This window comes from Cronobacter sp. JZ38 (assembly GCF_008932145.1).
GTDB lineage: Bacteria > Pseudomonadota > Gammaproteobacteria > Enterobacterales > Enterobacteriaceae > Cronobacter > Cronobacter muytjensii.
In genome coordinates this window covers 2,008,069-2,063,855 of the sequence record NZ_CP017662.1, presented here as the reverse complement: position 1 = coordinate 2,063,855, position 55,787 = coordinate 2,008,069, and the positions used below count along the sequence as shown (strand labels likewise).

At 59.0% G+C, this 55,787-nt stretch carries 56 protein-coding genes and 2 pseudogenes (2 of these 58 only partly in view); 23 read left to right on the top strand and 35 right to left on the bottom strand.

Annotation, left to right across the window (positions count from 1 at the left end; translation table 11 throughout):
- Together BJP61_RS09785 and BJP61_RS09780 are read right to left on the bottom strand one after the other, a co-directional pair.
- Nucleotides 1–241: the 5' end (the start) of a DUF3750 domain-containing protein gene (locus tag BJP61_RS09785; protein ID WP_171998219.1), read on the bottom strand. The gene continues 545 nt to the left of window position 1, outside the view; 241 of the gene's 786 nt are visible here — the first part of the coding sequence; the start codon lies at nt 239–241; the stop codon falls past the left edge of the window.
- A gap of 158 nt (nt 242–399) precedes the next feature.
- A complete protein-coding gene (locus BJP61_RS09780; RefSeq protein ID WP_171998218.1) occupies nt 400–981 on the bottom strand; it encodes a TetR/AcrR family transcriptional regulator in 582 nt (193 codons plus the stop codon).
- 113 nt (nt 982–1,094) lie between these two features.
- Here BJP61_RS09780 and BJP61_RS09775 point away from each other — a divergent pair, with 113 nt between their 5' ends.
- On the top strand, nt 1,095–1,691 hold the full coding sequence (locus BJP61_RS09775; RefSeq protein ID WP_171998217.1) for an NAD(P)H-dependent oxidoreductase: 597 nt from the start codon (nt 1,095–1,097) through the stop codon (nt 1,689–1,691).
- Nucleotides 1,692–1,697: 6 nt separating this feature from the next.
- Here the strand turns inward: BJP61_RS09775 and BJP61_RS09770 are convergent, their stop codons facing one another.
- The 3 genes from BJP61_RS09770 to BJP61_RS09760 all read right to left on the bottom strand — a co-directional run bounded on the left by BJP61_RS09770 (nt 1,698) and on the right by BJP61_RS09760 (nt 4,993).
- Nucleotides 1,698–3,356 carry a DUF6138 family protein gene (locus tag BJP61_RS09770; protein WP_171998216.1) on the bottom strand — a complete coding sequence of 553 codons (1,659 nt, stop codon included), beginning with the start codon at nt 3,354–3,356 and terminating at the stop codon, nt 1,698–1,700.
- 192 nt (nt 3,357–3,548) lie between these two features.
- Nucleotides 3,549–4,256: a phage antirepressor KilAC domain-containing protein gene (locus BJP61_RS09765; RefSeq protein ID WP_038862491.1), complete on the bottom strand. Its 708-nt coding sequence runs from the start codon at nt 4,254–4,256 to the stop codon at nt 3,549–3,551.
- Nucleotides 4,257–4,513: 257 nt separating this feature from the next.
- Complete coding sequence (locus BJP61_RS09760; protein WP_038862490.1) at nt 4,514–4,993, bottom strand: carboxymuconolactone decarboxylase family protein; 480 nt, start codon at nt 4,991–4,993, stop codon at nt 4,514–4,516.
- A 121-nt stretch (nt 4,994–5,114) separates the two neighbouring features.
- Between BJP61_RS09760 and BJP61_RS09755 the strand changes: the two genes are divergently transcribed.
- Nucleotides 5,115–6,512: a PLP-dependent aminotransferase family protein gene (locus BJP61_RS09755; RefSeq protein WP_171998215.1), complete on the top strand. Its 1,398-nt coding sequence runs from the start codon at nt 5,115–5,117 to the stop codon at nt 6,510–6,512.
- Between the two features lie 6 nt (nt 6,513–6,518).
- Here the strand turns inward: BJP61_RS09755 and BJP61_RS09750 are convergent, their stop codons facing one another.
- Genes BJP61_RS09750 through BJP61_RS09735 form a run of 4 tightly spaced genes read right to left on the bottom strand, consistent with a single transcriptional unit; the run spans nt 6,519 to nt 10,424 of the window.
- Entirely contained in the window at nt 6,519–7,379 is an 861-nt protein-coding gene (locus BJP61_RS09750) for an ABC transporter permease subunit (protein WP_171998214.1), read from the bottom strand.
- On the bottom strand, nt 7,376–8,209 hold the full coding sequence (locus BJP61_RS09745; RefSeq protein WP_171998213.1) for a sugar ABC transporter permease: 834 nt from the start codon (nt 8,207–8,209) through the stop codon (nt 7,376–7,378). The genes BJP61_RS09750 and BJP61_RS09745 overlap by 4 nt, the downstream gene beginning before the upstream one ends.
- A gap of 59 nt (nt 8,210–8,268) precedes the next feature.
- A complete protein-coding gene (locus BJP61_RS09740; protein WP_171998212.1) occupies nt 8,269–9,414 on the bottom strand; it encodes an extracellular solute-binding protein in 1,146 nt (381 codons plus the stop codon).
- Between the two features lie 32 nt (nt 9,415–9,446).
- Nucleotides 9,447–10,424, bottom strand: a complete 978-nt coding sequence (locus BJP61_RS09735; protein ID WP_075193590.1) for an ABC transporter ATP-binding protein — start codon at nt 10,422–10,424, stop codon at nt 9,447–9,449.
- 155 nt (nt 10,425–10,579) lie between these two features.
- Between BJP61_RS09735 and BJP61_RS09730 the strand changes: the two genes are divergently transcribed.
- From BJP61_RS09730 to BJP61_RS09715, 4 genes and pseudogenes are all read left to right on the top strand, one after another.
- Nucleotides 10,580–11,329, top strand: a complete 750-nt coding sequence (locus BJP61_RS09730) for a ribonuclease Z (RefSeq protein ID WP_161580193.1) — start codon at nt 10,580–10,582, stop codon at nt 11,327–11,329.
- A complete protein-coding gene (locus tag BJP61_RS09725; protein ID WP_171998211.1) occupies nt 11,326–12,342 on the top strand; it encodes a LacI family DNA-binding transcriptional regulator in 1,017 nt (338 codons plus the stop codon). The genes BJP61_RS09730 and BJP61_RS09725 overlap by 4 nt, the downstream gene beginning before the upstream one ends.
- A gap of 133 nt (nt 12,343–12,475) precedes the next feature.
- A complete protein-coding gene (locus BJP61_RS09720) occupies nt 12,476–14,413 on the top strand; it encodes an alpha,alpha-trehalase (protein ID WP_171998210.1) in 1,938 nt (645 codons plus the stop codon).
- A 205-nt stretch (nt 14,414–14,618) separates the two neighbouring features.
- A pseudogene (locus BJP61_RS09715) lies at nt 14,619–16,732 on the top strand (TonB-dependent siderophore receptor).
- Between the two features lie 55 nt (nt 16,733–16,787).
- Here the strand turns inward: BJP61_RS09715 and BJP61_RS09710 are convergent.
- On the bottom strand, nt 16,788–17,042 hold the full coding sequence (locus BJP61_RS09710) for a GlsB/YeaQ/YmgE family stress response membrane protein (protein WP_038862478.1): 255 nt from the start codon (nt 17,040–17,042) through the stop codon (nt 16,788–16,790).
- Between the two features lie 216 nt (nt 17,043–17,258).
- Between BJP61_RS09710 and BJP61_RS09705 the strand changes: the two genes are divergently transcribed.
- Nucleotides 17,259–17,990, top strand: coding sequence for a flagellar brake protein (locus BJP61_RS09705; protein ID WP_038862476.1), 732 nt, complete (start codon nt 17,259–17,261; stop codon nt 17,988–17,990).
- On the opposite strand, the gene emtA is transcribed toward BJP61_RS09705, so the two are convergent.
- Nucleotides 17,991–18,602 carry a membrane-bound lytic murein transglycosylase EmtA gene (gene emtA / locus BJP61_RS09700; protein ID WP_075193586.1) on the bottom strand — a complete coding sequence of 204 codons (612 nt, stop codon included), beginning with the start codon at nt 18,600–18,602 and terminating at the stop codon, nt 17,991–17,993.
- Between the two features lie 129 nt (nt 18,603–18,731).
- Here emtA and ldcA point away from each other — a divergent pair, with 129 nt between their 5' ends.
- Together ldcA and BJP61_RS21685 are read left to right on the top strand one after the other, a co-directional pair.
- Complete coding sequence (gene ldcA / locus BJP61_RS09695; RefSeq protein WP_171998209.1) at nt 18,732–19,667, top strand: muramoyltetrapeptide carboxypeptidase; 936 nt, start codon at nt 18,732–18,734, stop codon at nt 19,665–19,667.
- Between the two features lie 119 nt (nt 19,668–19,786).
- Nucleotides 19,787–19,909, top strand: a complete 123-nt coding sequence (locus BJP61_RS21685; RefSeq protein WP_255485523.1) for a hypothetical protein — start codon at nt 19,787–19,789, stop codon at nt 19,907–19,909.
- Between the two features lie 172 nt (nt 19,910–20,081).
- On the opposite strand, the gene BJP61_RS09690 is transcribed toward BJP61_RS21685, so the two are convergent.
- From BJP61_RS09690 to BJP61_RS09680, 3 genes are all read right to left on the bottom strand, one after another.
- Nucleotides 20,082–20,714 carry a TetR/AcrR family transcriptional regulator gene (locus tag BJP61_RS09690; protein WP_161580188.1) on the bottom strand — a complete coding sequence of 211 codons (633 nt, stop codon included), beginning with the start codon at nt 20,712–20,714 and terminating at the stop codon, nt 20,082–20,084.
- Nucleotides 20,711–21,106, bottom strand: coding sequence for a DoxX family protein (locus BJP61_RS09685; protein ID WP_075193582.1), 396 nt, complete (start codon nt 21,104–21,106; stop codon nt 20,711–20,713). The genes BJP61_RS09690 and BJP61_RS09685 overlap by 4 nt, the downstream gene beginning before the upstream one ends.
- A 251-nt stretch (nt 21,107–21,357) precedes the next feature.
- Nucleotides 21,358–22,152: a helix-turn-helix transcriptional regulator gene (locus BJP61_RS09680; protein WP_161581580.1), complete on the bottom strand. Its 795-nt coding sequence runs from the start codon at nt 22,150–22,152 to the stop codon at nt 21,358–21,360.
- Nucleotides 22,153–22,238: 86 nt separating this feature from the next.
- On the opposite strand from BJP61_RS09680, the gene BJP61_RS09675 reads away from it, so the two are divergent.
- Nucleotides 22,239–23,429: a CynX/NimT family MFS transporter gene (locus BJP61_RS09675; RefSeq protein WP_171999295.1), complete on the top strand. Its 1,191-nt coding sequence runs from the start codon at nt 22,239–22,241 to the stop codon at nt 23,427–23,429.
- A 71-nt stretch (nt 23,430–23,500) separates the two neighbouring features.
- A complete protein-coding gene (locus tag BJP61_RS09670; RefSeq protein ID WP_161580185.1) occupies nt 23,501–24,082 on the top strand; it encodes an NAD(P)H-dependent oxidoreductase in 582 nt (193 codons plus the stop codon).
- A gap of 138 nt (nt 24,083–24,220) precedes the next feature.
- Here BJP61_RS09670 and BJP61_RS09665 read toward each other — a convergent pair whose 3' ends face one another.
- On the bottom strand, nt 24,221–24,514 hold the full coding sequence (locus tag BJP61_RS09665) for a DUF1330 domain-containing protein (protein ID WP_075193578.1): 294 nt from the start codon (nt 24,512–24,514) through the stop codon (nt 24,221–24,223).
- A 68-nt stretch (nt 24,515–24,582) separates the two neighbouring features.
- Entirely contained in the window at nt 24,583–25,641 is a 1,059-nt protein-coding gene (locus BJP61_RS09660) for an aldo/keto reductase (RefSeq protein ID WP_171998208.1), read from the bottom strand.
- A 179-nt stretch (nt 25,642–25,820) separates the two neighbouring features.
- On the opposite strand from BJP61_RS09660, the gene BJP61_RS09655 reads away from it, so the two are divergent.
- Together BJP61_RS09655 and BJP61_RS09650 are read left to right on the top strand one after the other, a co-directional pair.
- Nucleotides 25,821–26,726 (top strand): LysR family transcriptional regulator, encoded by a 906-nt coding sequence (locus BJP61_RS09655; protein WP_038862458.1) that lies wholly within the window; start codon nt 25,821–25,823, stop codon nt 26,724–26,726.
- A 259-nt stretch (nt 26,727–26,985) separates the two neighbouring features.
- On the top strand, nt 26,986–28,716 hold the full coding sequence (locus tag BJP61_RS09650; protein WP_171998207.1) for a potassium/proton antiporter: 1,731 nt from the start codon (nt 26,986–26,988) through the stop codon (nt 28,714–28,716).
- A 75-nt stretch (nt 28,717–28,791) separates the two neighbouring features.
- On the opposite strand, the gene dadX is transcribed toward BJP61_RS09650, so the two are convergent.
- Nucleotides 28,792–29,862 carry a catabolic alanine racemase DadX gene (gene dadX / locus BJP61_RS09645; RefSeq protein WP_075193575.1) on the bottom strand — a complete coding sequence of 357 codons (1,071 nt, stop codon included), beginning with the start codon at nt 29,860–29,862 and terminating at the stop codon, nt 28,792–28,794.
- Between the two features lie 12 nt (nt 29,863–29,874).
- Nucleotides 29,875–31,173: a D-amino acid dehydrogenase gene (locus BJP61_RS09640; RefSeq protein ID WP_171998206.1), complete on the bottom strand. Its 1,299-nt coding sequence runs from the start codon at nt 31,171–31,173 to the stop codon at nt 29,875–29,877.
- A gap of 323 nt (nt 31,174–31,496) precedes the next feature.
- Here BJP61_RS09640 and BJP61_RS09635 point away from each other — a divergent pair, with 323 nt between their 5' ends.
- A complete protein-coding gene (locus BJP61_RS09635) occupies nt 31,497–33,032 on the top strand; it encodes a SpoVR family protein (RefSeq protein ID WP_038862529.1) in 1,536 nt (511 codons plus the stop codon).
- A gap of 61 nt (nt 33,033–33,093) precedes the next feature.
- Here BJP61_RS09635 and fadR read toward each other — a convergent pair whose 3' ends face one another.
- Nucleotides 33,094–33,813 carry a fatty acid metabolism transcriptional regulator FadR gene (gene fadR / locus BJP61_RS09630; protein ID WP_171998205.1) on the bottom strand — a complete coding sequence of 240 codons (720 nt, stop codon included), beginning with the start codon at nt 33,811–33,813 and terminating at the stop codon, nt 33,094–33,096.
- Nucleotides 33,814–34,024: 211 nt separating this feature from the next.
- Between fadR and nhaB the strand changes: the two genes are divergently transcribed.
- The 5 genes from nhaB to yncL all read left to right on the top strand — a co-directional run bounded on the left by nhaB (nt 34,025) and on the right by yncL (nt 37,204).
- The gene (gene nhaB / locus BJP61_RS09625) at nt 34,025–35,587 is read left to right on the top strand and encodes a sodium/proton antiporter NhaB (RefSeq protein ID WP_171998204.1); all 1,563 of its coding nucleotides are present in this window, start codon (nt 34,025–34,027) and stop codon (nt 35,585–35,587) included.
- A gap of 135 nt (nt 35,588–35,722) precedes the next feature.
- Nucleotides 35,723–36,256, top strand: coding sequence for a disulfide bond formation protein DsbB (dsbB, locus tag BJP61_RS09620; protein ID WP_038862451.1), 534 nt, complete (start codon nt 35,723–35,725; stop codon nt 36,254–36,256).
- 151 nt (nt 36,257–36,407) lie between these two features.
- Entirely contained in the window at nt 36,408–36,497 is a 90-nt protein-coding gene (locus BJP61_RS21680; RefSeq protein WP_225318200.1) for a hypothetical protein, read from the top strand.
- A 222-nt stretch (nt 36,498–36,719) separates the two neighbouring features.
- Nucleotides 36,720–36,947, top strand: a complete 228-nt coding sequence (locus BJP61_RS09615) for a hypothetical protein (RefSeq protein WP_038862528.1) — start codon at nt 36,720–36,722, stop codon at nt 36,945–36,947.
- Nucleotides 36,948–37,111: 164 nt separating this feature from the next.
- Nucleotides 37,112–37,204, top strand: a complete 93-nt coding sequence (yncL, locus tag BJP61_RS09610) for a stress response membrane protein YncL (RefSeq protein ID WP_071601081.1) — start codon at nt 37,112–37,114, stop codon at nt 37,202–37,204.
- Nucleotides 37,205–37,391: 187 nt separating this feature from the next.
- Here the strand turns inward: yncL and BJP61_RS09605 are convergent, their stop codons facing one another.
- The 3 genes from BJP61_RS09605 to BJP61_RS09595 form a co-directional block, all read right to left on the bottom strand.
- Complete coding sequence (locus tag BJP61_RS09605; protein ID WP_171998203.1) at nt 37,392–37,838, bottom strand: YcgN family cysteine cluster protein; 447 nt, start codon at nt 37,836–37,838, stop codon at nt 37,392–37,394.
- A gap of 88 nt (nt 37,839–37,926) precedes the next feature.
- Nucleotides 37,927–38,586: a fumarylacetoacetate hydrolase family protein gene (locus BJP61_RS09600; protein WP_171998202.1), complete on the bottom strand. Its 660-nt coding sequence runs from the start codon at nt 38,584–38,586 to the stop codon at nt 37,927–37,929.
- 137 nt (nt 38,587–38,723) lie between these two features.
- Entirely contained in the window at nt 38,724–38,999 is a 276-nt protein-coding gene (locus tag BJP61_RS09595; protein ID WP_038862448.1) for a YcgL domain-containing protein, read from the bottom strand.
- 125 nt (nt 39,000–39,124) lie between these two features.
- On the opposite strand from BJP61_RS09595, the gene minC reads away from it, so the two are divergent.
- From minC to minE, 3 genes are read left to right on the top strand one after another with little or no spacing between them, the layout of a single operon-like run.
- Nucleotides 39,125–39,820: a septum site-determining protein MinC gene (minC, locus tag BJP61_RS09590; protein WP_038862447.1), complete on the top strand. Its 696-nt coding sequence runs from the start codon at nt 39,125–39,127 to the stop codon at nt 39,818–39,820.
- Between the two features lie 24 nt (nt 39,821–39,844).
- Nucleotides 39,845–40,657 carry a septum site-determining protein MinD gene (gene minD, locus BJP61_RS09585; protein WP_038862445.1) on the top strand — a complete coding sequence of 271 codons (813 nt, stop codon included), beginning with the start codon at nt 39,845–39,847 and terminating at the stop codon, nt 40,655–40,657.
- Between the two features lie 3 nt (nt 40,658–40,660).
- The gene (gene minE / locus BJP61_RS09580; RefSeq protein WP_004384978.1) at nt 40,661–40,927 is read left to right on the top strand and encodes a cell division topological specificity factor MinE; all 267 of its coding nucleotides are present in this window, start codon (nt 40,661–40,663) and stop codon (nt 40,925–40,927) included.
- A gap of 101 nt (nt 40,928–41,028) precedes the next feature.
- On the opposite strand, the gene rnd is transcribed toward minE, so the two are convergent.
- The 5 genes from rnd to BJP61_RS09555 all read right to left on the bottom strand — a co-directional run bounded on the left by rnd (nt 41,029) and on the right by BJP61_RS09555 (nt 47,415).
- Nucleotides 41,029–42,153 (bottom strand): ribonuclease D, encoded by a 1,125-nt coding sequence (rnd, locus tag BJP61_RS09575; RefSeq protein WP_171998201.1) that lies wholly within the window; start codon nt 42,151–42,153, stop codon nt 41,029–41,031.
- Between the two features lie 70 nt (nt 42,154–42,223).
- Entirely contained in the window at nt 42,224–43,909 is a 1,686-nt protein-coding gene (gene fadD, locus BJP61_RS09570) for a long-chain-fatty-acid--CoA ligase FadD (RefSeq protein ID WP_131824738.1), read from the bottom strand.
- Between the two features lie 205 nt (nt 43,910–44,114).
- The gene (locus BJP61_RS09565; protein WP_038862443.1) at nt 44,115–44,699 is read right to left on the bottom strand and encodes a Slp family lipoprotein; all 585 of its coding nucleotides are present in this window, start codon (nt 44,697–44,699) and stop codon (nt 44,115–44,117) included.
- 40 nt (nt 44,700–44,739) lie between these two features.
- Nucleotides 44,740–45,435: a tRNA (adenosine(37)-N6)-threonylcarbamoyltransferase complex dimerization subunit type 1 TsaB gene (tsaB, locus tag BJP61_RS09560; protein WP_038862441.1), complete on the bottom strand. Its 696-nt coding sequence runs from the start codon at nt 45,433–45,435 to the stop codon at nt 44,740–44,742.
- Nucleotides 45,436–45,504: 69 nt separating this feature from the next.
- Nucleotides 45,505–47,415 carry an ATP-dependent DNA helicase gene (locus BJP61_RS09555; protein ID WP_171998200.1) on the bottom strand — a complete coding sequence of 637 codons (1,911 nt, stop codon included), beginning with the start codon at nt 47,413–47,415 and terminating at the stop codon, nt 45,505–45,507.
- A 129-nt stretch (nt 47,416–47,544) separates the two neighbouring features.
- On the opposite strand from BJP61_RS09555, the gene BJP61_RS09550 reads away from it, so the two are divergent.
- Nucleotides 47,545–47,889: a RidA family protein gene (locus tag BJP61_RS09550; RefSeq protein WP_161580175.1), complete on the top strand. Its 345-nt coding sequence runs from the start codon at nt 47,545–47,547 to the stop codon at nt 47,887–47,889.
- Between the two features lie 17 nt (nt 47,890–47,906).
- Here the strand turns inward: BJP61_RS09550 and BJP61_RS09545 are convergent, their stop codons facing one another.
- From BJP61_RS09545 to BJP61_RS09510, 8 genes and pseudogenes are all read right to left on the bottom strand, one after another.
- On the bottom strand, nt 47,907–49,007 hold the full coding sequence (locus tag BJP61_RS09545; RefSeq protein WP_171998199.1) for an acyl-CoA desaturase: 1,101 nt from the start codon (nt 49,005–49,007) through the stop codon (nt 47,907–47,909).
- Complete coding sequence (locus BJP61_RS09540; RefSeq protein ID WP_171998198.1) at nt 48,997–50,088, bottom strand: acyl-CoA desaturase; 1,092 nt, start codon at nt 50,086–50,088, stop codon at nt 48,997–48,999. Before BJP61_RS09540 ends, BJP61_RS09545 begins: the two co-directional genes overlap by 11 nt.
- On the bottom strand, nt 50,081–51,199 hold the full coding sequence (locus BJP61_RS09535) for a sterol desaturase family protein (RefSeq protein WP_171998197.1): 1,119 nt from the start codon (nt 51,197–51,199) through the stop codon (nt 50,081–50,083). Before BJP61_RS09535 ends, BJP61_RS09540 begins: the two co-directional genes overlap by 8 nt.
- The gene (locus tag BJP61_RS09530; protein ID WP_171998196.1) at nt 51,192–51,809 is read right to left on the bottom strand and encodes a phosphatase PAP2 family protein; all 618 of its coding nucleotides are present in this window, start codon (nt 51,807–51,809) and stop codon (nt 51,192–51,194) included. Before BJP61_RS09530 ends, BJP61_RS09535 begins: the two co-directional genes overlap by 8 nt.
- Nucleotides 51,806–53,092, bottom strand: coding sequence for a F390 synthetase-related protein (locus tag BJP61_RS09525; protein WP_171998195.1), 1,287 nt, complete (start codon nt 53,090–53,092; stop codon nt 51,806–51,808). The genes BJP61_RS09530 and BJP61_RS09525 overlap by 4 nt, the downstream gene beginning before the upstream one ends.
- A complete protein-coding gene (locus BJP61_RS09520) occupies nt 53,089–53,895 on the bottom strand; it encodes an MBL fold metallo-hydrolase (protein WP_038862429.1) in 807 nt (268 codons plus the stop codon). The genes BJP61_RS09525 and BJP61_RS09520 overlap by 4 nt, the downstream gene beginning before the upstream one ends.
- Nucleotides 53,896–54,899 (bottom strand): annotated as a pseudogene (locus BJP61_RS09515) (NAD(P)-dependent oxidoreductase).
- Nucleotides 54,896–55,787, bottom strand: the 3' portion of a protein-coding gene (locus BJP61_RS09510; RefSeq protein ID WP_161580167.1) for a 3-oxoacyl-[acyl-carrier-protein] synthase III C-terminal domain-containing protein. It continues 116 nt past the right edge of the window; 892 of the gene's 1,008 nt are visible here — the last part of the coding sequence; the start codon falls outside the window, past its right edge; its stop codon occupies nt 54,896–54,898. Before BJP61_RS09510 ends, BJP61_RS09515 begins: the two are co-directional and overlap by 4 nt.

The window sequence follows — 55,787 nt, the reverse complement described above, 5'->3', positions numbered from 1 at the left end:
TCCACGGATGCACTGCGACCACGCCTTTCCAGCCCCAGGTCGGGGCGGCGTAAACCTGCACCACCGCCAGCCCGGCGTTTTTGCGGGGATCGGGCGCCAGCCCCGCAGAGTCGCTGCGGGCGGCCCACCACCCTCGCTGCGCCTCGGGGTCGTGGTGATACACCGCCAGACCGACGCTCACGGCAAGTGAAAGCAGGGTAATGCAAAGAAAACTCAGCGAAAGTGTTTTAATCAGGAACATGCGAAGCCAGATGGGGTGAATAATACGTCATGCGGTACGTTATCCTGGCGCTGCGGTTTTATCCAGCAATGTCCGTTTGCCCCACAGATGCAGCCCGGCGTTGAGAGCCGCGCATACAACATGCCAGAGCGCGTATTCTCACCCCTTGCGGCCATACCTCACCCCATCTCCACCATCCCTACTATCACGTCGCGCAGTTCCGCTTTTGCCTGCGTGGCGTCAATGGCACCGATCGTCACGGCCCATGAGAGCCCCTCGGCTGCGCCGAACATCGCCCACAGCGCGGCGTCGCGCAGCGTGTCAGCCCCGCGAAACGGCGCAAAAAGCGTGCGGCATTTGGCGATAAAGTCGCAGGCGTACTCCTGGCGCAGTTTTTCCAGCTCCGGCGTACCGGTAAGCGCCGCCATCACGTTCGGCATTTCGCGGCCCTGCAACAGCACACATTCGATATAGGCATCGGCGATGACTGACGCAAGCGGTGCCAGTTCGGGCGTCGTGCGCGCAATCGCCTCGTCCATTTTGCGGTTCTGGCGCTGTTCATACTCGCGATAGAGCGCCGCCAGCAAGCCGGAGCGGCTGGTAAAGTGATCGTACACCACTGGTTTAGTTACGCCCGCCCGTTCCGCCAGCCGGCCCAGCGTCAGCGCCTCGGTGCCCTCGTCGCGGATAATTTCCCAGGCAACGGTCATTAACTGGATGTGCCGCTCATCGCGACTAAGGCGCGTGCGGGTGTCAGACATAGGTTTTCTCCTTGACAACATTACCTACCAAAAGTAACTTACTAAAGGTAGGTTACCTTTGGTATATCAGATTACGTCCATTCCCGCCTGATGGCAACGCAGGAGGAGTAAACATGCACGCTTTGATCGTGGTTTCCCATCCGTCAGAACACTCTCTGTCCCACAGCGTCGCGCATGCGCTGGCCGACGGCGTGAAAAGCGCCAGCGCGCAGCACAGCGTGGAGATTGCCGACCTCACCCGCGAAGGCTTCAACCCGGTGTTTAACGAGGCCGACTACGCGGCGTTTATGAAAACCGCGCCGGTGCCGCCGGACGTCGCGAAAGAGCAGGCACGCATCGATAACGCCGACGCGCTGGTGCTGGTTTTTCCGGTCTACTGGTGGTCGATGCCCGGGTTGCTGAAAGGCTGGATCGATCGCGTCTTCACGAACGGCTGGGCGTATGAAGAACGTCCTGAGGGCGGGATCGTGAAAAAGCTGGGGCATCTGCCGGTACACCTGGTCGGCATCGGCGGAGCGGATCGCAAAACGTACGAGAAACATGATTACCGCCAGGCGTACCACACGCAGATAGCTCACGGGATTTTCGACTACTGCGGCGCGCCGGTTATCAACAATGCGCTGCTGTTTCTGCCGGATCTCAGTACGCCCGACGCCGCAACCGACCGGGCACGCGCGATCGGCGCGAAGATCTTCGCCGCCCGGGCGTAACGCACGTTACGCCTGCGAAAGACCGGCGGCCTCCAGCAGCGCCTGCCAGCGCGCGTCAGTCTCACCGCTGGTTTTCGCCGCCCGTTTCGCCAGCCGTTCCGGCTTGCCCCACAGCCGGAACAGCGCAGCGCAGGCCTCGTCAGGCGATAAATCGCGAAACGCCATCGCCAGCGCATGCAGCGTCCCGGCGTCATCCGTCAGCGGAAGTTTTAGCTTTAGCGCGTCGGTGGCGACGCGCAGGCACGCCACCAGCGCGGGCGCCGTCCGGGCGTTAAGCGCATAGCGCGCCACAAAGGCGTTAATGAAACCATCCTGCACCGACTGGTGCTCGTCATCCACCAGCGCCATATAATCCGCCAGCAGCGGGAAATACGCCTCGCTCGCCAGCGCCAGCCCGAAAACGGCGTAGCTGCCCGGCATACAGCATTTTTCCGCCTGCGCGTCACTGTACCACTCATACTGGCGCATCGCCGCGCGCGCGTAACGCTCAAGCGCCGGATGCAGCCTTTCAAACGTCAGCGCGTTGGCGAAAAACCGGTGCGTGTCATTGCGCGCGAGGCCCTTCACTGGCAACCCGTGCTTCGCGCCAGACTTCAGCTTAAGGGCATAGCTGCGCGGGAATTCATGGGCCAGCAGTCGACACAGAAACGCCAGCGCCTGCTCATAGGCCGCAGCCGTCTCCTCGCGGATCTGCACCGTCACCTGCGCGATAACATCGTTAGCGGCGCATTTCACCTGCTCGCTCTCAAACGTCGCTACGTCCTGCGCCAGCACGCCGGTGCCGGTTTTCAGATACGCGGCGGCTTTTTTAATGCCGAGCTGCTGCGCCAGCGTCAGAAGTTGCAGCCCTTTCGATTTGCTGTAAGAGGGTTCAAAACGCAGGATGATCACGGCGGTATACAGCAACAGTTCGCTTTCGTCTGCCGCAGGCGGCGGCGTGTCGGGCCTGCGCTCATACTGCCGCTCGCGCCAGGCGTTCTCCTGCACCGTAAACCAGCGCGGCAGACACTCGCGCTCCACATAGTCGCTCAGAAGATACGCTATCCAGTGGCGGTGTTCGGTAAGCGCGGCGCTGCCCTTATTCAGTTGCTGGATGCGCTCGCAGTCGCGCAACAGCGCCGGAAGATCCGGCTGCGGGAAGAGGTCATGATTTAGCGCGTTACCGCAATAAAAAAGCGTCGACGTCGGATCGGTTGGCGCGTCGCCCTTCTCCAGCACGTCGCGCTGATACGCCTGCATCGCCTGACGCAGCTCGTCGATGTATTGCGTATCACAATGCTCAAAGAGCGTGGTCTGCAACAGCCCCTCGCTCGTGGCGAAACGGGCTTCAATATGGAAACGGCAATAGCGGAACGGCGTCTCGCGCCGCAGCATGTCGAGCCGCGCCCCGATAAGCGCCGTCAGCGGCGCGAGCCAGTCGGCGTGCACCTCATCGGGCGACAGCGCGCCGTGCCACCCGGCAGGGTCGTCATCAGCCTCTCCCTCGTCCCTCTCCTCAAGCGTCACCCGACGCGACTCAACATTCAGCATCAGCGAATAGTCGCCCGCGCGCAGCGGATGATCGGGTGGCGCGTCGGGCGACGTAAAGCGTTCCGTGGTGTCGTCGAACCAGCGGTTAATCAGCGCCAGCGCCTGCGGGGCGCGTAATGGGGCAAACACAGACATCGCATTATCCTTTCAGACTGTTGCGAGGGTTATACGCGGCGCGCGCGCGGCGCTCAAGTGCGAAATGTGGTGGCGGGAAAGCGGCAGAATAAACAAAACCCGGCGCGCACGGTCTTGCCGCCTCCGCCTGCGGGCATCGCAGACACAAGACGTAAGCCGGACATCGCCGGGCGATAGCGCGACACCTGGCCGTCAGGCCGCGGCGCCGCTGGTTTGTGCGGCAAGGTGCGCCGCCCAGAGGCTCGCCACCCATTTCACGCCGCGCGCCGTAAAGCGCGGTTGAGAGAACGTATGCAGGTTTTCGCCCACGCCCGAGCGCAGCGTAAAGTAGCCCGCCTGGAGGTGATGGTGCTGCGGCACCAGCGTGCCGTTGGCGCGCTGCATAATGTTGCGCTCCAGCAGGAACTGGCGGAACTCCGGCTCCTTCACCTTGAGCATTTTGCACAGCTGGCGAAAGCCCAGCGACTCTTCAACCTGCACGAAACGGTCAAAGAACTCGGCTTTAGGGGCGAAGAGAGCCAGCTGCTGCTCCGCCCGCTGACGCTTTTCATACTGCTCGGCCCAGGCGCGCGCGGCGGCGGCCGGGTTGGTAAAGTCCGGCAGGCTGGCGTTACGTTCGCGCTCCTGCCAGCGGTCGAGCATTTCAGCGGTAAACGCCGGCGAAATACGCGCGACCGTCAGCAGCGAATCACGTTTGTTTAACAGGAACTCCTGACGCATCTCTCCATCCCGCTCGTAGAGCGTAATGCCGATGGGTTGGGACAGGCGCTGCGCCGTCTCCAGGCTTTTGATCATGCGCTTCACTTCACTGTGGGCAATACCTGTCAACTTAGCGATTTCACGGCTGCTCATTGTGACCGATTGATCCTGAGCATTAAGATTTTCCAGCGGAATCATCATAGGTTTCACCACTCATTCACTGACTCAATTACAACAACACCTGGTGCTTTGTAGAAATAGTATACAGGCACCTGGTTAAATATCCAGTAGATTTTTTAATCGGTTTCACTTAAGTCTCAGGCGCGGCGCGGGTTGCGCAAAGAGGTCTGCTATGTGCTTAAAAAATAAGCTTTTCTGGAGTCAGCCCTGTGACACCCGTGGATCAGGCCCATAAAAAAAGCCCGCACAGGCGGGCTTTCAGCGAGAAAAAAACGGGGTCATTCGAGCCCGGCGCGCGCCAGGCCGAACGCGGCATCCTGGCTGCCGGGCGCCATTTGCGACACCAATTGCAGTCGGTTCCAGCTATTGATGATAGCAATGGCAAAAGCGATTTCCGCGATCTCCGTTTCGGAGAAATGCTCGCGCGCTTTGTGGTAGAGCGCGTCGCTGACGCCAGACTCATCAATACGCGTCATCGCTTCTGTTAAGGCCAGCGCCGCTTTCTCCTGCGCGCTGAAGAGCGGCGACTCGCGCCATACCGCCAGATGATACAGCCGCAGTTCGCGCTCGCCCGCCATCCTTGCCTCTTTACAGTGCATATCGACACAGAACGCGCAGCCGTTAAGCTGCGACGCGCGAAGGTCAATCAGATGCTTGAGTGTCGGCGACAGGCTGCTTTTTTTCAGCGCCGCGCTGGCGTTCATCAGCGTGTTGACCAGCGCCGGAACGGCCTGGTAATGGTTTACGCGCGTATTCATGGGAACTCCTTCATCACAAAAAATTACCCCGCGCGGTGCGGAGCACGTCAGAAACTTTTCGTCTATCTTACGGGCCTATGACATAGTAAAAAGGGTCATAAATGATGAAACGAGGCAGGACATGAAACCGGGCTATCGCGAGATTTACCAGCGTTACCGCCAGAATATCCGCGACGGCGTATTGAAACCGGGCGACCGCGTGCCGTCCATCCGTCTGCTGGCGCAGGAGTTACAGGTCGCGAAGAAAACCGTCGAGGCGGCCTACGCGGTGCTGGTAGGCGAAGGCTATCTGGTGAGCCGCGGGCCGCAGGGCACCTGCGTCAACCCGGCGCTCGCGTCAGTACCGCGCCCGGCAGTGCCAGCGCCAGCGCTCCCTGCCGGTAACGATGGCCTGCTCACCCTTCACGAACCTGACGGCTTTTTGCGCCCCGGCATTCCGTCGCTGGACCGCTTTCCTTATAAGAAATGGCTGCTGCTGTGCGCGCGCGCAACGCGCGCCATGCGCCCGGAAGAGATGGTAAACCCGCCCGTCGCGGGCTTCGCGCCGCTGCGCGCGGCCATCGCCAGCTATCTGACTATCTCGCGCGGCGTCACCTGTACCGCCGACGATATTTTCATCACCAGCGGCTATCGGGGCAACCTGCTGCTCACCCTCCAGGCGCTGCTGGGCCACGGCGACCGCGTGGCGCTGGAAGAGCCAGGGTATTTTGTGGGGCAGCGGCTGCTGAAAGCCCGCGCGCCTGCGCTGTATCCGGTGCCGGTCGATGATGAGGGCATACAGGTAGCGCATCTGCAACGCCACTGCCCGGACGCCCGGCTCGCCATCGTGACGCCCTCGCATCACAGCCCGCTTGGCGTCACGCTCTCGCTGCCGCGCAAGCAGCAATTGCTCGCATGGGCGTCTCAGCACAACGCGTGGATTGTGGAAGATGATTACGACGGCGAGTTTCACTACACGCGTAACGTGCTGCCTTCACTGAAAAGCCTTGATACCGACGATCGCGTGATTTACATCGGCACCTTCAGCAAGACCATTATGCCCTCGGTGCGCATCGGCTATCTGGTGATGCCGCGGTCGGCCAGACAGGCTTTCCTCGAAAGCGGCGCCCTCTTCACCGGCGGCCAGCCGCTGCTGATGCAGAAGATTCTGGCGGCGTTTTTAAGCGGCGGCGATTTCTACGCGCATCTGAAGAAAATGCGCGCGCTTTATGCCCGGCGGCGTGAAATGGCTATCAGGGCGCTGCACCAGGTCTATCCCGGCGTGTTTGCCACGCCGCTTGAGGATGGCGGCATGCATGTCGTGGCCTATTTAAAAACGGCCGCCTGCGACGAGGCGCTCGCCCGCGTCTGGCAGCAGCACCAGTTGCAGGTGAACGCGCTCTCGCCCTGGTACCTGCTGCCCGAAAAACGTTACGGGTTAATTATCGGTTACACCAATCTTCGCTCGCAGGAAGAGGCAGTGGCGCTCCTGACGCGCGCCGTGGCCGACACGCGCGCGCTGCTCGGCGAGACAGGCTAAACGCCGTTATTTGCCGAGCTTCGAGAGCATCTCCGGGCGCATGAACTTATTCACCACCAGCATAAACACCACCGACGGGAGCAGCAGGATCAGCGCGGTAATCGATGAGATCTGATAATTGCCGGACATACTGGCGTTATAAAGCAGTAGCGGCAGCGTGCTGATATCCGGAGCGCCGACAAAAAACGCGCCGGTAAACTCATCCAGCGATTCCAGAAACACAAAAATGCTGGCGGCGATGATGCCAGGCGCCGCCTGCGGCAGCACGATGCGAAAGAACGTGTACGCCGCGCTCGCGCCGAGGTTGCGCGCGGCGCGCGAAAGTAGCGGGTCGACGCTGCTGAACGCCGCCACGCTTATCCAGATGGCGTACATCATGCCGTGAACGCTGTGGACCAGCACTACGCCCGTTATCGTCCCGTTCAGCCCCCACTGATAAAAGAGCCGCGCCACGTTCATATAGACCGTCAGCCCCGGAAAGGCCTGCGGGATCAGAAACAGCAGCATAAAGAAAAAGCGCAGCGGCATCCCCTTGCGGGAGAGTGCGTAGCCGGCGGGCACCGCCACCACGAGACACACCGCCACGGTCAGTAGCGCGATGCCGATACTGGTGAGCAGCGATCCCCCGACATCGCTGTAGGGGCTGAATACCTGCGACCAGTATTTCATTCCCCATTCGGCGGGCAGCGCGTGCGGGAAATACCAGCGCTCCGCCACGGTCCAGATAAGCAGATTCAGCACCGGGCCGAGCAGTATCAGCAGCAGCAACACCAGCAGCAGCGTCTGCCAGAAGAGGCCCGCGCGAAACGGCGTCAGGCGAAAGGCGCGCGCGGGCGTGAACGCCGGGTTTTCCGCCATCGGGCTCATGCGTGGGCTCCTTTCTCTTTAAGCGTATGGCGCAGGTAAAACCACGACAGCGCGGCGCAAATCAGATATGAGATAACCCCGAGCGCGTTCGCGACGTGATAATCGCCATAAGAGCTGACGCGAAACGCCATATCGACGGTCATCATGGTGGGCGTGCCGGTGCCTATCATCAGCGGCACCGACAATACCGAGAGCATCGTGACGGTGGAGAGCACCAGCGCCACGCCGAGCGTCGGCAGCGCATGGGGCAGCAGCACCTGCAACAGAATCCTCAGGCGCGACGCGCCGAGATTTTTCGCCGCCTGGATCTGCGAGGGCTCAATCGCCGCCATCGCGCCGCAGGTCAGGAGCGTCACAAACGCCATCTGCTTCCAGACGAACGTAATAATGATGCCCTTCCAGCCGAGCCAGGAGACGGTGTCGAGTGGCGTCATCAGACCGCCTGCCACCAGCGCGTTATTCATCAGGCCGTTTTTGGCGAGAAACGTGCGCATCATCTGCGCCGTCACGATAAACGGAATAAACAGCGGCAGACGGTAAAGCAGCCCGAACGCGCGCGCCAGGAAAGGGTATGGCGAGAGCACAATAACGCCGGAAAGCGTCACGGCGATAACCGCCAGCAGGGCCACCGACACCAGCACGATAGCAAGCGAGAACAGAATGTCCTGCGAGTAGAGGTCAAAAACTTTACGAAAGTGCGTCAGGGTAAACCCTGAGGCGTCGGTGACAAACGCCGACACCAGCGAAAAGCCCAGCGGATATAAAAACAGGACGGCGGTAAGCAGCGCGGCGGGCGCTACCAGCAGGCCGTAATGAAGGGATTTTCTCATCAGGTTATTCCCGGAAAGTCACCAGAACAGCGCCCGACTGACCGTCGGGCGCGCGGGGGTCAGTTTGAGACCTGGCTCTCGTAGCCCTCTTTGATATCGTCAAAGTACGGGGCAATCGGGAAGCTCTTGCCGTAGTTCGCCAGCGTCTGCGGCGAGATTTCGGCGAACAATTTCTGCCAGGTCGGCGCGTCGAGCTTTGCTTTTACGTACTGCGCGTCGATGCCCGGATACCAGTTGAATTGCTTAACGATGCCCTGCGCCTGCACGTCCGGGCTTGTCGCGAGCGCGATAAAGTCCTGCGCAAGCGTCGCCTGCGCCGCACGGGCCGGGACGACGTAATACATCGGCTGGCCCGGCATCCCCGGCGCAATCAGCGCGAGCTTCAGCGACGGCGGCACTTTGCCCTGATCTTTCCAGCTATAAAACATATCCACCCACACAGGCCCCATGGCGATTTCGCCGCGGCTTAGCATATCGAGCGTGCCGGCGTTGCCCGGCGTGAAGGTCACGTTCTGGTTAAAAGCTTTGAGTTTTTCAAACGCGGGCCCCCAGCTTTTCTCGACGCTTTTATCGTAAGGCTGCGCGCTGAGCCGCGCGGCGTCGGTGCCGTAAGCGTAGATCCAGCCCACCACGAAACTCACGCCGGACATGCCGTTTTTGATGCCGTTATAGCCAAACGCCTTCGGGTTTTTCTGCGCCCACCGCACCAGCTCGTCATACGAGGCGGGCGGCGTTTTTACCAGCTCGCTGTTGTAAGCAAGCGCCGTCTGGCTCAGGAACATCGGCATCACATAGCCGTCGACATCCACGCCCAGCGCATTGCGGGCGCTCGCCTGCGAGACCATTTTCCCGGTCGGGATCTGGTCGCGGAATTTCGCCAGTAGCCCCTTTTCCACAAGCTCCCCACCCGCCTTCTGATGCACAATCGCGACGTCGATATCCCACTGCGGCGACCCGCTCTGCTGCTGGGCGGTCAGCTTTTCGATGATTTTATTAGAGCCCGCATCCCCAGGCCCGGTGCCGACCACCCGAATTTTCACACCGGGATGACTCGCCTCGAAGCGCGGCGCAAGAAAGGTTTTAACGTAATCGACCATATTCTGGTCGCCCGCTGTCGCCACGTTCAGCACCGTTTCCGCCTGCGCGCTGGCAAGCGTGCCGAACGAGAGCGCCGCGCACAGCGCAATGTGAGTTTTAGCAAACATGAAATACCCCTGACTGTGTGAGTAAAAGAGAACTAAGGCTGGTTAAAACGGTGCAGCGCCCGGGCTGGCACATGCAGCGCCACGGCGGCGTTGACGGGCCAGCTCTGCGGGCTGTCCGCCTGGAAAAGATGATGGTCGACCCGCACGCTGTGGCGATACTGGTGCCCCATAAATGCGCTCTGCTCGACGACGCCTGCAAGCGTCAGCCCGCCCGCGAGGGCCGTGCCGGGCGCGGCGCTTATCGTCACGTCGGCGCTGCGAAAACAGAGCGTCTCGCCCGCCTGCGCGCGAATACGGTTCGTGGCGCCCATAAAATCGGCCACAAACGGCGTTTGAGGCTGCTGCCAGATGGCCTGCGGCGTGCCGACCTGTTCAATACGCCCCTGGTTGAGCACCGCTACGCGGTCGGCCATCACCAGCGCCTCTTCCTGATCGTGGGTGACGATAAGCGAGGTAAAACCGAGCTGCTGTTGCAGGGTTTTGATTTCATGGCGCACATTCAGGCGCACGCGGGCATCAAGGTTTGAGAGCGGCTCGTCGAGCACGAGCACATCCGGCTCTACCGCCAGCGCCCGGGCCAGCGCCACGCGTTGCCGCTGCCCGCCGGACAGCGCGCTGATTTTGCGGTCTTCAAAGCCGGATAAATTCACCAAAGCCAGCATCTTTTTTATTTGCGCCTGGATGTCGGCCTTCGGTAATTTACGCAGGGTTAATCCAAAGCCAATATTTTGCGCCACCGTAAAATGCGGCCATAACGCATAACTCTGGAACACCATAATAATATTGCGCCGCTCCGGCGCCAGCGCGGTGATATTGCGCCCGGCGAGAATAATCTCACCGGATTCCACTGGCACAAAACCGCACAGCGCGTTTAAGAGCGTTGTTTTCCCACAGCCGGACGGGCCAAGCAGCGCAATCATTTCCCCGCGATCCACGGATAAATCAATATTGTGAAGCACCGTGTTATCGCCATAGCCCATTTTTAATTGCGTTATCTGTAAATAACTCATCGCCCTCACCTGCATTCTCGCGACATTATTTTTAACGATGAACACGTGTTCACTACGGTGTAAAAAAAATGCAACGTCGCCCCGACATGATAGGCACCTACTTTGTCGCGCCTTTGTGACAATTTAATTAAGTGAGCGGGAAAACAGGTGGGAAAATGATTATTGATGTGCTCGGCAGCGGCAGCGCGTTTGCCACGCAGCAAAATACCTCGTCAATCACTATCCAGGGCGGCGGGCAGTGGCTGGTGGATTGCGGCCCGACGATCCCGCGCGCGCTGTGGCAGCGTAAAACGGACATTAACGCTATCGACGTTATCTGGTTTACCCATATCCACCCCGACCACTGCGCGGGGCTCGCCCCGCTGCTGAACCAGTGGAAAAGTTTCGGGCGCGTCAAACCGCTCACTATTTTTTGCGAGCCTGCCCAGCGCGCGGTGTTGCAGCAGTTGTCTCTGCTGGCGGTCTGGCCGCAGACCACGTTCTGTTTTGATATCGACTGGCAGGATATTACCGCCGAGTCGCACTGGCGCGACTGGCGCATCCGCAGCGCGTCGACGCAGCATGAAATCCCGTGTCGCGCGCTGCGCATCGACGCGCACGGCATGGCGCTGTTTTACAGCGGCGACGGCCGGCCGACGCCCGACAGCCTGGCGCTGATGGCGGGCGCGACGCTGGCGTTTCAGGAGTGCGCCTCGTGGCAGGCGCTGGAGGATGACGCCTCCCACGGCGATTTCCCCTCCTGCCTGACGGTGTGCGAATGCCTGCAACTGCCCGCGCTGGGGCTTTATCACTGCTGGGAGGCGGATATTCCGGCTATTCGCGACGCCTGTGAGCGCCACCCGGCGCTGTTTTTAGCACAAGACGGCCAGCGTTACGATCTGGCTCGCCTGCGGGCGGCGTTATGAAGCCGCGTCAGACGCGGGGGGCGGTAACGGCGCAGGATGTCGCGACGCTTGCGGGCGTGTCGCGCGCCGTGGTGTCGCGCGCGCTTGGCGACAGCGGCAGCATTTCACCTGAGACCAAAGCGCGGGTGCTGGCCGCCGCCAGAGAGCTTGGGTATCAGGTTAATTTTCTGGCGCAGGGGCTTAACCGCCAGCGCAGCCAGCTTATCGGCGTGATTGTGGCGCGCATCGGCGATCCGTTTCGCAGCGCGCTGCTGGAGGCGCTCATTAAGGCTATTTCGCAGCGCGGCTACCAGGCGCTGGTGACGGAAATCGCCGGCGAGACGGAGCTTGAGATGACGCTGCGCCGTTTTATGCAATATCGCGTCTCAGGCGTGGTGGTAACGTCCGGCCAGCCGCCCGAGGCCATTATCGATGACTGCGTGCGGCATCAGATCCCGGTGGTCGGCATTAACCGCCCGGCAACGCATGCGCGGGTGGACACGGTCTGCTCCGATAATGCCCAGGGCGCGCAGCTTGCCGCCGCGCAGCTGTGCGACGCGGGCTGTCGCCGCTTTGGCTGGCTTAACTATCCGCACTCGACCTGGGCGGGCGTTGAGCGCGGCGCGGCGTTTCAGGCGGCGCTCCGCGCGCGCGGAGTGCGCGAGGCGCATGCCACGCCGCTTAACGCGCCGGAAGACGGCTACCAGGGGGGCCTTGCGGCGGCGCGCAGCGCTCACGCCTCGCTGGACGGGATTTTCTGCGCCAACGCGCAGCTCGCCTGCGGCTTTCTCGACGGCATGCGGCGGCTTGGCAAAACCGCGCCGCACGATTTTCATCTGATCGGGTTCGACAACACCCCGCAGACGGCGTATGACGCTTATCAGCTTACCACGCTGCATCAGGATGTGGCGGCGCTTGCCGCACGGGCGCTCGACTGTCTCGCCGACCGCGCGCGCCAGCCGCATACGCCCGCGCGCGTCGAGTGGGTTCCCGTCACGCTCGTGCACCGGCAGACCTCGCCCCGGGTAACCTAAACCGGGGCTGAACCGGGGGCGAAAAACAGAAATTTCCCCTTTACGCGCCCTCGTAACGGGAATATTCGTCTAAGGTTTTCATATGGTTGATTCGCAGTGGTGTGCGCTGCGCCCCGTTAAGGAGAATTAATTGATGACACAAGCCGTTACGCGCCGTCCCCGGACGCTGTTTTTCGCCATTCAGGTCGCCCTCAGCGGCGCGCTGCTGGCCTTCTCCACGCTGCCTGCCAGCGCGCAGGACGCGCCCGCGGAACGCGCCGCGCCGCAGTCGCCGGATCAGCTGCTCGGTCCGCTGTTTACCGATGTGCAGAGCGCGAAGCTGTTTCCCGATCAGAAAACCTTCGCCGATGCGGTGCCCAAAAGCGACCCATTGATGATCCTGGCCGACTACCGCATGCAGCGTAACCAGTCGGGCTTCGATTTACGCCACTTCGTCGAGCTGAACTTTACCCTGCCGCAGAAAGGTGAAGCCTATGTGCCGCCCGCAGGCCAAAGCCTGCGCGAGCATATCGACGGCCTGTGGCCGGTGCTGACGCGCTCCACCGATTCCGCCAGCAAATGGGATTCCCTGCTGCCGCTGCCGAAGCCTTACGTGGTGCCGGGGGGACGTTTTCGCGAAGTCTATTACTGGGACACCTACTTCACTATGCTGGGCCTCGCCGAGAGCGATCGCTGGGATAAAGTGCAGGATATGGTCGATAACTTCGCCCATGAGATTGACGCCTGGGGCCATATCCCGAATGGCAACCGCAGCTACTATTTAAGCCGTTCCCAGCCGCCATTCTTCTCCTTTATGGTGGAACTGCTGGCGACCCATGAAGGCGGCGACGAGACGCTGAAAAAATATCTGCCGCAGTTGCAAAAAGAGTATGCCTACTGGATGGAAGGCAGCGAAAATCTCGCGCCGGGCGACGCCCATGAGCGCGTGGTGAAGCTGAAAGACGGCGCGCTGCTGAACCGCTACTGGGACGATCGCGACGCGCCGCGTACCGAATCCTGGCTTGACGACGTGACCACCGCTAAAAACAACCCGGATCGTCCGGCGACGGAAATCTATCGCGATCTGCGCGCAGGTGCCGCCTCCGGCTGGGATTTCAGCTCGCGCTGGATGGATAACCCGCAGCAGCTCGGCTCGATTCGCACCACCACGATCCTGCCGGTGGATCTCAACGCCCTGCTGTTCCAGCTGGAAAAAACCCTGGCGCGCGCCAGCAAAGCGTCGGGCGACGCCGCGGGCGCTACCCGCTATGAATCGCTCGCAAGCCAGCGTCAGCAGGCGATGGAAACCCACCTGTGGAACGCGAAGCATGGCTGGTATGCCGATTACGATCTGAAAACCAATAAGGTGCGCGATCAGCTGACCGCCGCCGCGCTGTACCCGCTGTATGTGAAAGCCGCAGCGCAGGATCGCGCCGAGAAAGTGGCGGCCGCCACCCGCGCGCAGCTGCTGAAACCGGGCGGCATTCTGACCACCACCGTTAACTCCGGCCAGCAATGGGATGCGCCAAACGGCTGGGCGCCGTTGCAGTGGGTCGCCACTGAGGGGCTGATGAATTATGGTCAGAAAGATCTGGCGATGGACGTCACCTGGCGTTTCCTGACTAACGTGCAGCACACCTATAACCGCGAGCAGAAACTGGTGGAGAAATATGATGTCTCCTCTACCGGCACCGGCGGCGGCGGCGGTGAATACCCGTTGCAGGACGGTTTCGGCTGGACGAACGGCGTGACGCTAAAAATGCTCGACCTGCTGTGCGGCACGGAAAAACCGTGTAATGACGTGCCGCAGACGCGTCCTGGCAGCGCTAGCGCACCGCAGCAGGACAACAAAATGCTGAGCAAACCCGCCACGCAGAACACGCCTGCCGAAGCGGAAACCGCCGCACCGGCGAAAGCGGAATCTGCTGCACCGCAGCAGGACGGCAAAATGCTGAGCAAACCGGCCGCGCAGAACACGCCTGCCGAAGCGGAAACCGCCGCACCGGCGAAAGCGGAATCTGCGGCACCTGCCGAAGCTAACGCGCCTGCCGCGCCGACCAGCAGCGCTCCGGCTCCGGCTCCGGCACAGTAATACCGGCGTGACCTCCCACTGCCCTCGTTCGGGGGCAGTTTTTTTCGCTTTCTGACGCGCTTCGCGCTCTTTTTCACCAGATATATTTTCCCCGCCAATTTTGTCAGTTGAAATCCTCCGCCCTTAACGATAATAATTCGCATTCTTTATTACATATCGTTACGTCCCTGTTACACCAGCAGCGGGCAAACCTGAGAAGACAACAATGAAAATGGTTTTAACCCTGAAACGCTCCGCAGCGCTCTGTGCGCTGGCGCTGGCCGCGCCGCACGCAACGCTTGCTGAAGAGACCATCACCGTCAGCGCCGCCCCTGCGCAAACTGCTACCTCCCCCACTGAAGGCTATACGGTAAAAAGCAGCACCGGCGCGACCAAAACCGACCAGCCGCTCATCACGACCGCGCAGTCGGTATCTGTAGTGACGCGTCAGCAGATGGAAGATCAGGGGGCCAGCACGTTTACAGAGGCGCTCAATTACACGCCGGGCGTTTTCTCAAATGTGGGCGGCGGCGCGACGCGCTTTGACGCGCTGGCGCTGCGCGGTTTTCACGGCGGCGATGTCGATAATATTTTCCTCAACGGCATGCGCCTGATGAGCGACGGCGGCAGCCATAACATTTTGCAAATCGATCCGTGGTTTATTGAACGCGTGGATGTGATTAAAGGCCCGTCATCCGCGCTTTACGGACAAACCATTCCGGGCGGGCTGGTGAATCTCACGGCTAAACGTCCGCAGTTCGATTCCGAGGGGCATTTCCGCCTGTCCGCCGGCACGCAAAATACCAAAAGCGCCGCGTTTGATTACACAGACGCCATTAACGATCAGTGGGCATACCGCCTGACCGGCATTACCCGCAACACAGATACCCAGTACGACAATACCCGGGAAGAGCGTTACGCGATTTCGCCCTCCCTGCTCTGGCAACCGGACAGCGATACCAGCCTGCTGTTAAGCGCGTATCTGCAAAAAGATCCGTCAGGCGGCTATCACGGCTCTTCGCCTGCCGAGGGATCGCTTTATTCACACAATGGCCGCAAAGTCAGCCACACCTATAACGAAGGCGACGCCGGCGATGGCTATCGCCGCCGCCAGCAGATTTACAGCGTGGAGTTTGATCACCGCTTTAACGAGACGTGGTCGGTACACTCCAGCGGCAGCTATACCCACAGCAACGCCTCGCTGGATCAGGTTTACCAGACAGGGTGGCTTAGCAATAACCAGCTGGCGCGCGGCTATGTCGGCTATGAGGAGTCGCTTAACGCGTGGTCAACCGATAACCGCCTGCAGGCGGATTTCGCGACGGGCGAGGTGAACCACACCGTCGTGCTGGGCGCGGAATATCATCGGTTCCGCAATGATATCCAGGGCGCGTACGGCACCGCCGCGCCGTACAATCCGTTCACCGGCGATACGGCGCAAACCGGGCATGTGGTCACTTCCACGAATGACTTTAATCGTCGTTACTATCAGACCGGCGTCTATCTGCAGGATGAGCTGGAATGGAATCGCTGGCACGCCACGCTTTCTGGCCGCTATGACCGCATCGTGTCCCGACAGGTAAGTGATACCGCAGGCACCACGATCCGTCGCTCTGATGACCATGTTGGCGGGCGCGCCTCGCTGCTCTATGCCTTCGAAAACGGGTTATCGCCCTATATCAGCTACAGCCAGGCGATCACCCCATCCATCCTGTTCGATGCCAGCGGTGATTTTCTTAAGCCCAGCACTTCTGAACAGTATGAAGGCGGCCTGAAGTACCAGCCGCCAGGCACGTCGGATATGTACACCATCGCTATGTACGATCTGAAACAGAAAGATGTCTCCCAGCGCGATGAAAATATCGCGACGTCGAGCTATCAGGCCGTCGGTAACGTGAAGTCGCAAGGCGTGGAAATTGAAGCGCGTAACCAGCTTACGCCGCGTTTGAGCACCATTGCAGGCTACAGCTGGAACCGTGTGCGTTTTGAAGACTCTCTCGGGGGTAAAAATGGCAACACGCCGCTGCTGACGCCGGATCAGATAGCCTCGCTCTGGGCGCACTATCAGTTCGATTACGGCATTAGCGCGGGCGCGGGCGTGCGCTATATCGGCAAGCAGTGGGCGGATGACCAGAACACGCGTCGCGTCTCTTCCGTGACGCTGATGGATGCGATGGTCAAGGCCGATCTCGGCACCTGGAACAGCGCGCTCAAAGGGGCGTTTGTTCAGGTGACGGCGAATAACCTGACCGATCGCGACTATATTTCCGGCTGTTATACCACCAACTGCTACTGGGGGCGGAGCGCAGCGTGACCGCAACGGTCGGCTACGATTTCTGACATAAAAAAACGGCCCCGCGGGGCCGTTTTTTATAAACGCGTGGATGCCGTGGGGTTAATCCCTGCGCACCATGCGGAACACCAGCAGCACCACAATCGCGCCGACAACCGCCACCAGGAAGCTTGGCAGATTAAAGCCCGTCACGCTGCCGCCGATACCAAAGAAGGTCGCCAGCCAGCCGCCAACCACGGCGCCGACAATCCCCAGCACGCAGGTCAGAATAAATCCGCCGCCGTCGCGGCCTGGCATAATCAGTTTGGCGATGATGCCTGCAATAAGCCCAAACACTATCCAGGACAAAATACCCATAGTCTCCACCCTCTTGGTTAAGTTCTCAGAATGGCTTGCCGCAAGCCGCGGTAAACCGAAGTGATTCAAGTATAGGTAATAAATAAAGATTCTTCCGGTAAGCTCGGATTATCCTCATAATGAAATAAAAATATTTTAGGATAAATCTTAAGTTTCAGGCGCGCGGGCCGATAACCATCCACATCTCTCTGTCAGTATTTAAAGGAATCACGCGACGTGAGCAATTACAGTGAGCAGTTTCTGAAGCAAAACCCGCTGGCCGTACTGGGGATTTTGCGCGACTTGCAAAAAAGCCAGGCGCCGATCCGCCTTTCATGGGGTAGCTGGCAATTTATCAGCCGCATTCTCGATGCGTCGCCGGACCAGCTGGTGCTGGATTTCGGCAGCCAGACCAGCGAAAACCAGGCGGTGCAAAAAGCGACGCATATCCAGTTCAGCGCCGAAGCCCAGGGCGCCAAGGTGGAGTTTAATCTGCCTGCGCTGAACGCCGGGGAGTATCAGAATCTGCCTGCCTTTGTCGCCCCGCTGCCAGAAGCGATATGGTTTGTGCAGCGCCGCGAGCATTTTCGCATCAGCGCGCCGGTACAGCCGCAGTTTTACTGTCTGGCGCGGATGCCGGACGGCAAACTGTTTCGCGGGCGCTTACAGGATCTGTCGCTCGGTGGTATGGGAACGCTGCTGGAAGGCACGATGCCGGAAGGGCTGGAAGCCGGCATGCAATTCTCGCCGCTGGAAATCGATCTGCTGGAGTGGGGAAAATTTCGCTTCGACGCGCAGCTGCTGACTATCAGCGAGCGCAAAGTGGTGGACAGTAAAAACGAAACCATCGCCACGCCGCGCCTGAGCTTTCGCTTCTTAAACGTCAGCCCGGCGACGGAGCGCGAGCTCCAGCGCATTATCTTCGCGCTGGAGCGTATCGCCCGGGAAAAAGCCAGCCGGGTGCGCTAATCACATGGCGTTCATCGCCTGCTGCACTTTCCAGATATAACGCGGGGCCTGCGGCGCCGGATGGTTTTTCGCGACATGGTCGACAAACTCATCCGGGCTCAGGTCGTTAATCTTCTCGATAGCGGTTTTGCGATCCGACGAGAACGTACGTAGCAGTGCGCCCGCGCCATTCACGTAAGAGACCACCAGCGCGTACTGCATGGTTTGCGGCTCTTCAATGCCCTTCAGCACGCCGTGCTCCAGAATGCTCAAATACGCGGTGCCAAGCGAAATATTGCGCTCCGGGTTTTTCAGCTCGCTGGACGACGGCTGACCGCTCCAGCCCATATAGCGGTAGACTTCGCGACCGGCGGTGGAGGCTTTGATCTGCATCAGCCCGACTGCGTTGGATTTGCTCACAAGCGTCGGGTTGCCGCCCGATTCCACGGCGATAATCGCCGTCACCAGACGCGGGCTGACGCCCCAGGCCTCGCCGGCTTTCTCGGTGATTGGCATCCACTGCATCGCGCGTTTTACCGGCACCTCAGGGTTCCAGGGCGGGTTTTTATAATCCGGCGTGGAAGAACACCCGGCGAGAAACACCACTAACCACATCAACCATCTCAATTTCACGCAACTTTCCTTTCCATATCAGTGCAAAACAATGCGTCGTCCCGAACCGCAGCGCGGGCGTCCGGGTGACAACCGCTAAGGTTAGCGGCATGATAGCGGTTTCGCCTGGTATGTCAGCAAGGATTTGTTATGGCCCGTATTCATCTCATCGCCCCGTCCGGTTATTGCCTTAATCAGGATGCCGCCTGGCGCGGCGTCCGCCGTCTCGAAGAAGCCGGTTTAACGGTGGATAATCAGCAGGTTATCACGCGCCGCATGCAGCGTTTCGCCGGGCGCGACGATGAGCGGCTGGGCGATTTACAGGCCTTGAGCGCATTGTCTGAAAATGACGTTATCGTGATGCCGGTGCGCGGCGGCTACGGCATGACGCGCCTGCTGGACACCTTCGATCCGGCGCCGCTGATTGCCCGCCAGAAAGAAAACCCGCTGCTGATTTGCGGCCACAGCGATTTCACGGCGCTGCAGATGCGCCTGCTGGCGCGCGGCAACACGATAACCTTCAGCGGCCCGATGCTGGCGGGCAATTTCGGCGCGCCGGAGATGAACGATTTTACCTGGCGTCACTTCTGGCAGGCGCTGACCGAACCGGAATTTACGCTCGCGTGGCGCAGCGACGGCGCGCCCTGCGCTGTCGCAGGCACCGTCTGGGGCGGTAACCTGGCGATGCTGGCATCCATCACCGGCACGCCGTGGATGCCGCAGATTGACGGCGGCATTCTGGTGGTGGAAGACATCAACGAACACCCGTTCCGCGTGGAGCGCATGCTGCTGCAACTGCACGCCGCCGGGATCCTGACACGCCAGAAGGCCCTGGTTCTGGGCAGCTTTACCGCCGCCGCGAGCAATGATTATGACGACGGTTACTCGCTGGAAAGCGTCGCCGCCCTTCTGCGCGAACGGCTCAATATACCGGTGCTGACCGGGCTCGCGTTCGGCCACGAGCAGGAGACCGTCACGCTGCCGCTCGGCGCGCACGGCGAATTACGCCACGACGGCGAACGCGCGCAGTTGCGCCTGAGCGGCCATCCGGTGTTGTCTTCCATCCCCCCCTGCGCAGGGCTGTAAAGCGGGAACATCAGACGGCGCGGGCCAACGGAAAACAGGGCGTGCGCTGTGTCTGAAAGCCGGGCATCCGCCGTCAGGGGTTTTCAGGGGTAACGAGTGCTTTCAGACAGGAGCGCATCGTGAAGCTGGCGGTTATATCAACACAGGGCAATATTTTCGCGCCTGAGGCGGTTCTTGAGGATAGTGCAAAGCAACACGTCGATCTGACTGTCAATCCTGGCGATATCCTCTCCGGTGGGTGATGGCCTGCACAAACCGCCGACAGGCTCTTGCCGCTAAATTTGTCGACTATTAAAGGCAACCGAATGAAAACGCCGGGTTTAAACGCCCCCGCTTCTGGCGCAAAGGGGATGCGTTAGCTTATCCGAAGTTCCGCTTTGAGCGAGGGATGGACCTTGATGTTACGCCAATGCTTCATCGCTGCTCAGGAGAGTAAGCTCTCATAAATACATCAAGAGCATGCGAAACCCGGCGTTGGATTTCACTCTCAGTCAACGCTTTTCGCGCGCCGAGTTTTATCTCAAGGCTCGTCATACCCAGCCATAAACCGGCCAGATGGTCAGCTGCTTCATGGGCATTACACGCCCTGAGAAGCCCTGCTTCTGTAGCTTCATTAACAATCGTTTCCAGCATCTGCTGCGCCCGGCCCGGCCCGGCTGCATAGAAGCGCCCGGGCAGATCCGGGTGACGGATAGCAGCAGACGCAATAAGCCTGTCCCAGCCGGTCAGTTCTTTCTGGTTTATGAAACGTACAAACCTTCTACCAAAAGCGGTTAAAACTTCCTGCAGGGGCAAATCGTGGCGTTGCGAAAACTCACTGTCACTGATGGTCAGATCGGATTCGTTACGCAGCACAGCTTCAATCAGCGTTTCCTTATCAGCGAAATTCGCGTAAAGCGTGGCTTTCGCCACTCCTGCAATACGCGCTATTTCTTCAGTTGTAACGCTAAGTCCCTTTTCCAGAAACAATTTTCGAGCCGCCTGCAGTATGGCCTGTTGTTTCAGGGGATCTTTAGGCCGGCCTTTCTGTCTTTTATTTTCGTTCATCTTTTACGACCCGAAAGCAGCATGCTCATCATCAGCCCCCCGACTACGCTAATGTGCTCAAGAGCGATATGGAATTCCTGCGTGCGTGCAGGTTCACTGAATGTCCAGAAGGGATGGCCCACCGGAATAGTGAGCAATGTAAACACAATCAGCATTATCGATCCAACCCAGCCATACCCGGCTCGGTCAGAAATCACCAGAGCGGAGCCCCCAAGCTGGCACAGGATGGTTCCGACAGCGAACAGGGTAGGCAGTGGCAGGCCCACAGCCACCATTTCCTGAACAATAATGTCGAAGTTGAACAGGCCGAAGATGCCCGCCATCCAGAAAAAAAAGGTCAGCAAAATGCGTGAGAAATACAGTGTCACCGAAGAAGATTTTTGGTTGAACATGAGAATGACCACATAAATGATTAAGCAGACTGGCAAGTCTACTTATATTTATCAGACTGGCAAGTCTGTAAAATGCGATTGGTTATGAGTTTTTGACAACGAGCGTAATGCCGCTTCTGGCACAAAGCGCACGGGCCCGGGCGTAAGGTCGGCTTTGAGCGAAGCGTGAACGTCTGTAATCACTGTCATCATTAACTTAAGGGGGTTTCTGTCCCTTCAACGTCTTCAAGGCTATGTTTACCTGAACTGCCTCAGTTCAACGAAGCAAAATAGTGCGTCGGCGATTTACCCAGCGCTTTCCTGAACATGGTGATGAAGGCGCTCACCGAGTCATATCCCAGCGTGCCGGCCACGTTCTGTACTGACTTCCCCTCAGCAAGATGATTCAGGGCAATCATCAAATGAAGCTGCTGGCGCCAGCGTCCGAAGCTCATTCCCGTCGCGCTTTGCACCACTCTCGCCAGCGAGCGTTCACTGGTTGCAAGACGCACAGCCCACTGCTGCAACGTCGTTCTGTCTCCCGGATCGGCAAAAAGCGCCTCGGTCATATGGCTGATTTTAGGATGGTCGGATACAGGTAGGTGGAGTGCTTCAACGGGTGCGCCGGGAATTTGTTCCAGGAGTACGGTAGCCAGTCTGGACGTTTTACCGTCAGGCGAATACGAGGGGTCCTGCTCAGCCAGATAAAGAATGAGTTCGCGGACAAGAGGCGTAATGGCGACTGTACAGCATGTTTCAGGCATCACTGCGGCGCCGGGCTCAATAAACAGAAAACAGGTACGGGCGTTTTGCGTTACGCGGCAACGGTGAGGCGTATTACCCGGGATCCAGACAGCATGACGTGGTGGGACAAGCCACAGGGCATCCTTAACTTCACAGCTCACGGCGCCGTGTAAGGACAGGATAAGCTGACCTTTCCGGTGAGCGTGCGGAGTGATACCGGAATATTCTTGCGCCGGTGCCGCGTGCAGAGCAATCGCAGACTGAGAAAAGGTATCGGCGTCAAATTCGTCAGGCGAGGAAACCACTTTTTTATGAGCTGGCATAATTTAGCAATATGTTGTCTGATTAGCTATATCTTGTAACCGACATGTTTCTTAAAGTCTCTCTTTTTTTAGAGAACGTAAGAGATATGTCAGACACAACAAACAAGTGGCCCTCTGTCGCCCTTGTGTCCGGAATTCTTTTTATCGCCATTAACCTGCGTGTTCCCTTTACGGCGACAGCGCCCGTTTTGCAGCTCATCCAGGAGCACTTTCAGCTGAGTATCACGTCTGTTGGATGGCTTAACGCATTGCCGTTATTTGCTTTTGCGCTGTTTTCGCCAGCCAGCGCGACCATTGCCAGGAAATGTGGACTTGAGCGCACCCTTTTCGGCGCGCTGATGGTTATTTCAGCGGGTATTCTGCTGCGTTCAGCAGGTAGCGTCTGGGCGCTTTACGTCGGAACGATGCTTATAGGGATCGGTATCGCGCTGGGGAATGTCCTGCTGCCAGGGCTTATCAAGCGTAACTTTGCTGGAAACGTCGCATCAATGACCGGCGCGTACTCTATCACCATGGGGGCGGCGGGTGCCGTGGGTTCAGCCATCATCATTCCTCTGGCACAGCAATGGGGGTGGAACGTTGCCCTTTCTCTGTTAGTGATAGCGCCTGTAGTTGCTCTGGTTTTATGGTTCCCGCAACTGAGCAATCACCATAAGCACAAACTCTCAGGTCCGCATCAGACCAGGAGCGTCTCCGTATGGACATCTCCTCTGGCGTGGCAGGTCACTCTGTTCATGGGATTAAACGCAATGCCCTTCTATGTAGCGGTGGGCTGGCTGCCAGCGATCCTTACCGATAATGGTATTTCGCCTGAAAAAGCGGGTGCCATCCACGGGATGCTGCAATTCACCACCGCTATTCCTGGGCTAATACTGGCGGCCACGCTGCGTCGTCTGAAGGACCAGAAAATGGCAGCCGTTGTTGTCAGTTTGCTGTCCGGAATATCCCTTATCGGAATGTTGTATACACCAGGCCTGTCAATGCTGTGGGCTGCGATTCTGGGATTCGGTTGCGGCGCCAGCATGATGTTGGGGCTGACGTTCATCGGTTTACGCACGAAAAATGCTGGCGATGCTGCAGCACTATCAGGCATGGCCCAGTGCGTAGGCTATCTGATGGCTGCAATGGGTCCCTTGCTGCTGGGTAAAGTCCACGACTGGTCCGGCGGCTGGACGGTACCGCTGCTGATGACCGCAGCCATTACTGTGGCCAGCGCCTGTACCGGTCTGGCAGCGGGACGAAACGTCTATCTGGAACCCGCCGCCTCGACAGGCTGATTCTTATCGCTCGCTAAACCGGTGAAAAACTTGTTAAGACAAATTTTAATTGTTTGAAAAGGCAGTGTTTTATGAGCAATATTCTGATTATTAATGGCGCCAAAAGTTTTAATTTCGCCAAAGGCGAGTTAAACGAACTCTATGTCAACACTGCGCGTGAGGTGTTGAGCCAGCTAGGGCACCATGTGTCCGTGACTAAGGCTGACAGCGATTTTGATCCGCAGAACGAGATCAGCAAAATTCATAACAGCGATGTTTTGATTTATCAGATGCCGGGATGGTGGATGGGCGAACCCTGGACGGTGAAGAAATGGGTCGATGAAGTATTCACCCAGGGGCATGGCTCTCTGTATGAAAGCGATGGTCGTACGCGCTCTGATGGATCAAAAAAATACGGTTCGGGTGGTCTTCTTCACAATAAAAAATACATGTTGTCCCTGACATGGAATGCCCCTCTGGAAGCTTTTAACGATCCTGAGCAGTTCTTTGAGGGCTTTGGTGTGGACGGGTTATACCTGCATTTTCATAAGGCCAATCAGTTCCTGGGCATGACAGCGCTGCCTACCTTCATCACCAATGATGTAGTCAAATCGCCGGATGTGGAAAATGAAATCCGACGTTTCAGGGATCACTTGATAGCGACATATTCCTGATCCATGACAATGCCTTTGATTTTCAGACTCAGGTTTTCACCGTCCGGATTCCTCAGCAGGTTTTTACCTTACCCAACGTTAGCAGGGCAATAAGTAATGTCCGCTTCTGGACGAAGCGGACAAACCCTTTTTAACCGATCAGATACGCGTTCCTTCAACCAGAACAAACGTGCCGGTCGCCGCGCCGGAGCGTAACGCTCTGGCCGCCTGATACGCCGGGCTCTCATAAAAACGTTTTGCCTCATCAAAGGACGCGAACTCAAAAATCACATGCTTTTCATGAGATTCGCCTTCAAGGTTCTCATACTGCCCTGACCAGGCAACAATATGAGGGCTGAATTCCTGCATGGCGCTGGCGGCGGCCTCGGCATATTTCGCGTAGGCAGCCGGATCGGTGATGGTGACGTGAGCCACCAGATAACCTTTATTCATGGTGTTTTCCTTCATTAACAGTGGGGTTGACGCGCGAAGGCGGGAGCCGGAGCGCACGCAAAAGGGGTTTAGCTGTTCGCTGCCTGAGCGCCGGCAGGTGCCGGATAGCGCGCGGCATCCTGACGCTCAATCATCCATGCCGGGTAATGCGGCGGCATCGCGCTTACCGCATCCAGACGCGCCAGTTCATCGGTAGTGAGCGTAATGGCGGCCGCCGCGAGATTATCGGTGAGCTGTTCAGAGCGTTTTACTCCGATAATCACACTGGTGACCGCCGGACGGGCAAGAAGCCAGGCGATGGCAATCTGGCTGACCGATACCGAACGCGCGTCTGCGATAGCCCGCATTTCGGCCACGCATCGCCAGGCGAGGTCACGGTCGACAGGCGGGAAATCGAATGTGCTGCGGCGCGCATTGCGATCCGCAGACGCACCGGGGCCGAATTTCCCGGACAGTAAGCCTCCGGCGAGCGGCGACCAGACCATCAGCCCCAGTTTTTCTTCGTTAACCAGCGGCACCAGTTCGCGCTCAATGTCGCGGCTGGCAATGGAATAATAGGCCTGCAATGTCTCAAATCGCGTCGCGTGCAGCGCCTCACTCAGGCCCAGCGCCTTACCGAGCCTGCCAGCGGCCCAGTTGGAGACGCCCACATAACGCACCAGCCCCTGGCGGGTCAGATCGTCAAGCGCACGCAGCGTTTCCTCGACCGGCGTAACGCTGTCACTGGCGTGGATCTGGTATAAATCGATATGGTCGACCTGCAACCGCTCCAGGCTCCGCTGTACGGAATCCATAATGTGCCCGCGCGATGCGCCCCGATCGTTAGGCCCTTTACCCATCACGCCCCCCGTTTTGGTCGCCAGAATGATGTCGCTGCGCGCCACGCCAAGTTCTTTAAGCGCTACCCCCGTTATCCTTTCTGACTGACCGAAGGAGTAAATATCGGCGGTGTCGATAATGTTAATTCCGCCTGCCAGCGCCTGCGCGATAAGCTGGTTGGCCTCGTCCTGCGCGACCGCGCCGACAGAAGCCCACATACCCGCGTCGGCGTTACCACCAAGCGTCATCGTGCCGAGGCACAGTTCCGACACGAACATGCCTGTCCGTCCCAGTTGTTTATATTTCACGGTATTCTCCTTTGAGCATCGGCTGCCCGGTGTTGCACGCTCATCGTTTAAGCGTGATGCTCGCCAGCCTGTCTCTGGCCGACGTTATGCGGGGTACGCGGTGTGAAAGCAGTCTATTAAGTATTAATATGGGTATAAATAATCGTAAAAAGAACGTACTGTTACTCGTGAGATGAACAATGAGAAACCTTGAACCGCTGATGATCTTTGCGCGCGTGGCGGAGATGAAGAGTTTTACGCAGGCGGCTGAAAGCTTAGGGATCCAGAAAGGGCGCGCCTCTGTGGTCGTCCGCGAGCTTGAACAGGCGCTCGGCGCCACGCTTTTGAACCGCACGACGCGAACCGTTCAACTCACCGAAGAAGGCCGCGCGTTTTATACCCGCGCACGCGATTTGCTCTCAGAAGTCGAAGAACTTACCTCCATGTTCGCTCTCAGCACGACGCCGCTACGGGGGCGTTTACGGGTCGATATGCCGGCGGTGCTGGCAGAGAACGTGGTCATTCCCGCCCTGCCCTCACTGCTTGAAGCCCATCCTGAACTTGAACTGGAGATTTCCAGTACCGACCGTCGGGTTGATCTTATTCAGGAAGGGTTCGACGGCGTGATCCGCCTGGGGCCCATCGTTGATGAAACGCTGGTGGCCCGGCCGCTTGGCAAATTACGGATGATCAATGCCGCCAGTCCGGATTACCTGGCGCGCTATGGCGTGCCGCAGACCCTTGATGACCTAATCCGGCAAGGGCACAGGATGGTGCATTACATGCGCAGTTTTAGCGCCAGGCCTGATGGATGGGAGTATCCGACAAAAGAGGGTTACCAGTCGCTGATGTTACCGGGAGCCATCAGGGTCAATAGCGTGCAGGCGTATCATAAGGCGGGGCTGGCGGGTTTAGGGCTGATTCAGGGCGGTTATTCCACCCTCGCGCCCTGGGTTGCGCGCGGTGCGCTTATTGAAATCCTCCCGGATCTACGCCCCGCCCCGCTGGACGCGTCTTTCGTCATCGCGCACCGACGCAATTTGTCGCGGCGCGTCAGAGCCTTTATGGCCTGGATTGAAGAGGTGTTACGCCCGTATTTTGACTGACGCCGGTAAGCCGCAGAGCGGATCAGATTTACCCGGATGCCTTAAGAATATGCTCAATCCCGAGCCGTCGATGAAACCGCGCGTTTGGTGCGAAAAATACGTAACAGGACGGCGGGCAAGCCTGCTCATCGGCTCCCCTGACGTGCAGATTCGCCTGAAACCGCAGGAAAAGTATATTCACCATGCTAATTAAACCGATTGGTTCATAATTAATATGTTAAGTTTTTAAAAAACACATCAGCAGAGGAGAGCGCGCACGTTGGACGCCGGGACGATAATTAGTCTGTTTATTCTGGGTTCGGTACTGGTCACCTGCAGTATCCTGTTAAGTTCATTTTCGTCGCGTCTTGGTATCCCCATTCTGGTGATTTTCCTGGCTATCGGCATGCTTGCGGGCGTCGATGGCGTAGGCGGCATTCCGTTCGACAACTACCCGTTAGCGTATCTCATCAGTAACCTGGCGCTGGCCGTGATCCTGCTTGATGGCGGGATGCGTACCCAGGCGAGTTCGTTTAAGGTCGCGCTCGGCCCTGCGCTGTCGCTGGCGACCGTCGGGGTGCTTATCACCTCGGGGCTGACCGGCATGGCCGCCGCGTGGCTGTTTCACCTCGACCTTATCGAAGGGCTTCTGATTGGCGCGATTGTCGGCTCCACCGACGCCGCGGCCGTCTTTTCACTGCTTGGCGGCAAGGGGCTTAACGAACGCGTCAGTTCCACGCTTGAGATTGAATCCGGCAGCAACGACCCGATGGCGGTGTTTCTGACCATCACGCTTATCGCGATGATTCAGGAGCATCAGACCGCCCTGAGCTGGCTGTTCCTGGTGCACATTGTCCAGCAATTCGGGCTTGGCATTGTCATCGGTCTCGGCGGCGGCTGGCTGCTGCTGAAGATGATTAACCGCATTCCGCTGCCTTCCGGGCTCTATCCGCTGCTGGCGCTGAGCGGCGGGATCATGGTCTTTTCTGTCACCACCGCGCTGGACGGCAGCGGCATTCTGGCGGTCTACCTGTGCGGCTTTGTGCTGGGTAATAAGCCGATTCGCAGCCGCTACGGCATTCAGCAAACCTTCGACGGCCTCGCCTGGCTTGCGCAAATCGGCATGTTCCTCGTGCTGGGCCTGCTGGTGACGCCCTCGCACCTGCTGCCTATCGCCGTGCCCGCGCTGCTGCTGTCGCTGTGGATGATTTTTATCGCCCGTCCGCTCTCCATCTTTACAGGGCTCCTGCCGTTTCGCGGGTTTACGCTGCGCGAGCGCGTGTTTATCAGCTGGGTGGGGCTTCGCGGCGCAGTGCCGATTATTCTCGCGGTATTCCCGATGATGGCGGGCCTTGAGCGCGCCAACCTGTTCTTCGACGTGGCGTTTTTCGTGGTGCTGGTGTCGCTGCTCTTTCAGGGCACGACGCTTGGCTGGGCCGCGAAAAAGGCCAAAGTGGTGGTGCCGGAAGTCGGACGCCCGCAGTCGCGCGTGGGGCTTGATATTCACCCGGAAAACCCGTGGGAGCAGTTTGTTTATCAGTTGAGCGCCGATAAATGGTGCGTGGGCGCGGCGCTGCGCGACCTGCATATGCCGAAAGAGACGCGCATCGCGGCGCTGTTCCGTGACAACCAGCTGATGCACCCGACCGGCAGCACGCGTCTGCGCGAAGGCGATGTCCTGTGCGTGATTGGCCGCGAACGCGACCTGCCGGCGCTGGGCAAGCTCTTTAGTCAGTCGCCGCCGGTCGCGCTCGATCAGCGCTTCTTCGGCGATTTTATCCTCGAAGCGGACGCCAAATTCGCCGACGTGGCGTTTATCTACGGGCTTGACGATCAGTCGGCCGTCGATAAAGAGCGCACCATCGGCGAAGTGGTGCTGGCGCTGATTGGCGCCGCCCCGGTGGTGGGCGACCAGGTGGATTTCGCCGGAATGACGTGGACAGTGGCGGAGAAAGAGAACAACCAGATCCGCCGCATCGGTCTGAAAGTGGCGGAAGACGACGACGAATAAACGCGTTGCGCTGTTACGTCGCGACAAAAAGGGAAACCCACGGGTTTCCCTTTTTTATGGCCAAAGGCGACAGGTTTAGCGTGTACTGACCGGCACGCGCGGCGCCAGCGCGCACATCAGCTCATACCCGACTGTACCGCTCGCTGCGGCCACGTCGTCTATCTTAATCTCGTTGCCCCACAGCTCCACCGGGCTGCCGATGCCCGCCTGCGGACAGGGCGTGAGATCCACCGCCAGCATATCCATCGATACCGTCCCGACGATGCCGGTACGCACGCCATCCACCAGCACCGGCGTGCCGTCCGGCGCGTGGCGCGGGTAGCCGTCGGCGTAACCGCCCGCGACAATCCCGATGCGCTGCTCACGCCCGGCGCGATAGCGGCTGCCATAGCCGACCGTCTCGCCCGGCCTCAGCGTCTGGACGCCGATAATCTCACTTTTGAGCGTCATCACCGGTTGCAGCCCGCTGGTGGCGATATCGCGCCACTGGCCGCTCGGCGAGGCGCCGTAAAGCACGATGCCGGGGCGCACCCAGTCGAAATGCGCCTGCGGGTGCCAGAGCGCCGCGGCGGAATTTGAGAGCGAACGCGGCGCGTCAATACCTTCCGCCGCCTGGTTGATGCGCACCATCGCCTCGTCGATGCCGTCCGGGCGATCGGCGTCGGCGAAGTGCGCCATCAGGGTTACCTGTCCCACATTCGCAATCGCCTTTAACTGCTGGAAGATGCTGTGTACCCGCTCCGGCGCGAAGCCGAGGCGGTTCATGCCGCTGTTGATTTTGAGATAGACATCGAGCGGCGCGTTGAGCTTCGCCCCGGCAAGCGCCTTCAGCTGCCAGTTGCTGTGCACGCTGGTGGTGAGGCGATATTTATCCAGCAGCGCCAGTTCATCGGCATGAAAAAAGCCTTCCAGCATCAGGATGGGGCCTTTCCAGCCGCGCTCGCGCAGCAGAATAGCCTCTTCGAGATTGAGCATCGCGAAGCCGTCGGTCGCGCCAAGCGCCGACCAGACGCGGTCAAGCCCGTGCCCGTAAGCGTTCGCCTTGACCACGGACCAGACGCGCGAACGCGGCGCGGCGCGGCGGACCACTTCCAGATTGTGACGCAGAGCCTGCAAATCCAGGCTCGCCTGTATCGGACGAGACATGCGGGTTCCTTCTCAGGGATGCGCGCCATGCAGACGGTGCGAGGATGAAGGCGTAAAGCCGGGCGCGTAGCGGGCCACCGAAAGATCTTCAAACGGAATGGCGGGCGTGCGACCAGAGATAATATCGCTCAACAGTTGGCCGGAACCGCAGGCCATCGTCCAGCCGAGCGTGCCGTGGCCGGTGTTAAGCCACAGGTTTTTAAACCCGGTGCGCCCCACGACCGGCGTGCCGTCCGGCGTCATCGGGCGCAGGCCAGTCCAGAATTTCGCCTGTTCTATGTGTCCGCCGCGCGGGTAGAGGTCACGCACCACCATTTCCAGCGTCTCCTGACGCGGTTTCAGCAGCTCGGTGTTAAAGCCGACGATCTCCGCCATACCGCCGACGCGGATGCGGTTATCAAAGCGCGTAATGGCGATTTTGTAGGTTTCATCCAGTACCGTGGAGACCGGCGCGCCGGTTTCATCGGCGATCGGGATGGTGAGCGAGTAGCCTTTCAGCGGGTAGACCGGAATATCGACAATGCCTTTGAGCATCGCGGTGGAGTATGAGCCGAACGCCATCACGTAGCCGTCCGCCTTGATGATTTCCTCGCCGCACTTCACGCCATAGATGCGCTGGCCTTCCGAAAGCAGGCGGTCTACCGGCGTGTTGTAGCGAAATACGACGCCCGCCTCTTGCGCCATCTGCGCGAGGCGCGTGGTGAAAAGCTGGCAGTCGCCGGTTTCGTCGTTCGGCAGTTGCAAGCCGCCAGTAAGCTTATGCGCGACGTCGCCCAGCGCCGGTTCCACCTGCGCCAGCTCGGCCGCTTTCAGCAGCCGGAACGGGACGCCTTCACTTTCCAGCACCGCAATATCGCGCGAGGCGTTTTCATACTGCTGTTCGGTGCGAAAGAGTTGCAGCGTGCCGCCCTGGCGGCCTTCATACTGAATGCCGGTGGATTCACGCAGCGCTTTTAAACAGTCGCGGCTGTATTCCGCAAGGCGCACCATGCGGCCTTTATTCTGCATATAGTGGCGTGTGTCGCAGTTGCGCAGCATCTGCCACATCCACTTAAGCTGGAAGTGCGTGCCGTCCAGGCTTATCGCCAGCGGCGCGTGGCGCTGGAACATCCACTTGATGGCCTTCAACGGCACGCCGGGCGCAGCCCAGGGTGCTGCATAACCGGGCGAGATCTGTCCCGCGTTGGCGGCGCTGGTTTCCAGCGCCGGGCCCGGCTCGCGATCGATAACCGTCACATCATGCCCCACCTGGCGTAAATACCAGGCGCTGGCCACGCCGACTACCCCACTCCCCAGCACGACTACATGCATGTCCTCTTCCTTCTCAGGCTAAAGAATAATTAACTGATTACAAATTGATAACCCAGAAGAAAATATTATTCAACATATGGCTTTTTTATGGTGAGCCGACTCACATCTTTCCCCGCCACAGCAGGAATGGCGCTTTCAGGATCTCCTGCTTCCCTTCCCTGCCCGGCAAAATAAAATTCTGCGACGCCCGCGATTTACCGACAGGCGGGCTCAGGAAATCGCGCAGAAAAAATTTTTGCCGTGGCGCTGATAAGGCGGGGGTGATCTATGCTTGAAAATAAGGCTCTCCCCGGATGAGAGCCGCTAACAATGAGGGCGCGCTGATGGCTACCGTAACTGATTCCCTGAAAAAGGATACCCAACGTCTGAGCGACGGGCCGGACTGGACGTTTGAATTGCTGGACGTGTATCTCGCCGAAATCGACCGCGTGGCGAAACTCTACCGGCTGGACACTTACCCGCACCAGATTGAGATAATCACCTCCGAGCAGATGATGGACGCCTACTCCAGCGTCGGGATGCCGATTAACTACCCGCACTGGTCGTTCGGCAAAAAATTCATCGAAACTGAGCGGCTCTATAAGCACGGTCAGCAGGGGCTCGCCTACGAGATTGTGATTAACTCCAACCCGTGCATCGCGTATCTGATGGAAGAGAACACTATCACCATGCAGGCGCTGGTGATGGCCCATGCCTGTTACGGTCATAACTCGTTTTTCAAGAATAACTATCTGTTTCGCAGCTGGACCGACGCCAGCTCGATTGTCGACTACCTGATTTTCGCCCGTAACTACATTACCGAGTGCGAGGAGCGTTATGGCGTTGATGAGGTCGAAAAGCTGCTGGACTCCTGCCATGCGCTGATGAATTACGGTGTCGACCGCTATAAACGCCCACAGAAGATTTCGTTACAGGAAGAGAAAGCGCGCCAGAAAAGCCGCGAAGAGTATCTGCAAAGCCAGGTGAATATGCTCTGGCGCACCCTGCCACGGCGCGAGGAGGAGAAAACCGTCGAGGCGCATCACCGTTTTCCGGCCGAGCCGCAGGAAAACCTGCTCTATTTTATGGAGAAGAATGCGCCGCTGCTGGAGTCGTGGCAGCGCGAAATCCTGCGTATCGTGCGTAAGGTGAGCCAGTATTTCTACCCGCAGAAACAGACCCAGGTCATGAACGAAGGCTGGGCGACATTCTGGCACTACACCATTCTTAATCATCTCTATGATGAAGGGAAAGTGACCGAGCGCTTTATGCTGGAGTTTCTGCACAGCCACACTAATGTAGTGTTCCAGCCGCCCTATAACAGCCAGTGGTATAGCGGCATTAACCCTTACGCGCTGGGCTTCGCCATGTTCCAGGATATCAAACGCATCTGCCAGAACCCGACGGAGGAAGACCGCTACTGGTTCCCGGATATTGCCGGCTCCGACTGGCTGGAAACGCTGCATTTTGCGATGCGCGATTTCAAAGACGAGAGTTTTATCAGCCAGTTCTTGTCCCCGAAAGTGATGCGCGATTTCCGCCTGTTCACGGTGCTGGACGACGATCGTAATAATTATCTGGAAATTGCGGCGATCCACAACGAAGAGGGCTATCGGGCGATTCGCAACGAGCTGTCGGCCCAGTACAACCTGAGTAACCTGGAGCCGAATATTCAGGTGTGGAACGTCAACCTGCGCGGCGACCGCGCCCTGACGCTACGCTATATCCCGCAAAACCGGGCGCCGCTCGACAAAGGCCGCCGCGAGGTGCTCAAGCATGTGCATCGCCTGTGGGGCTTTGACGTATTGCTGGAGCAGCAGAACGAGGACGGCAGCGTCGAGCTGCTGGAGCGCTGCCCGCCGCGCATCAATACCCTGTAAGCGGCTTGCAACTCAGACAAAAAAGGCTTCCCGAAGGAAGCCTTTTTTCTGCCTGCCGCGCTTAGCGGCTGTGCATCGCCAGATCGCCCGGCAGGTTTTTCTGCATCCGGTGCCAGATCTCGCCGCTTTCACGTCCGTACGTGCGCACCACGTCGTAGACCTGATCGTGCTGCCCTTCGCGCGAGAGCGTGCCGAGCTTGTGGTAAAAGCCCAGCGCCAGGCTGCGCGCTTCCGGGTTCGAGAAATAATGGCGGCCGATGCGGGTATAGAGCCCTTTCATACCGTTAAGGATAAGCCCATAGATTGGGTTACCGGACGCAAATGCCAGACCGCGGAAAATGTTGTAGTCGAGATCCGCGAACGCATCCGCGTGATCTTTCACTTCATCCGCCGTGGCGAGCACTTCACGCGCGCGTTCCGGGTGCATACGCAGCGCGGTGCGAATAAATATCGTCGCGATGTTGGTGCGCACGGAGAGCAGGTTGTCGATGAGCTGCGGCACGCTTTCGTGGTCAAGACGCGCCAGGGTTTCGAGGATATTGAGGCCCGACGTTTCCCAGAAGTTGTTTACTTTTGTCGGCTTGCCATGCTGGATAGTCAGCCAGCCGTCGCGCGCCAGGCGCTGCAACACTTCGCGCAGGGTGGTGCGCGTCACGCCAATCAGTTCAGAGAGTTCGCGTTCAGCAGGCAGAATAGATCCCGGAGGGAAGCGGTTATTCCAGATGCTTTCAATAATGTACTCTTCCGCGAAACCCGCCGGGCTCTGCGCCTTAATCACCATAATGATCTTTCCAATACACCTAAGATGCAAAATTCACTCATCATACCAGACGCACCGCGGCGCAGATAGCATGAGGAAATGTAAAAAAAGGGATCGGGGTTCGGTTTTTAGCCATCCCCGCCGCCCCGCCCCGCGCGTCCGCGGCTTGATTGCCGCCCCGCTGCCGGTTACCCTGACATGTTAACGAACTATAATCGTAAAGGATCATGGCATGGAAATTTCATATGGCCGGGCGTTGTATCGTAACTTTTTAGGACAATCTCCGGACTGGTACAAGCTTTGTTTACTTGGCTTTTTGATTCTGAATCCTCTGGTGTTCTGGGTAAGCCCCTTCGCGGCGGGCTGGCTGTTGGTCGTTGAATTTATCTTCACGCTGGCGATGGCGCTGAAATGTTACCCCCTGTTGCCGGGCGGCCTGCTGGCCGTAGAAGCCCTGTTTATCGGCATGACCAGCGCCGAACACGTGCGCGAAGAAGTGGCGAATAACCTCGCCGTGGTGCTGCTGCTTATTTTTATGGTGGCGGGTATTTATTTTATGAAACAGCTGCTGCTGTTGATTTTTACCCGTCTGCTGCTGGGTATACGCTCTAAAACCCTGCTCTCGCTCGCGTTCTGCTTCGCGGCGGCGTTTCTCTCCGCTTTCCTCGACGCGCTGACGGTCGTCGCGGTCGTAATCAGCGTGGCGGTCGGTTTTTACGGCATTTATCATCGCGTCGCGTCTCACCAGGACGAGAGCGGCGAACTGGTTGATGACGCGCAGCTCGATGACGAACGCCGCGCCACCCTCGATCGCTTTCGCGCGTTTCTGCGCAGCCTGATGATGCACGCGGGCGTCGGCACCGCGCTTGGCGGCGTAATGACGATGGTCGGCGAGCCGCAGAACCTCATCATCGCCCATGCGGCGGGCTGGGGCTTCGGCGATTTCCTGCTGCGCGTGGCGCCAGTGAGCGTACCGGTGTTCATCTGCGGCATCCTGACCTGCATCCTGGTGGAAAAAACCAAATCTTTCGGTTACGGCGAACCGCTGCCGGAGCCAGTGCGTAAGATCCTGCGCGACTATGACGACAAGAGCCGTCAGAAACGCACCCGTCAGGATAGCGTTAAGCTGATTATTCAGGCGCTGATCGGCGTCTGGTTGATTACCGCACTGGCGCTGCATCTGGCGGAGGTAGGCCTGATTGGTCTGTCGGTGATTATTCTCGCGAGCGCGCTTTGCGGCGTGACTGACGAGCACGCCATCGGCAAAGCTTTTACCGAAGCGCTGCCCTTCACCGCGCTACTGACCGTCTTCTTCGCCATCGTGGCGGTGATTATCGACCAGCATCTGTTCGCGCCGATTATCGCGTATGTGCTGGAAGCCTCGCCGCATAACCAGCTGTCGCTGTTCTATCTCTTCAATGGCCTGCTGTCGTCGATCTCCGATAATGTATTTGTCGGTACGGTCTATATCAACGAAGCGAAAAGCGCGCTGCAACAGGGCGTGATTGACGCTAAGCAGTTTGAGCTGCTCGCGGTCGCGATTAATACCGGCACCAACCTGCCGTCTGTCGCCACGCCGAACGGCCAGGCAGCGTTTCTGTTCCTGCTGACCTCAGCGCTGGCACCGCTCATCCGTCTCTCCTATGGCCGGATGGTGTGGATGGCGTTGCCGTATACGCTGGTTCTGACGCTGGTGGGCCTCGCCTGCGTGCAGTATACGCTGGTGCCCTTTACCGACTGGCTGTTGCAAAACGGCTGGCTCAGCACGCCCACCGCCACGGCGCTGCTGCATTAATCTTTATCGGGCCCTCGCGGCCCGTTTTTTTATTCACCGTCCCCCGATAAATGCGTTATTTTTGATGCCGCTAGTGGCGTGTAAAAGGAATTCGTTTACACTGCCGGTTCAACGCAGATTGCAGAGATAATCATTATGTTGCGATTTTTAAACCAGTGTTCGCGTGGGCGCGGCGCATGGCTGTTGCTGGCGCTCACCGCTTTCGCGCTGGAAATGGTGGCGCTGTGGTTCCAGCATGTCATGATGCTGAAACCCTGCGTGTTATGTATTTATGAACGTTGCGCGCTGTTCGGCGTGATGGGCGCAGGGCTGGTGGGAGCCATTGCACCGAAAACCCCCTTACGCTTTGTGGCGATCGGTATCTGGATCTACAGCGCCTGCAAGGGCCTGATGCTCTCATGGGAGCATACGATGATGCAGTTGCACCCATCGCCGTTTGTGACCTGCGATTTCGCGGCCCGCTTCCCGGGCTGGCTGCCGCTTGATAAGTGGCTGCCACAGGTATTTGTCGCGAGCGGTGACTGCTCCGAGCGCCAGTGGTCTTTCCTGACGCTGGAGATGCCGCAGTGGCTGGTGGGCATTTTCGCCGCCTACCTGCTGGTCGCGCTGCTGGTGTTGCTGGCGCAGGCGTTTAAACCGAAAAAACGCGATCTCTTCGGCCGCTACTAAGTCGTACTTATTAGCGCCACACCACGCCCACCGCGCCCTGCCCGGTGGGCTTTTTTATGCGCCTGACTGCGTTCCGCTCCCCTGCCGCCTGGCTTGTTTCGCCGCTCCCTGTCTATACTTTCAGGGTAAACATGAAACGACAGGAGGACGTATGCTTAATTATCCACTCAGCGTCGAAAAAGACGATCCGAATGAAGCCCCGGAATCTGGTGATAAAAAACCGAGTCCGAACCAGAAGTAATGATAAGGTCGCTGAGGCGGCCTTTTTTGTACACTTTTCCGCCTGACGCTGCATTAGTATACAAATTCACCTTTACGTAACTTTACTGTCAAAACAAAGTGTTAACTATTACTACAATAGAGATTAGCTATCAGTTCAATCACTATAAAAAGGTGAATTGTATCAAGACGGGAGATGTGCTATTTGTGTGGTCAGATGATTTTGCTAAGCCTTTTCAGCCCTATGAATCCACTGATCCTCCGTGACGACGTTTCCGTCAAAGCTATCCTTACGCCTTCCGGCACTCTGCGCGGCGTATCGCTTATTCGCAAGCCAGGTAATGACGCCTGGATGACGATTATTGCGCAGCCCTGCGACCACCTTCAGGAACAGATTGCGCGTTTTTTATCCCTTACTGTGGATGAACAAAATACGCTCCGAGCGTTTCTCGAACAATTTTCAGAGCCGTAATTAACACCTCCTCATCCTCAATTAATGAAAATGCAACTATTCAGTCATGCTTAAGAAATATCTCAATACCTGATGACCGAATAATCCGATTTTTCAAAAAGGCAGATGCAGGCTATTAAACTCTGGCTATACTCCCTGTGTCACAAACAAGCCCGGAGTATTGTATGGAGATTTCAAGCAGAACTGCGGTTTTACTTAACCTGTTCGCCTTTGCTGGTCTACTCCTTTCCTTATCCGTCAGGTTTGGCTGGCTCTGACAGGCGCGCCGCGTCTCGCAACTGCTTTCAAACCCTCTTCAGCACGGTGTGTTGTACGCCCACAGGGCGAAAAAATACGCAACGCGTCATAATCGGATAAAAAAAGCCGCTATTAAGAGCGGCTTTTTTATTGAATGATTATTTAACACGGCTTATATCAGCGATAGCATAATGATCGCATCTGAGATTATTCTGCCCCGTCTGGTTTATTTAAAATGTGGTCCTGCCAGTCGCGGACTTCTGATTCTTTTACTGCTATATGGCGCACTGAAATACGTTCAGCATGCATCGCGGCTTTGGAGCCGGCGCGCAGCGGGTGCCACAGCGGCAGGTTTTTGCCTTCGGCCAGCAGACGATAGGCGCAGGTGGGCGGCAGCCATTCAAAAGTTGGCAGGTTGTCGCGTGTCAATTTGATGCAGTCCGGCTCATACTCGAAGCGGCGCTCATAGTTACGGCACTGGCAGGTTTTAATGTTCAGCTGACGGCAGGCGACGTTAGTGAAATAGATTTCATCGGTATCTTCGTCCATCAGCTTATGCAGGCAGCACTGACCGCACCCGTCGCAGAGGGATTCCCACTCGGCGTCGCTCATCTCATCCAGGGTTTTACGCTGCCAGAAAGGCGTTTCGGTCATAACGGTGTCCGCGCATCAAAAATTAAGCTGCACCTTATAAACACTCTGGCTCCCGGATGCAAGTTTTGCCGCCCTATGGGCGGCATCTTTACAGAATGCGGGTGCTCAAGGTGTGGTCGTCAAAAGCAATTTCCAGCGCGTCGCCGCTGGTGAGCGGGCCGACACCCTCTGGCGTGCCGGTGAGGATGACATCGCCCGCTCGCAGCGTGAAAAAGCGGCTCATGTAAGCGATCAGGGGCACTATTTTGTGGATCATCTCGGCGGTATTGCCGCTCTGGCGCACCTCGCCATTAATGCGCAGGCTGAGCGGCGTGTTTTGCGGATCGCCTGAAAATTCCCCTGCCGGAATGAACCCGGAGATCGGGCAGGAATTATCGAACGCTTTCGCCTTCTCCCACGGCTGTCCGGCTTTTTTCATTTTGCCCTGAATGTCGCGCAGGGTGAGATCGAGCGCGACGCCGTAACCTGCAATCGCTTTCGCAACATGCTCTTCGCTCGCCTGGCGCAGCGTGGCGCCAATCAGCACCGCCAGCTCCACCTCGTGATGCACCGAGCCAAGCCCCTGCGGCAGCGCCAGTGGCTGGCGCAAATCGCACAGCGCGGTTTCCGGCTTGATAAACAGCACCGGCTCTTCCGGCGTGGCGCTCCCCATCTCCTGAATATGCTTCGCATAATTGCTGCCTACGCAGACCACTTTGCTGACCGGATAATCGAGCAGCGCGCCCTGCCAGTGATGATGTTGGTACATCGCTTTCCTCGCCTTTTTATGATGTTGGTAAGACAGTACTAACTATTCGCCCCGGCAGCGCGAAAAGTCAAACCCGGCGGGGGCGGCACAGGCGACAGATGAAAAAACGCGCCGTTTGGGATGAACGGCGCGCCTTGCTATTTTTTACCGAGCGATTCGAGGTGCTGTTTTAACAAATTTTCCGGCGGCGGCGGCATTTGTAAATAATAGCCCTGCTCTTTTAGCGCCTGTTTCACTTTTTCGAGATCGGCATGTGCTAATTTTTTACGGCCGTCTAACGGCAGCATCATGGTCATAATTGGCTGACCGAATCCCGCCAGCAATTCTTCCGGCACGCGCGAAAAATCGTCTTTTTTTTCAACATAAAGATAAGTCTGTTCGCGACGCGCGCTTCGATAGATCACACAAAACATGTTTTTACTCTAATTTAGCCAGATGGTTACTTGCCTGAATATAAGGCTGACTATAACATGCCTGATGTGCTTCGGAATATCATCCCACTGCGGTGGGGATTTAAACTGAATTGAGTAAGGCCAGGATGTCAAACACGCCCATCGAGCTAAAAGGCAGTAGTTTCACCTTATCAGTGGTTCATTTGCATGATGCTCACCCCGAGGTTATTCGCAAAGCGCTTGAAGAAAAAATTGCTCAGGCGCCGGCCTTTCTCAAAAATGCGCCAGTAGTAGTGAATGTCGCAGGGCTCGACGGGTCGATAAACTGGCAGCAGCTGCATCAGACTTTTGTCGACAGCGGGCTGCATCTGGTGGGCATCAGCGGCTGTCAGGACGACGCGCTGAAAGCGGAAATCTCCCGCGCGGGGCTCGCCCTGCTGACGGAGGGTAAGGCCAGCGCGCCGCGTGCCGCAAAGCCTGCTGAAGCACCCGTTGCGCCGCCAGCGCCCACACCCCGTACGCGTTTAATCGATCTGCCGGTGCGATCCGGCCAGCGGATCTACGCGCCGGACGCCGATTTGGTGGTCACAAGCCACGTCAGCGCGGGCGCGGAGCTTATCGCCGACGGCAATATTCATGTCTATGGCACCATGCGCGGGCGTGCGCTCGCAGGCGCCAGCGGCGATAAAGAAGCACAAATTTTTTCAACAAATCTCGCGGCGGAGCTGGTTTCCATCGCCGGGGTTTACTGGCTGAGCGATCAAATCCCGGCCGAGTTTTACAACAAAGCGGCACGCCTGCGTCTGGCCGACGGCGCGCTGACGGTTCAACCATTAAATTAAGCCCTTTTAACAAGGAATTCCTTTATGGCACGCATTATTGTAGTTACATCAGGTAAAGGGGGCGTTGGCAAAACCACCTCCAGCGCGGCCATCGCTACGGGTCTGGCCCAAAAGGGGAAGAAGACCGTAGTTATCGATTTCGATATCGGTCTGCGTAACCTTGATCTGATCATGGGTTGTGAACGCCGTGTCGTATACGATTTCGTCAACGTCATTCAGGGCGATGCCACGCTGAATCAGGCGTTAATCCGCGATAAACGCACCGAAAGCCTTTACATCCTGCCCGCGTCGCAAACGCGCGACAAAGACGCCCTGACTCGCGAGGGCGTGGAGAAGGTGCTGGATGAGCTTAAAAAAATGGAGTTCGACTTTATCGTCTGCGACTCCCCTGCCGGCATCGAAACCGGCGCGCTGATGGCGCTCTATTTTGCCGATGAAGCCATCATTACCACTAACCCGGAAGTCTCCTCCGTTCGCGATTCCGACCGTATCCTGGGCATTCTGGCCTCTAAATCGCGCCGCGCTGAAAACGGCGAAGCGCCGATTAAAGAGCACCTGCTGCTGACCCGTTATAACCCGGGCCGCGTCAGCAAGGGCGACATGCTCAGCATGGAAGATGTGCTGGAGATCCTGCGTATTCCTCTGGTGGGCGTTATCCCGGAAGATCAGTCCGTGCTGCGCGCCTCCAACCAGGGCGAGCCGGTCATCCTTGATGCCACATCCGACGCAGGAAAAGCCTACGCCGATACCGTTGATCGCCTGATGGGAGAAGAACGTCCTTTCCGCTTCATTGAAGAAGAGAAGAAAGGTTTCCTCAAACGCCTGTTCGGAGGATAAGTTATGGCATTACTCGACTTTTTTCTCTCCAGAAAAAAGAACACCGCCAGTATCGCCAAAGAGCGCTTACAAATTATTGTTGCCGAGCGTCGTCGTAGCGACGCAGAACCGCATTATTTACCGCAGCTGAAGCGGGATATTCTGGAAGTAATTTGCAAATACGTTCAGATTGATCCGGAAATGGTCACCGTTCAGCTGGAACAAAAAGGCGACGACATTTCGATTCTCGAACTTAACGTCACGTTGCCAGAAGCGGAAGAGACAAAATAACGCTAAAAAATACCCCGGTCATGCCGGGGTATTTTTTTAATGCATCCACTGTATATATTCTCAGTGGCGCTGCACTTTCCTGTGAATAATTACAGGGTACGTCATGAATATTGCTGTAACAGCGTTTTTAATGATTCGCCTAATAACTCGCCACGCCAGCCGCTGATTAATTCCGGCAGTTGATTCTGCGGTTTCAGTTTCCAGTGCCAGTTCAGCAGCTGGTTAATCTGGCGACGCGACGCCATCAGCTCAGCGCTGATACCGTGTTTCTGGCTCGTCTCCTGCACCAGCGCTTTGATATCTTTAAACACTTTGCGGTAACCCGGCATGTCAATGAGGTTCGCAAGCGGCGCCGGCAACGCGTCCTCCGGCAGCGCCTGCGCCTCGGCGACCAGCGCAATCAGGGTCTTGCCGTGAAAACGGATCTCACTGCCTGAAAGCCCCAGGCTGTCGAGTTCGCCAAGCGAGCCCGGCATGTGGCGCGCCACTTTCCAGAGGTTCTCTTCACGCACCACGAAATTGACCGCCATATCGCGCTCGCGCGCTTTACGCAGGCGCCAGCCGGCCAGCAGTCGCAGACAGGCGAGCTGACGGGTGCGCAGTTGCCAGGCATTGGTGATTTCACGCCACGCTTCGTCGGGATCCAGCACCTCGCCGCGACGCTGGGTCATCAGGCGGCACTCGTTGAGCGCAGCGGTCAGCCAGCCCGCTTCACGCACCTGCTCCATCAGCTTATGGGCGATGGGCAGCAGATACCAGACATCCGCCGCCGCGTAGTCGCACTGGCGTTCCGTCAACGGACGCGCCAGCCAGTCGGTACGGGATTCGCTTTTATCCAGCACCACGCCGGTGTGGTGTTCCACAAGCGTCGCGAAACCGCAGGAGAGCGGATGGCCGACAAACGAAGCCAGCACCTGGGTGTCGACAAACGGGTCGGGCATCATGCCAAACGCGTTCTGGCACACCTCCAGATCTTCGCTGCCCGCATGCAGGAATTTGGTGACGTTCTGATCCTGCAACAACGCCTGGAACGGGGCCCAGTCGGTAATGGTCAACGGATCGATAAGGGCGACGTTTTCGCCGTCGTATAGCTGGATAAGCCCCAGTTGCGGGTAATAGGTGCGGGTACGGACAAATTCAGTGTCCAGCGCCAGAGCGCGCTGCGTGCGTGCGGTATCGCACAGCGCCGCCAGCGCGTCGTTGGTGGTTATCATCTGGTAATTCAAATCGCTCTCTCTTTGTCTGCGCCCATAAAAAACGCCGGTAGCACCGGCGTCAGGGCGACGTGATTGCAGCTCAGGCGGTATTGTCACCTGCCCGGCGCGCTTCGTCACGTAGTTCTCGTCGTAAAATTTTCCCGACGTTGGATTTTGGCAGCTCGGTGCGAAACTCCACCTGTTTCGGCACTTTATAGCCGGTCAGGTGACGGCGGCAGAAAGTAATCAGCGCCTCCTCGGTCAGCGAGGCCTCTTTCTTCACCACGAAGATTTTCACCAGCTCGCCGCTCGGCTCGGAGGGAATGCCCACCGCCGCCACTTCCTGAACGCCGCTGTGCTGCATCACCACATCTTCGATTTCGTTCGGGTAGACATTAAAGCCGGAAACCAGAATCATATCTTTTTTGCGATCGACGATGCGCAGGAAGCCCTCTTCGTCCATTACCGCGATATCGCCGCTGCGCAGCCAGCCGTCCTGAAGGATCTCATCGGTGGCGTCGGGACGCTGCCAGTAACCGAGCATCACCTGCGGGCCTTTAATGCACAGTTCGCCAGGCTCGCCCGGTGCGACTTCGTGGCCTTCGTCATCAATCAGCTTCACTTCGGTGGACGGCACCGGCAGGCCGATACTGCCGCTGTGGTAGTCGATATCGTGCGGGTTGACGCTCACCAGCGGCGAGCATTCGGTCAGGCCGTAACCCTCCAGCAGGAACTGGCCGGTCAGTTTTTCCCAGCGCTCCGCCACAGCGTGATGTACCGGCATCCCGCCGCCCGCAGAAAGATGCAGCGAGGAAAAATCGAGCTTATGGAACTCTTTGTTATTCAGCAGCGCGTTAAACAGCGTGTTCACGCCTGTCATCGCGGTAAACGGATATTTGCCGAGCTCTTTCACCAGCCCGGGAATATCGCGCGGGTTGGTAATAAGCACGTTCTGACCGCCCAGTTCGATAAACAGCAGGCAGTTCATGGTCAGGGCAAAAATGTGATAGAGCGGCAGCGCGGTGATCACCAGCTCTTTGCCGCGGTGCAACAGCGGCCCGTAGGTGCCGAGCACCTGTTCCAGGTTGGCGAGCATATTGCGATGGGTCAGCATGGCGCCTTTTGCCACGCCCGTTGTGCCGCCGGTGTATTGCAGGAAGGCTAAATCGTCCGGCGTTACGTCCGGTTTGATGTACTGCATCCGGTAGCCGTTATGCAGCGCGCTGCGAAACGAAATGGCGTCTGGCAGGTGGTACTTCGGCACCAGGCGTTTCACGTACTTCACCACGAAATTCACGAGCGTGCCTTTGGCGGTAGAGAGCTGATCGCCCATACGCGTCAGGATGACGTGCTTAACCTGGGTTTTCGCGACCACTTTTTCCAGGGTATGCGCGAAGTTGGAGACAATAACGATGGCGCTGGCGCCGCTGTCGTTCAGCTGGTGCTCCAGCTCGCGCGGCGTATACAGCGGGTTGACGTTCACGACAATCATGCCGGCGCGCAGAATGCCGAACAGCGCCACCGGGTATTGCAAAAGGTTGGGCATCATCAGCGCCACGCGGTCGCCTTTTTGCAGGCCCAGGCCCTGTTGCAGCCAGGCGGCGAACGCACGGCTGCGCTCTTCCAGTTTACGAAAGGTCATCACCTCGCCCATATTAGTAAAAGCGGGCTGATCGGCGAAGCGTGTGCAGGATTGCTCAAACAGATCCACCAGGGAGTGATAACGGTCCGGGTTTATCTCCGCCGGAACGTCCGCCGGATAACGGTTAAGCCAAACCTTCTTCAATGCGTCACCTCTGAATATATTATTCGTCGTCATCACAACCCCAAAACAATAAACACGGCGTTAACATAATATTAACTCATTGTACCAGTTTATTAATTCACCTGATTTAAGGTTGCGAAGCGCGTCACTAATTATTTTTGTTATGCCGATAAAACGAATAAACAGCGGACCAGCCGCTGTTTATTTTTCTTACTGAATCAATAAGTTACTCAGTGACCACGGTCTGTACCTGAGCGGGTCCGGGATTATACCAGCCCCACGGCCCATAGCCATACCCCCAGCCGGGGCGCGGCCCCCACATCCACGGGTCGAGGGGCTGCGGCGGCATCACCACCTGCTGCGTCACGCGCCAGCGTTTGAAGCCGTTCACCTGCATCACCATAAATTTATAAGGGCTGGCGCCGACTTTACCGTCCGCCGTGCCGGTAATAGGGCCTACCACGGTCACCAGCTGGTTACGGAAATCGACCGGGTCGAGAAAACCACCGACATCGGCGTAAATGCGCCCGCGCGACGGCTGGCCGAGTAAAGGTCGGGCCACGCTGTCGAGCGGCAGCGTCGCTATCTCAAGCCGGGTTTTCCCCTGCTGATTATCGACATTCACCACCCGCCCGCCGAAGCGCGCCTCCTGGCCGACGTAGAGCTGCGGCGCATTCATCACGCGCACCAGATCCTGCTGGGGCGTAGGGCTGGTGCCTTTAATCGCGTCAGGCACGCTGACGCAACCGCCCAGAAGCAACGCGCCAAGCGCCAGTAGACTGCTGCGCATCATTGATTGTTGACCCACCATAAGCGACTCCTTAAACCCGCCCGCGGCTTGCGTCGGGGTGTTATTCCCGGCCTGGCAATTTTTTCCACGCCACTTCGTTGCGCAGATAGACCGGTTCTGCATGTTCGACCGCAACAACGCGCTGTTGTTCGAACAGCCAGCACGCCAGCGGCAACATATCTTCTGCTGCCGGGAGCGTTACCTGCCCGTCGGTGAGAGTAAGGCCACTCTCTTTCGCCAGATCGGGCCACGCCTGCCAGCCGGTGCCGACAGTCGCCCACTCGCCACTGAGCGTTTTCAGACGTTCAGCGACCGCCTCCGGTTTGAGCACCGCTTCGGTCTCTTCGCCATGCCAGACGCCCTGCGCGTCGCGCTGGTATTCCGCCCAGTAGACTTCGCCCATACGGGCGTCAATGGCCGCCAGCACGCGGGTGGCGCCGCACGCGCGCCATGCGCCCTGCGCCATTGTCATCAGCGTCGAGACACCGACCATCGGCAGTTCTGCGCCGAGCGCCAGCCCTTGCGCGATGCCAATGCCGATTCGCACGCCGGTAAAGCTTCCCGGCCCGCGGCCAAAGGCCAGCGCGTCCATCGCCGTCAGCGCGACGCCGCGCTCAGCGAGGATCTCGCTGACCATCGGCAGAATACGCTGGGTGTGTTCGCGCGGGCAGAGTTCAAACAGGGCGGATGTTTTACCGTTATCCCACAAGGCGACGGAACAGGCCTCGGTGGCGGTATCAATAGCCAGAATTCGCATGGATCAATAACACTCTTACGCGTCGTGGTGGTTCAAAAAGGGGCGCATCTTATCACAGTCTGGCATAAATTACTGCCGCGCGGCGTCGGTGAGAAACCGCGCCGCCTCGCCGATGTCGCGGGTGCGCGGGGTCGGCGGCAGGCTTTTCAGGAACACGGCGCCATAAGGGCGCATCACCAGCCGGTTGTCGCAAATCACCAGCACGCCGCGGTCGTCCACGTCGCGGATAAGACGCCCGACGCCCTGCTTAAGCGTGATCACCGCCTCCGGTAACTGCACTTCGTCAAACGGATCGCCGCCACGCAGGCGACAATCTTCCATACGCGCTTTCAGCAGCGGATCATCCGGCGAGGTGAACGGCAGTTTATCGATAATCACCAGCGACAGCGCGTCGCCGCGCACGTCCACTCCTTCCCAGAAACTGCTGGTCGCCACCAGCAGGGCGTTGCCCGCGCTGATGAATTGCTCAAGCAGCTGGCTTTTGCTGGTTTCACCCTGCAACAGGACCGGCAGCGTCATGGTGGCGCGAAAATGCTCGGCCAGCTCGCGCATCATGGCGTGGGAGGTACAGAGCATAAAGCAGCGCCCCTGGTTGGCCTCGATAAGCGGCTGAAGCATTCGCGCCAGCGCTCTGCCCGCCCGCGGCTGGTTGGTCTGCGGCAGACCGCGAGGCACACAGAGCAGCGCCTGGCGAGCGTAATCGAACGGGCTTGGCAGCAGCAGCGTTTGCGCCTCGTGAATACCGAGCCGCTCCGTGAAGTGATGCAACTCGTCGTTGACCGAGAGCGTCGCCGAGGTGAAGATCCAGCTGCCGCCCTTTTCGGCAATCACGTCCTGAAATTTATCGGCGACGGTCAGCGGCGTCAGCGCCAGCGTGAAGTGGCGCGAGTTGCACTCGTACCAGTAGCTGTATCCCGGCTGGTTGATCTCTTTTAATCGCTTGAGGCGCGCGCGGTAGAGCGTGGCGCGCTCAAACGCGGCATCCAGGAGCGCCGAGCGGCCCAGCGACAGCTTCGCCACGTCGTAACAGAGCTCCAGCGCGTCGTCGAGCAGCAGCAGCGCGCGGCTGATGGAAGCATCCGCCAGGAGTTCGCGCAGGTTGCCGCGAAAGCCTGGGTCGCCCAGTTGCAAACGGAAATCGTGGGTGCTTTGCGCCAGGCGATCGGCGCACTTTTGCAACTGCTGGGTATCTTTCACCTCGGTGCGATACGCGATGACGATATCTTTGGCGAGATCCAGCAACTGGCGGCTTGAGAGCGACTGGCCGAAATACTGGCTGGCGATATCCGGCAGCTGGTGGGCTTCGTCGAAAATAATAACGTCAGCCTCAGGAATAAGCTCCGCGAAGCCGCTCTCCTTTACCACCATATCGGCGAGAAACAGGTGATGGTTCACCACCACCACGTCGGCTTCCATCGCTTTTTTACGCGCCTTCACCACGAAGCAGTCTTTATAGAGCGGGCAGTCGCTGCCGAGGCAGTTATCGTTGGTGCTGGTGACGAGCGGCCAGACGGGGGCGTCCTCGGCCACGCGCCCGCAGGTGCTGATATCGCCATCCACGGTTTCGTTGGCCCAGCCGCGCAGCTGGATGACGTCGCTTAAGGTTTGCACAGGGAGATCGCCGCCCGCCAGCGCCTGCTGTTCAAGCCGCTCCAGGCACAGATAGTTGGAGCGCCCTTTTAACAGCGCCAGACGGCCTTTGAATTCGAGCGCCCTGGCGACGGTCGGCAGGTCGCGGCTGTAGAGCTGATCCTGCAACGCCTTCGAGCCGGTAGAGACGATCACTTTCTTACCGGCGCGCAGCGCAGGCGCCAGATACGCGTAGGTTTTTCCGGTCCCGGTGCCCGCCTCCACCACCAGCGGCTTTGCGGCCTCAATGGCGGCGGTGACCGCCTGCGCCATCTGGCGCTGCGGCTCGCGCGGTTTAAAACCCGGTATCGCTTTGGCTAGCTGGCCATCTGCTGCAAAATCGTCCGTCACACTACCCCCTGGTTAAATTGCCAGTGATTATGTCAGGGAGGCGGCACTTTAGCCAGCCGAAGAGATGACGCGCGGCGCACAATATGGCAGGCTTGCAGGCGGCTGAATACAACAGGAAAAGGAACAGCGATGACAATCAAGCGTATCGATCCCGCAGACCGTTGGTCTGACGCGGTGATCCACAACCAGACGATTTACTACACCGGCGTACCGGAAAATCTGGACGGCGACGCTTATGAGCAAACCGCCAATACGCTCGCGCAAATCGACAGACTGTTAACCGCCCAGGGCAGCGACAAATCGCGTATTCTCGACGCCACGATTTTCCTTGCCGATGGCGATGATTTCGCGCTGATGAACAAAGCGTGGGATGAATGGGTTGTGGCAGGCTCCGCGCCGGTGCGCTGCACGGTGCAGGCGCGTCTGATGAACCCGCGTTATAAAGTCGAAATCAAAATTATCGCCGCAGTGTAATGCCCTGCCGCCGCCCGTTACCGGCGGCGGTTTTTCTCCGGTTTCACGCCCATCCGCTTTAAATGCCGCCGCTGCAACCGCAGCAGATCACGCACCGACAAGATCTGATACGTCAGCCCGTGTTCGCGCGCTACGTCGCCGATGATAGCGCTCAACGCCGAAAAATGACGGTGGCTCCAGTCGGGAAACAGATGATGCGTCAGGTGCAGATTCAGCCCGCCGAGCCAGTAGCCCAGCAGCCGCGGCTTTGCGCCCCAGTCAAATGTTGTGGCGAACGCGTGATGATAGGGACTTTGCGACACCGCGTTTTTTTCCGGCGTCGGGTAAAAGTGGCCTTTCGCCCAGTGAGTGCCGATAAGCAGCGAGACAAACAGCGCTGAGACCAGCATCTGGCTTGCCAGGTAAACGCACAACAGGGTGATGAACGGGATCTGACCAGCCATGCACAGCGCCGGCACGCCCAGCGCCAGCAGAAAATGCGCGCCTTTCAGCAGCAGAAACAGCCCCGCGCCACCCGCGCCCTGCCGGGGCAAATGACATGTGAAAGGCGTGTTGCCAAGCCGGTCGCGCCAGTCCATCCACCAGGCGTACCACGGGAATGTCAGCGCCGCCACCAGCGGCCAGTAAAGATGCTGAAAGCGCATGACAGGTTTCCAGCGCTGAAACGGCGTCTGGCAGAGCACGCCATTCTCGTCGATATCCGGGTCGTAGCCCTGAATATTGGTGTACGGGTGATGAAACTGTACGTGCCGCACCTGCCAGCTATCAGCATCAAGGCCCAGCGGCAGGCTGATAACGCGGCCAAGCCAGGCGTTCGCCGCCGCAGTGCGGCAAAACGCGTTATGGCTGGCGTCGTGCAGCACATTCACCACCAGCATCATGGCGAAAAAGATAAACCCGAAATAGCAGAGCGCGTAACCGCTAAGGCCCGACCGGGAGAGGCACAACAGATAGCACAGCGCACAACCCAGCGTGAGAAACGCGAGCTTTAACCACATTCCCCTGTCGGCGAACCGGTGATCGCGCCGCGCCGCCAGGTAGCGCTGGCAGGCGGTGCGAAACGCCTTATGCAGCGCCCGGTCGCGGCCTTCCGCGCGCGGCGGCGAGTTATGCGACATGCGCACGTCCCATCTGGCGCAAAAACACCCGCTGGGCGGCCCGCAGCTCGCCATAGCTGATACAGCGATACGGCAGCCCGTGCTCCGCCGCCAGCTCGCCGATAATTCGTGCGAGCGCCGGGTAATGACGATGGTGCCAGCCGGGGAACAGATGGTGCGTCAGATGATAATTTAATCCGCCGGTAAACATCTCCTGCCAGCGCCGGGGCGTGCGCCAGTCACAAGCAGTGGTGAAATTATGGTGATACCAGCCGTGCGCCACCACCTGTTGCTCGCCTTCCGGCGCCTCATAAAACGCTGCATCGGCCCAGTGCGTGCCCAGCAGCAAAAACACCACCATCAGCGACGTACACATCTGCACCAGCAGATAGATGCCGAGCACCAGCCAGACGTGATGCCCCATCAGCACCGGCAGGCCGAGCATCAGCGCCAGGTGGCCGAGCTTGCTGAAAATAAACGCCGCCCAGCCCGCTGCGCCAGGCAGCAGGCGCTCTGCGCGCAGCGGCGTGCGCCCAAGCCTGTCGGCCCAGTCAAACACAACGCCTATCCAGCTCAGGGATAACGCCGCCACCAGCGGCCAGTAAACATGCTGCCAACGCATCCAGCCGCGCCAGCGCTGAAACGGCGTCTGGCGGAAAATCCCGTTTTCTTCGGTATCCAGATCGTAGCGTTCGATATTGGCGTAGCGGTGGTGAAAACTGACGTGACGTACGCGCCAGTAGACCGGTTCAATGCCCGTGGAGAGCGTCACCGCCCGGCTGATAACGGCATTCAGCACGCGGCGGCGGGCAAACGTGTGGTGCGAGGCGTCGTGGTTGACGTCGATATTCAGCCACATCATCAGCACGGCAAACGCCGCGTAGCCCGCCATAAAAGCCAGCGGCTGCGAGGCGCGCAGCGCCAGGCTGTAACTGACGATGGCCGCCAGCAGGATCAGCGCCGCTTTGACAATCGCCCGACGGTTGGCGAAGCGATGATCTCCGCGATCTTTGAGGTAACGATACGCCTGCCGTTGTAGCGCCTGATGAAACGCGCTTTCCTGCGCCTCGCTGAAACGCAGTGGAGGCAATGTCTTAGCCATGACGCAGCGCCCTCGTTTTCACACCGCCCATCAGCAGCACCAGCAGGCCGTGGAGCGCCAGCGCCGGCAGGCTTATCTGCCAGATAATGGCCTGCCAGCCAAAGCCGTACAGACACAGCAGCGGCATCAGGCACGTGACCGTCGCCCAGCCAACGCGGCTCCCGCGACGTCCGTCGCAGAGCAGCCCAAGCGCCACCGACGCGGCCACCAGCAGCACAAACAGCGCCACCTGTTCCCTGCCGATATCCTCGTAGCCATACCCGTAACGCTGGATATAACCGATAACCGGGATAAACAGCAGCAGCGTGCCGCTGACGATAATCTGCGGCGCGGGGCCGGGCCTGACGTCGGGCGGCGTCAGTCGCAGGCCGAGCAGGCGGGCAAATGGCGCGTTGCTCTCGCGCAGCGGGTTCGCGGAGGCGGTGTAGCCTTTTACGCCGTAGTGATGCTCGTCGCGCGCAGGCGGCTGACGTGTGAAGGAGCCAAACAGCTTATCCCACAGGATCAATGTGCCGCCGTAATTGCTGTTGGCAAAACGGCGCTCGCGCAGATGGTGTATCCGATGATGTGACGGCGTCACAAAAAGCCGCTCCAGAATACCGAGCCGTCCGGTAAACGCGTTATGGTTAAAAAACTGGATGCTGTAATGGATAATGGAGACCGCCAGAAATACCGTCAGCGGCACGCCCGCGACCGCCAGCAGCAGGAAAAACGGTATCGAAGTGAGCGACGAGTACCATGAATTTCGCACGCCAAGCGACAGGTTATAGTGCTCGCCGTGGTGATGAACGCTGTGTACCGCCCACAGCAGCGGCCACTGATGATGCAGACGGTGTAGCCAGTAAAAACCGAAATCCCAGGCGATAAAGGCGAACGCCCACACTGCCGCCGCAGGGAGATCCGCAAACAAATCCAGGCTCGCGGTACGCGACACCAGGCCATAACAGAGCACTTCGAGGCCGCGAAACAGCCACAGCATCATCTGCCCGGAGTTGACGTTAAACACTACATCGCGCCAGTTGACGGTCTCTTTGCCGCGCCATTTCACCAGCAGCGCCTCGCCGAAAACCAGCGCCAGCATCACCACGATGGGCAGCGTTAATTCATTCATGGCGCAACGCCTTCTGCGTAACCCGACGGGTCGTTATTTTCACGGCCAGCACGCCCGCCAGCAGGGCAAGCGCCGTTCCCCCGAGAAGATCGATAAAGAGATGCCGACGCAGCTGCAAAATGGAGACCGCAATGGCCGCGCCCCATATCATCGTGCCGAGCGTATAGTGCCACTGCCCACGCTGGCTGATGCCCCAGACCATCAGCAGGGTCAACGCCATGTGCAGCGACGGAAAACAGTTTTGCGGCGAATCCACCGCCAGCAGCAGGCGCAGCATATCGACGCTCACGCCCTCGCCGCTGACCGTCGGATAATCCATCGTGCTCGGCCAGGCGAGATAAATAGCGCCAGCGAACAGCGCGGCCAGCTGAGTGGCGCGCATCAGGCACTTCACCTGCGACAGCGGCGTCAGGAAGTAGCCCAGCGGGATGAGGATAAAAAACGACAGATAGAGCCAGATGGCGGACGGCGAGAAATCCATCAGCGTATCGACCCACATCGGCGGCAGCTTATACCCGGCACGCTGTAACACGTCGGTCGCGGCGTAGACCACACCGACGCTCCCCCAGCCCAACAACAGCGCCTTCAGGCGACAGCAAGTCTCGTTCATCTCGTCTCCCTGACGCGCAGAATGCGCCGCCGTTTCGCGCCTGGCGTAGCGGGCGGCAGGCTCGCGCGATGCGTCCAGCGCAGAAGCTCGCACGCCACGCCCTGCTGTTCAAACAGTGCGATCAGGGCTGACTGTGCCGCTGCCCGCTGCGCCTCGTCCGCCTCTGCCATAAGCGTGAGGTGCGCCTCGCCGTGCTGGATAAGCCGGAAATCCGCCGTCAGGGGCAGCACGCGCGCCAGCGCCCGGTTGCAGAGATCGCCGAAGATAACACGCTGGCCGCCCTGCCCGTCCGGCAGCAGCAGTTGATCGTCCTGACGCCCTTCAATGCGGGCCAGCGCCAGCGACGGATCGCCGCAGGGGCACGGCGCGTCGCGCGCCACCAGGATATCGTCCAGCCGGTAGCGCACGATGGGCTGCGTAGTGCGGGTGAAGTCGGTGATCACCGGCACGAAACGGTGGTCGTCGAGCCACGCTTTTTCCACCACGAGAAACGCTTCGTTCAGGTGCAGCACACCGTGCGCGCAGGTGGCGGCGAGGAATCCTTCCGTCGCCTGATAGACCTCGCCGACCGAAGGGAATACCTGCGCCAGCAGCGCACGGTCTTGCGGATCGAGCACTTCGGCGACCGAAATCACTTTTTTGGGCGTCACGTTCAGCTCGCCTGCCCGTACCGCCAGCGCCAGGGCGCGCAGCACCTGCGCAGGCGCGACGATAATCGACGGCGCCTCGGCCTCAAGGCGAGCCAGCAACGTGTCGAAGGGGACAAAGAGATCGTAAAACGTGAGGCTCAGCCAGCGGCTGTTGACGCTCTGATAGAGGTTATTGTCAGCGCGTAAAAAGAGCGCCACCCGCTCGCCGGCGAACAGGCCATCGGGCAGCATTTTCGCGAGCATCGCCCCGGCCCACAGCGCCTGCTCTTCGGGGCCGACGGCAAAAAGACCACGCCGTCCCGACGTACCGCTCGACAGCCCCACGCTGTAGCGGCCCACCGTTGGGGCAAAATTTCTGTCGTTCTCGCTTTGCAGCGCGCACGCCATTACTGCGTCTGCCTTAAGCCCGGCGGTGTTCATCTCATCGAAATGGGCCATCATCAGCGCTTTATCCATGGTCGGCCATTCGCTGAACGGCAGCATACGGTAGCGCCGAAACCACGGGCTTTTCGCCAGGACGCGCGTGGCAAAACGCCGCAGCTGTCGCGTCTGGTGACGCGCCAGCGCCTCGCGGCTGCGAAACCGCATGCGCCGCACGCGGAAATAGTGCCAGAGCATGGCGAGCTTATTCACAGGTCGCCCTCATGCGCGAGGCGGATCTCCGCGTTGCCGCCGCGCCAGAGCTGATGCAGTAAATCGAGCGTGCGCGAGGCCGCCGCCGGGTCGGCAATGACCAGATTCGCAAGCCGCGAGGGGCCGCGCTGTTCGCGGTAGCTGACCGGCGACCAGGCCGCGTCGGCAGCCAGCAGCACCCAGCCGTCGTCGGTCAGCACAAACGCGCCGATATGCCCGGCTGCATGGCCCGGCAACGGCACCAGCATGATCTCGCCATTGCTTTGCGGCAATAAATAACCAGACTCAAACGGCGCGAGCGCGGCGGGCAACGCCACGCGCTCAAAGCCCTCGATAAAGGCGACGGCGCTCTCGAAATGCTCAGGGATCAGCCCCGGCACGAACGCCTGGCGCAGCGCGGCAAACCCGCGCAGCGTGCGGGTCTGCGCCCAGCCCTCGCCGGAGCAGATAAACCGGCAATCCGCGAAATCGCGCAGGCCGGCGATATGATCGGCGTGAAAGTGCGAAAGGATCAGCGCGTCGATATCGCCCGGGCGATACCCGACAGCGGCGAGCTGGCGCACCAGCGACTGCTCCGGCGAGAAATAGACCGGCGTGACGCGCCGATAAATCTGATAGATCCCGCGGCGGGTGTGGTCGTCAAACCACGAGGCATAGCCGGTATCCCACAGCCAGCGTTTGCCGCCCGCTTCGATAAGGCTCGCGCGGGCCGGGAATTTGCAGACCCGCAACCCCGCGCCTTTTAGCGCGATACAGCCTAAATGGGTACAGTAGCCCGTTTCATACGTGGTGATAGTGGCCATTCAGCCTCTCCTTGCGCGCAGCCATGCGCCGGTGAGGCGCACGCCGTCCTCGAGCGATACCGGCGGACGATAGCCGAGACGGGTTATCGCCTTGTCCTGATTGAGCGTCATATCAAAACTGACGGTGCCTGCGCTGTAGCGCGTCAGCCGCGGTTCAACGCCGGTGACGCGTCCGCGCAGCTCCATCCCCTGCGCCACGAGAGAAAGCAGCGGCCAGGGCACCGACGCTACCCGGTACTGAAGCCGGAGCTGTTCTCGCAGCAGACTGTCAAGCATCGTCACCAGCCGCTGCGGCTGTTGATTGGTGATGTTAAACGCCTCGCCGGACGTCAGCCCTGGCTGGTGTGTGGCAAGTCGCATCGCGTGCACCACGTTGCCGACCCAGGTGAGATCCAGCAGCGCCTCGCCCCGCGCGGCAGGCGCAGCACGCCGCGATCCGCCTCCAGCTGGCGCAGCAGGCGCGGAATAATCACCCGATCATGCGGGCCGAACAGCCCGCGCGGGCGTAAAATCACAAAGGTGACGTGCGGGAAACGCAGCGCGGCTGCCGTAATCGCCTGTTCGGCGGCATATTTACTGCGCGCGTAGTGGCAGGCGAAACGGGCCGCCCGGTAGTGTTCATCCACATTGTGATGATGACGGAAATCGAAATAGATAGCGGGCGTCGAGATATGAATAAAGCGCGTGACGCCTGCGCGCGCGGCGGCCAGGGCCAGTCGCCCGGTGGCGGCGACGTTGACGACGTGAAACGCCTGCGCGCTGCCCCACGGCGAGGATTTCGCCGCGCAGTGCCATACTACGTCGCAGCCGCGCACCAGCGCGTCAAACCGCGCGTCGTCCGCCTGCGCGAGCTCCAGCGGCACAAACTCCGCGCCCAGCGCGGCCAGTTCGGCGCCCGCGTTAGCGTCACGTCCGGTCGCACGTACCGCGCACCCCTGCGCCAGCAGCGCCTCGACCGCGTTGCGCCCCAATCCGCTGGTCGCGCCCGTCACCAGATATTTCATGGCAGCAGCACCATACCGGCCAGCGTTAAGCCTGCGGCAGTGCCAACCAGCATGACCGGCTCGCCCGGATTCACGCGACCGGTGATAAACGCCTCGTGCAGCGCGGTAGGCACCGACGCGGCGACCTGGTTGCCGTGCAGCCGGTAAATATCCACCAGCGCCTCCGGCCTCACCTTCAGGCGCTTGCGCATATGCTCCAGCGAAAGATGACTCGCCTGATGCGGCACCACGGTGGCGATATCATTCAGCGTCAGGCCGGCGGCATCGAGCAGCCGCTGCCAGAAGCCGTCTATCAGCGCCGAGGCCTGGCGGAACAGCGCTTTACCCTGCATATGGAACAGAAAATCGCTCTCGTCCATCCCGGCGCGGGGGTTTTTGCGCGTCCCGCCGGCGCGGATCTCGCACAGTTCACTGCCCTGCGGGTAGGTTTCGGATTTCATCGCGAGAATTCCGGCACGCCCGTTCCCTGCCTCGACGATGGCGCAGGCGGCCCCGTCACCGAATATTAATGACGACTCCTCATGCTGCCAGTCGATGCCACGCGAGGCGATATCCGCGGCCACAATGGCGATGCGGCGATAGCTACCGCTCGTCAGCAGCGCTGAAGCCACCTGCATTGCGGTGATAAAACTCACGCAACTGCTGTTGACGTCGAACCCCGCCGTGCCCGCCGGTAATCCCGCCGCTTTCATGACGTGCACCGCCGAACAGGGCAGCGCCTGAACAGCGATGGCCGAGGCGGAGATCAGCAGATCGATGGAGGCCGGATCGATCGCGTGACGGCGGCAGGCATCGTGGAGCGCGGCGGCGGCGAGCGCCGCCTGGCTGGCATCGTGGGTGGCGTGGTGGCGTCGCAGAATGCCCGAGCGGCGTTCGACATAGCCGGCG

Excerpts from the sequence above, each read along its gene's own strand:
- BJP61_RS09780 (WP_171998218.1), bottom strand. The coding sequence starts at position 981 with ATGTCTGACACCCGCACGCGCCTTAGTCGCGATGAGCGGCACATCCAG.
- BJP61_RS09775 (WP_171998217.1), top strand. The coding sequence starts at position 1,095 with ATGCACGCTTTGATCGTGGTTTCCCATCCGTCAGAACACTCTCTGTCC.
- BJP61_RS09770 (WP_171998216.1), bottom strand. The coding sequence starts at position 3,356 with ATGTCTGTGTTTGCCCCATTACGCGCCCCGCAGGCGCTGGCGCTGATT.
- BJP61_RS09765 (WP_038862491.1), bottom strand. The coding sequence starts at position 4,256 with ATGATGATTCCGCTGGAAAATCTTAATGCTCAGGATCAATCGGTCACA.
- BJP61_RS09760 (WP_038862490.1), bottom strand. The coding sequence starts at position 4,993 with ATGAATACGCGCGTAAACCATTACCAGGCCGTTCCGGCGCTGGTCAAC.
- BJP61_RS09755 (WP_171998215.1), top strand. The coding sequence starts at position 5,115 with ATGAAACCGGGCTATCGCGAGATTTACCAGCGTTACCGCCAGAATATC.
- BJP61_RS09750 (WP_171998214.1), bottom strand. The coding sequence starts at position 7,379 with ATGAGCCCGATGGCGGAAAACCCGGCGTTCACGCCCGCGCGCGCCTTT.
- BJP61_RS09745 (WP_171998213.1), bottom strand. The coding sequence starts at position 8,209 with ATGAGAAAATCCCTTCATTACGGCCTGCTGGTAGCGCCCGCCGCGCTG.
- BJP61_RS09740 (WP_171998212.1), bottom strand. The coding sequence starts at position 9,414 with ATGTTTGCTAAAACTCACATTGCGCTGTGCGCGGCGCTCTCGTTCGGC.
- BJP61_RS09735 (WP_075193590.1), bottom strand. The coding sequence starts at position 10,424 with ATGAGTTATTTACAGATAACGCAATTAAAAATGGGCTATGGCGATAAC.
- BJP61_RS09730 (WP_161580193.1), top strand. The coding sequence starts at position 10,580 with ATGATTATTGATGTGCTCGGCAGCGGCAGCGCGTTTGCCACGCAGCAA.
- BJP61_RS09725 (WP_171998211.1), top strand. The coding sequence starts at position 11,326 with ATGAAGCCGCGTCAGACGCGGGGGGCGGTAACGGCGCAGGATGTCGCG.
- BJP61_RS09720 (WP_171998210.1), top strand. The coding sequence starts at position 12,476 with ATGACACAAGCCGTTACGCGCCGTCCCCGGACGCTGTTTTTCGCCATT.
- BJP61_RS09710 (WP_038862478.1), bottom strand. The coding sequence starts at position 17,042 with ATGGGTATTTTGTCCTGGATAGTGTTTGGGCTTATTGCAGGCATCATC.
- ldcA (WP_171998209.1), top strand. The coding sequence starts at position 18,732 with ATGGCCCGTATTCATCTCATCGCCCCGTCCGGTTATTGCCTTAATCAG.
- BJP61_RS09690 (WP_161580188.1), bottom strand. The coding sequence starts at position 20,714 with ATGAACGAAAATAAAAGACAGAAAGGCCGGCCTAAAGATCCCCTGAAA.
- BJP61_RS09685 (WP_075193582.1), bottom strand. The coding sequence starts at position 21,106 with ATGTTCAACCAAAAATCTTCTTCGGTGACACTGTATTTCTCACGCATT.
- BJP61_RS09680 (WP_161581580.1), bottom strand. The coding sequence starts at position 22,152 with ATGCCAGCTCATAAAAAAGTGGTTTCCTCGCCTGACGAATTTGACGCC.
- BJP61_RS09675 (WP_171999295.1), top strand. The coding sequence starts at position 22,239 with ATGTCAGACACAACAAACAAGTGGCCCTCTGTCGCCCTTGTGTCCGGA.
- BJP61_RS09670 (WP_161580185.1), top strand. The coding sequence starts at position 23,501 with ATGAGCAATATTCTGATTATTAATGGCGCCAAAAGTTTTAATTTCGCC.
- BJP61_RS09665 (WP_075193578.1), bottom strand. The coding sequence starts at position 24,514 with ATGAATAAAGGTTATCTGGTGGCTCACGTCACCATCACCGATCCGGCT.
- BJP61_RS09655 (WP_038862458.1), top strand. The coding sequence starts at position 25,821 with ATGAGAAACCTTGAACCGCTGATGATCTTTGCGCGCGTGGCGGAGATG.
- dadX (WP_075193575.1), bottom strand. The coding sequence starts at position 29,862 with ATGTCTCGTCCGATACAGGCGAGCCTGGATTTGCAGGCTCTGCGTCAC.
- BJP61_RS09640 (WP_171998206.1), bottom strand. The coding sequence starts at position 31,173 with ATGCATGTAGTCGTGCTGGGGAGTGGGGTAGTCGGCGTGGCCAGCGCC.
- BJP61_RS09635 (WP_038862529.1), top strand. The coding sequence starts at position 31,497 with ATGGCTACCGTAACTGATTCCCTGAAAAAGGATACCCAACGTCTGAGC.
- fadR (WP_171998205.1), bottom strand. The coding sequence starts at position 33,813 with ATGGTGATTAAGGCGCAGAGCCCGGCGGGTTTCGCGGAAGAGTACATT.
- nhaB (WP_171998204.1), top strand. The coding sequence starts at position 34,025 with ATGGAAATTTCATATGGCCGGGCGTTGTATCGTAACTTTTTAGGACAA.
- dsbB (WP_038862451.1), top strand. The coding sequence starts at position 35,723 with ATGTTGCGATTTTTAAACCAGTGTTCGCGTGGGCGCGGCGCATGGCTG.
- BJP61_RS21680 (WP_225318200.1), top strand. The coding sequence starts at position 36,408 with ATGCTTAATTATCCACTCAGCGTCGAAAAAGACGATCCGAATGAAGCC.
- BJP61_RS09615 (WP_038862528.1), top strand. The coding sequence starts at position 36,720 with ATGAATCCACTGATCCTCCGTGACGACGTTTCCGTCAAAGCTATCCTT.
- yncL (WP_071601081.1), top strand. The coding sequence starts at position 37,112 with ATGGAGATTTCAAGCAGAACTGCGGTTTTACTTAACCTGTTCGCCTTT.
- BJP61_RS09605 (WP_171998203.1), bottom strand. The coding sequence starts at position 37,838 with ATGACCGAAACGCCTTTCTGGCAGCGTAAAACCCTGGATGAGATGAGC.
- BJP61_RS09600 (WP_171998202.1), bottom strand. The coding sequence starts at position 38,586 with ATGTACCAACATCATCACTGGCAGGGCGCGCTGCTCGATTATCCGGTC.
- BJP61_RS09595 (WP_038862448.1), bottom strand. The coding sequence starts at position 38,999 with ATGTTTTGTGTGATCTATCGAAGCGCGCGTCGCGAACAGACTTATCTT.
- minC (WP_038862447.1), top strand. The coding sequence starts at position 39,125 with ATGTCAAACACGCCCATCGAGCTAAAAGGCAGTAGTTTCACCTTATCA.
- minD (WP_038862445.1), top strand. The coding sequence starts at position 39,845 with ATGGCACGCATTATTGTAGTTACATCAGGTAAAGGGGGCGTTGGCAAA.
- minE (WP_004384978.1), top strand. The coding sequence starts at position 40,661 with ATGGCATTACTCGACTTTTTTCTCTCCAGAAAAAAGAACACCGCCAGT.
- BJP61_RS09565 (WP_038862443.1), bottom strand. The coding sequence starts at position 44,699 with ATGGTGGGTCAACAATCAATGATGCGCAGCAGTCTACTGGCGCTTGGC.
- tsaB (WP_038862441.1), bottom strand. The coding sequence starts at position 45,435 with ATGCGAATTCTGGCTATTGATACCGCCACCGAGGCCTGTTCCGTCGCC.
- BJP61_RS09550 (WP_161580175.1), top strand. The coding sequence starts at position 47,545 with ATGACAATCAAGCGTATCGATCCCGCAGACCGTTGGTCTGACGCGGTG.
- BJP61_RS09545 (WP_171998199.1), bottom strand. The coding sequence starts at position 49,007 with ATGTCGCATAACTCGCCGCCGCGCGCGGAAGGCCGCGACCGGGCGCTG.
- BJP61_RS09540 (WP_171998198.1), bottom strand. The coding sequence starts at position 50,088 with ATGGCTAAGACATTGCCTCCACTGCGTTTCAGCGAGGCGCAGGAAAGC.
- BJP61_RS09535 (WP_171998197.1), bottom strand. The coding sequence starts at position 51,199 with ATGAATGAATTAACGCTGCCCATCGTGGTGATGCTGGCGCTGGTTTTC.
- BJP61_RS09530 (WP_171998196.1), bottom strand. The coding sequence starts at position 51,809 with ATGAACGAGACTTGCTGTCGCCTGAAGGCGCTGTTGTTGGGCTGGGGG.
- BJP61_RS09520 (WP_038862429.1), bottom strand. The coding sequence starts at position 53,895 with ATGGCCACTATCACCACGTATGAAACGGGCTACTGTACCCATTTAGGC.